The organism is Streptomyces sp. NPDC001443, from assembly GCF_053597355.1.
Genome location: NZ_JBSFIA010000037.1, coordinates 1 through 56668, shown reverse-complemented (window position 1 = coordinate 56668; position 56668 = coordinate 1). Strand labels below are relative to the sequence as shown.

General features: G+C 71.5%; 52 protein-coding genes (1 of these 52 cut by a window edge). 28 read left to right on the top strand and 24 right to left on the bottom strand.

The window, feature by feature from the left end:
* Positions 1-26 carry the beginning of an ALF repeat-containing protein gene (locus tag ACWC24_RS31360; protein WP_450666266.1) on the bottom strand. 3382 nt of this gene lie to the left of the window's left edge, so 26 of the gene's 3408 nt are visible here — the first part of the coding sequence; its start codon is at positions 24-26; its stop codon lies off the left edge, out of view.
* 1062 nt (positions 27-1088) lie between these two features.
* On the opposite strand from ACWC24_RS31360, the gene ACWC24_RS31355 reads away from it, so the two are divergent.
* The 4 genes from ACWC24_RS31355 (at position 1089) to ACWC24_RS31340 (ending at position 4988) form a co-directional block, all read left to right on the top strand.
* Positions 1089-1649, top strand: a complete 561-nt coding sequence (locus tag ACWC24_RS31355) for a hypothetical protein (protein ID WP_450666265.1) — start codon at positions 1089-1091, stop codon at positions 1647-1649.
* Between the two features lie 439 nt (positions 1650-2088).
* Positions 2089-2460: a hypothetical protein gene (locus ACWC24_RS31350; RefSeq protein WP_450666264.1), complete on the top strand. Its 372-nt coding sequence runs from the start codon at positions 2089-2091 to the stop codon at positions 2458-2460.
* Between the two features lie 192 nt (positions 2461-2652).
* On the top strand, positions 2653-3639 hold the full coding sequence (locus ACWC24_RS31345; RefSeq protein WP_450666263.1) for a glycosyltransferase family 2 protein: 987 nt from the start codon (positions 2653-2655) through the stop codon (positions 3637-3639).
* The gene (locus ACWC24_RS31340; RefSeq protein WP_450666262.1) at positions 3636-4988 is read left to right on the top strand and encodes a polysialyltransferase family glycosyltransferase; all 1353 of its coding nucleotides are present in this window, start codon (positions 3636-3638) and stop codon (positions 4986-4988) included. Before ACWC24_RS31345 ends, ACWC24_RS31340 begins: the two co-directional genes overlap by 4 nt.
* 120 nt (positions 4989-5108) lie before the next feature.
* Here the strand turns inward: ACWC24_RS31340 and ACWC24_RS31335 are convergent, their stop codons facing one another.
* The 3 genes from ACWC24_RS31335 to ACWC24_RS31325 all read right to left on the bottom strand — a co-directional run bounded on the left by ACWC24_RS31335 (position 5109) and on the right by ACWC24_RS31325 (position 8833).
* The gene (locus ACWC24_RS31335) at positions 5109-6281 is read right to left on the bottom strand and encodes an acyltransferase family protein (protein ID WP_450666261.1); all 1173 of its coding nucleotides are present in this window, start codon (positions 6279-6281) and stop codon (positions 5109-5111) included.
* A 231-nt stretch (positions 6282-6512) separates the two neighbouring features.
* Positions 6513-7853, bottom strand: a complete 1341-nt coding sequence (locus ACWC24_RS31330) for a polysialyltransferase family glycosyltransferase (RefSeq protein WP_450666260.1) — start codon at positions 7851-7853, stop codon at positions 6513-6515.
* Complete coding sequence (locus ACWC24_RS31325; RefSeq protein WP_450666259.1) at positions 7853-8833, bottom strand: glycosyltransferase family 2 protein; 981 nt, start codon at positions 8831-8833, stop codon at positions 7853-7855. The genes ACWC24_RS31330 and ACWC24_RS31325 overlap by 1 nt, the downstream gene beginning before the upstream one ends.
* Before the next feature lie 198 nt (positions 8834-9031).
* Between ACWC24_RS31325 and ACWC24_RS31320 the strand changes: the two genes are divergently transcribed.
* Genes ACWC24_RS31320 through ACWC24_RS31305 form a run of 4 tightly spaced genes read left to right on the top strand, consistent with a single transcriptional unit; the run spans position 9032 to position 13842 of the window.
* Positions 9032-10396 (top strand): DUF6716 putative glycosyltransferase, encoded by a 1365-nt coding sequence (locus ACWC24_RS31320; protein ID WP_450666258.1) that lies wholly within the window; start codon positions 9032-9034, stop codon positions 10394-10396.
* A gap of 35 nt (positions 10397-10431) precedes the next feature.
* Positions 10432-11748, top strand: a complete 1317-nt coding sequence (locus ACWC24_RS31315) for a cytidylyltransferase domain-containing protein (protein ID WP_450666257.1) — start codon at positions 10432-10434, stop codon at positions 11746-11748.
* A gap of 13 nt (positions 11749-11761) precedes the next feature.
* Positions 11762-12700, top strand: coding sequence for an N-acetylneuraminate synthase family protein (locus tag ACWC24_RS31310; protein ID WP_450666256.1), 939 nt, complete (start codon positions 11762-11764; stop codon positions 12698-12700).
* A 56-nt stretch (positions 12701-12756) separates the two neighbouring features.
* On the top strand, positions 12757-13842 hold the full coding sequence (locus ACWC24_RS31305; RefSeq protein WP_450666255.1) for a hypothetical protein: 1086 nt from the start codon (positions 12757-12759) through the stop codon (positions 13840-13842).
* 160 nt (positions 13843-14002) lie between these two features.
* Here the strand turns inward: ACWC24_RS31305 and ACWC24_RS31300 are convergent, their stop codons facing one another.
* Entirely contained in the window at positions 14003-14707 is a 705-nt protein-coding gene (locus tag ACWC24_RS31300) for a class I SAM-dependent methyltransferase (protein ID WP_450666314.1), read from the bottom strand.
* 318 nt (positions 14708-15025) lie between these two features.
* Between ACWC24_RS31300 and ACWC24_RS31295 the strand changes: the two genes are divergently transcribed.
* From ACWC24_RS31295 to ACWC24_RS31255, 9 genes are all read left to right on the top strand, one after another.
* Entirely contained in the window at positions 15026-16258 is a 1233-nt protein-coding gene (locus tag ACWC24_RS31295) for an amidohydrolase (RefSeq protein ID WP_450666254.1), read from the top strand.
* A 955-nt stretch (positions 16259-17213) separates the two neighbouring features.
* Positions 17214-18278 (top strand): BMP family lipoprotein, encoded by a 1065-nt coding sequence (locus ACWC24_RS31290; protein WP_450666313.1) that lies wholly within the window; start codon positions 17214-17216, stop codon positions 18276-18278.
* A 280-nt stretch (positions 18279-18558) separates the two neighbouring features.
* A complete protein-coding gene (locus ACWC24_RS31285; RefSeq protein WP_450666253.1) occupies positions 18559-19608 on the top strand; it encodes a BMP family lipoprotein in 1050 nt (349 codons plus the stop codon).
* Between the two features lie 223 nt (positions 19609-19831).
* The gene (locus ACWC24_RS31280; RefSeq protein ID WP_450666312.1) at positions 19832-21589 is read left to right on the top strand and encodes an ABC transporter ATP-binding protein; all 1758 of its coding nucleotides are present in this window, start codon (positions 19832-19834) and stop codon (positions 21587-21589) included.
* Positions 21586-22704 carry an ABC transporter permease gene (locus ACWC24_RS31275; RefSeq protein WP_450666252.1) on the top strand — a complete coding sequence of 373 codons (1119 nt, stop codon included), beginning with the start codon at positions 21586-21588 and terminating at the stop codon, positions 22702-22704. The genes ACWC24_RS31280 and ACWC24_RS31275 overlap by 4 nt, the downstream gene beginning before the upstream one ends.
* Positions 22704-23966, top strand: a complete 1263-nt coding sequence (locus ACWC24_RS31270; RefSeq protein ID WP_450666251.1) for an ABC transporter permease — start codon at positions 22704-22706, stop codon at positions 23964-23966. Before ACWC24_RS31275 ends, ACWC24_RS31270 begins: the two co-directional genes overlap by 1 nt.
* Positions 23963-24364, top strand: a complete 402-nt coding sequence (locus ACWC24_RS31265) for a cytidine deaminase (RefSeq protein WP_450666250.1) — start codon at positions 23963-23965, stop codon at positions 24362-24364. Before ACWC24_RS31270 ends, ACWC24_RS31265 begins: the two co-directional genes overlap by 4 nt.
* Positions 24365-24430: 66 nt before the next feature.
* Positions 24431-25714 carry a thymidine phosphorylase gene (locus ACWC24_RS31260; protein WP_450666249.1) on the top strand — a complete coding sequence of 428 codons (1284 nt, stop codon included), beginning with the start codon at positions 24431-24433 and terminating at the stop codon, positions 25712-25714.
* A 97-nt stretch (positions 25715-25811) separates the two neighbouring features.
* Positions 25812-26396 carry a Uma2 family endonuclease gene (locus ACWC24_RS31255; RefSeq protein WP_450666248.1) on the top strand — a complete coding sequence of 195 codons (585 nt, stop codon included), beginning with the start codon at positions 25812-25814 and terminating at the stop codon, positions 26394-26396.
* A gap of 6 nt (positions 26397-26402) precedes the next feature.
* On the opposite strand, the gene ACWC24_RS31250 is transcribed toward ACWC24_RS31255, so the two are convergent.
* Positions 26403-27323 (bottom strand): AEC family transporter, encoded by a 921-nt coding sequence (locus ACWC24_RS31250; RefSeq protein WP_450666247.1) that lies wholly within the window; start codon positions 27321-27323, stop codon positions 26403-26405.
* A 205-nt stretch (positions 27324-27528) separates the two neighbouring features.
* Between ACWC24_RS31250 and ACWC24_RS31245 the strand changes: the two genes are divergently transcribed.
* Positions 27529-27915 (top strand): STAS domain-containing protein, encoded by a 387-nt coding sequence (locus tag ACWC24_RS31245; RefSeq protein ID WP_450666311.1) that lies wholly within the window; start codon positions 27529-27531, stop codon positions 27913-27915.
* Here the strand turns inward: ACWC24_RS31245 and ACWC24_RS31240 are convergent.
* Both ACWC24_RS31240 and ACWC24_RS31235 read right to left on the bottom strand, forming a co-directional pair.
* The gene (locus ACWC24_RS31240; RefSeq protein WP_450666246.1) at positions 27799-28815 is read right to left on the bottom strand and encodes a sigma-70 family RNA polymerase sigma factor; all 1017 of its coding nucleotides are present in this window, start codon (positions 28813-28815) and stop codon (positions 27799-27801) included. The two genes, ACWC24_RS31245 and ACWC24_RS31240, sit on opposite strands and share 117 nt — an antisense overlap.
* Before the next feature lie 215 nt (positions 28816-29030).
* Positions 29031-30293 (bottom strand): MFS transporter, encoded by a 1263-nt coding sequence (locus tag ACWC24_RS31235; RefSeq protein ID WP_450666245.1) that lies wholly within the window; start codon positions 30291-30293, stop codon positions 29031-29033.
* A gap of 62 nt (positions 30294-30355) precedes the next feature.
* Here ACWC24_RS31235 and ACWC24_RS31230 point away from each other — a divergent pair, with 62 nt between their 5' ends.
* Positions 30356-31327, top strand: a complete 972-nt coding sequence (locus ACWC24_RS31230; protein WP_450666244.1) for a LysR substrate-binding domain-containing protein — start codon at positions 30356-30358, stop codon at positions 31325-31327.
* Positions 31328-31534: 207 nt separating this feature from the next.
* Here the strand turns inward: ACWC24_RS31230 and ACWC24_RS31225 are convergent, their stop codons facing one another.
* A complete protein-coding gene (locus ACWC24_RS31225) occupies positions 31535-32296 on the bottom strand; it encodes an alpha/beta hydrolase (RefSeq protein WP_450666243.1) in 762 nt (253 codons plus the stop codon).
* Positions 32297-32409: 113 nt separating this feature from the next.
* Here ACWC24_RS31225 and ACWC24_RS31220 point away from each other — a divergent pair, with 113 nt between their 5' ends.
* Together ACWC24_RS31220 and ACWC24_RS31215 are read left to right on the top strand one after the other, a co-directional pair.
* On the top strand, positions 32410-33573 hold the full coding sequence (locus ACWC24_RS31220) for an adenosine deaminase (RefSeq protein WP_450666242.1): 1164 nt from the start codon (positions 32410-32412) through the stop codon (positions 33571-33573).
* Between the two features lie 142 nt (positions 33574-33715).
* Complete coding sequence (locus ACWC24_RS31215) at positions 33716-34069, top strand: ATP-binding protein (protein ID WP_450666241.1); 354 nt, start codon at positions 33716-33718, stop codon at positions 34067-34069.
* 119 nt (positions 34070-34188) lie between these two features.
* On the opposite strand, the gene ACWC24_RS31210 is transcribed toward ACWC24_RS31215, so the two are convergent.
* The 5 genes from ACWC24_RS31210 to afsQ1 form a co-directional block, all read right to left on the bottom strand.
* On the bottom strand, positions 34189-34389 hold the full coding sequence (locus ACWC24_RS31210; protein ID WP_152895507.1) for a PspC domain-containing protein: 201 nt from the start codon (positions 34387-34389) through the stop codon (positions 34189-34191).
* Positions 34390-34451: 62 nt separating this feature from the next.
* Positions 34452-35033 (bottom strand): VanZ family protein, encoded by a 582-nt coding sequence (locus ACWC24_RS31205; RefSeq protein WP_450666240.1) that lies wholly within the window; start codon positions 35031-35033, stop codon positions 34452-34454.
* An 80-nt stretch (positions 35034-35113) separates the two neighbouring features.
* Positions 35114-35743 (bottom strand): hypothetical protein, encoded by a 630-nt coding sequence (locus ACWC24_RS31200; RefSeq protein ID WP_450666239.1) that lies wholly within the window; start codon positions 35741-35743, stop codon positions 35114-35116.
* A complete protein-coding gene (locus tag ACWC24_RS31195; RefSeq protein ID WP_450666238.1) occupies positions 35740-37404 on the bottom strand; it encodes an ATP-binding protein in 1665 nt (554 codons plus the stop codon). The genes ACWC24_RS31200 and ACWC24_RS31195 overlap by 4 nt, the downstream gene beginning before the upstream one ends.
* Complete coding sequence (afsQ1, locus tag ACWC24_RS31190; RefSeq protein ID WP_450666237.1) at positions 37404-38081, bottom strand: two-component system response regulator AfsQ1; 678 nt, start codon at positions 38079-38081, stop codon at positions 37404-37406. Before afsQ1 ends, ACWC24_RS31195 begins: the two co-directional genes overlap by 1 nt.
* A 271-nt stretch (positions 38082-38352) precedes the next feature.
* Between afsQ1 and ACWC24_RS31185 the strand changes: the two genes are divergently transcribed.
* Entirely contained in the window at positions 38353-39108 is a 756-nt protein-coding gene (locus ACWC24_RS31185) for a SigE family RNA polymerase sigma factor (protein ID WP_450666236.1), read from the top strand.
* 241 nt (positions 39109-39349) lie between these two features.
* Here ACWC24_RS31185 and ACWC24_RS31180 read toward each other — a convergent pair whose 3' ends face one another.
* Complete coding sequence (locus ACWC24_RS31180; RefSeq protein WP_450666235.1) at positions 39350-39985, bottom strand: uridine kinase family protein; 636 nt, start codon at positions 39983-39985, stop codon at positions 39350-39352.
* 128 nt (positions 39986-40113) lie between these two features.
* Between ACWC24_RS31180 and ACWC24_RS31175 the strand changes: the two genes are divergently transcribed.
* Entirely contained in the window at positions 40114-40518 is a 405-nt protein-coding gene (locus ACWC24_RS31175; RefSeq protein WP_450666234.1) for a hypothetical protein, read from the top strand.
* 93 nt (positions 40519-40611) lie between these two features.
* Here ACWC24_RS31175 and ACWC24_RS31170 read toward each other — a convergent pair whose 3' ends face one another.
* Genes ACWC24_RS31170 through deoC form a run of 3 tightly spaced genes read right to left on the bottom strand, consistent with a single transcriptional unit; the run spans position 40612 to position 43967 of the window.
* Positions 40612-41535, bottom strand: coding sequence for an aldehyde dehydrogenase family protein (locus ACWC24_RS31170; protein WP_450666233.1), 924 nt, complete (start codon positions 41533-41535; stop codon positions 40612-40614).
* On the bottom strand, positions 41536-43002 hold the full coding sequence (locus tag ACWC24_RS31165; RefSeq protein ID WP_450666310.1) for an aldehyde dehydrogenase family protein: 1467 nt from the start codon (positions 43000-43002) through the stop codon (positions 41536-41538).
* A gap of 11 nt (positions 43003-43013) precedes the next feature.
* Positions 43014-43967, bottom strand: coding sequence for a deoxyribose-phosphate aldolase (gene deoC, locus ACWC24_RS31160; RefSeq protein WP_450666309.1), 954 nt, complete (start codon positions 43965-43967; stop codon positions 43014-43016).
* 163 nt (positions 43968-44130) lie between these two features.
* Here deoC and ACWC24_RS31155 point away from each other — a divergent pair, with 163 nt between their 5' ends.
* Together ACWC24_RS31155 and ACWC24_RS31150 are read left to right on the top strand one after the other, a co-directional pair.
* A complete protein-coding gene (locus ACWC24_RS31155; protein WP_450666232.1) occupies positions 44131-44835 on the top strand; it encodes a PH domain-containing protein in 705 nt (234 codons plus the stop codon).
* A 165-nt stretch (positions 44836-45000) separates the two neighbouring features.
* A complete protein-coding gene (locus ACWC24_RS31150) occupies positions 45001-46710 on the top strand; it encodes a hypothetical protein (protein WP_450666231.1) in 1710 nt (569 codons plus the stop codon).
* Positions 46711-46762: 52 nt separating this feature from the next.
* On the opposite strand, the gene ACWC24_RS31145 is transcribed toward ACWC24_RS31150, so the two are convergent.
* From ACWC24_RS31145 to ACWC24_RS31135, 3 genes are all read right to left on the bottom strand, one after another.
* Positions 46763-48394 carry a phospho-sugar mutase gene (locus ACWC24_RS31145; RefSeq protein ID WP_450666230.1) on the bottom strand — a complete coding sequence of 544 codons (1632 nt, stop codon included), beginning with the start codon at positions 48392-48394 and terminating at the stop codon, positions 46763-46765.
* A gap of 219 nt (positions 48395-48613) precedes the next feature.
* On the bottom strand, positions 48614-49438 hold the full coding sequence (locus tag ACWC24_RS31140; RefSeq protein WP_450666229.1) for a purine-nucleoside phosphorylase: 825 nt from the start codon (positions 49436-49438) through the stop codon (positions 48614-48616).
* A 161-nt stretch (positions 49439-49599) separates the two neighbouring features.
* Positions 49600-50037: a gamma-glutamylcyclotransferase gene (locus ACWC24_RS31135; RefSeq protein ID WP_450666228.1), complete on the bottom strand. Its 438-nt coding sequence runs from the start codon at positions 50035-50037 to the stop codon at positions 49600-49602.
* A gap of 106 nt (positions 50038-50143) precedes the next feature.
* Here ACWC24_RS31135 and ACWC24_RS31130 point away from each other — a divergent pair, with 106 nt between their 5' ends.
* Positions 50144-51592 (top strand): NAD(P)H-quinone dehydrogenase, encoded by a 1449-nt coding sequence (locus ACWC24_RS31130; protein ID WP_450666227.1) that lies wholly within the window; start codon positions 50144-50146, stop codon positions 51590-51592.
* A gap of 166 nt (positions 51593-51758) precedes the next feature.
* Positions 51759-52718 (top strand): DeoR/GlpR family DNA-binding transcription regulator, encoded by a 960-nt coding sequence (locus ACWC24_RS31125; protein WP_450666226.1) that lies wholly within the window; start codon positions 51759-51761, stop codon positions 52716-52718.
* Between the two features lie 148 nt (positions 52719-52866).
* On the opposite strand, the gene ACWC24_RS31120 is transcribed toward ACWC24_RS31125, so the two are convergent.
* Entirely contained in the window at positions 52867-54639 is a 1773-nt protein-coding gene (locus tag ACWC24_RS31120; RefSeq protein WP_450666225.1) for an acetyl/propionyl/methylcrotonyl-CoA carboxylase subunit alpha, read from the bottom strand.
* 375 nt (positions 54640-55014) lie between these two features.
* Here ACWC24_RS31120 and ACWC24_RS31115 point away from each other — a divergent pair, with 375 nt between their 5' ends.
* Positions 55015-55701 carry a hypothetical protein gene (locus ACWC24_RS31115; protein ID WP_450666224.1) on the top strand — a complete coding sequence of 229 codons (687 nt, stop codon included), beginning with the start codon at positions 55015-55017 and terminating at the stop codon, positions 55699-55701.
* Here ACWC24_RS31115 and ACWC24_RS31110 read toward each other — a convergent pair whose 3' ends face one another.
* On the bottom strand, positions 55702-56322 hold the full coding sequence (locus ACWC24_RS31110) for a Maf family protein (protein ID WP_450666223.1): 621 nt from the start codon (positions 56320-56322) through the stop codon (positions 55702-55704).
* 31 nt (positions 56323-56353) lie between these two features.
* Entirely contained in the window at positions 56354-56482 is a 129-nt protein-coding gene (gene mmpB / locus ACWC24_RS31105; RefSeq protein WP_450666222.1) for a morphogenic membrane protein MmpB, read from the bottom strand.
* Positions 56483-56668: the final 186 nt, after the last annotated feature.

Below are 56668 nucleotides of genomic sequence, written 5' to 3'. Positions count from 1 at the left end.
CTCCAATATGTGTGCGTACTGTTCACGCGTTCCTCCGGATCGGTGCGCGACGGCCCGGGTGGGCGGCAGCGCGGACTGTGTGTGACTGGGCAGCGCGGATCTTCAGGCGGGTGGCGACGATCCCGGAGCCGGTGAGGTGTGGGACGAGCAGCGCGGTCCGGGCAGGCATCCTGTCCACCGGGACCGGAAGGGGCGTGGGCGAGCCGTGCACGGTCTCGACGCCGGGACCCGCGGGTCGCCGCCGGTGTCACCAGAAGCGGCTCGGTGTTCCGGACCATGACGGGAGTACGCGGCGTCCGCCCCGTCCGCTTTGCTCACCGTGTGTCGTCGACGCGACGATTTCTTGTTGCCGGGAAGGACGAGACGCGGTGACCCGACTTCGCTTTCCGGACAACCCCATAAAACATTCCCCCACGTCACGTCGGCCCGCCGCCGATCGCTAATTTCTTACACCATGGATAGGCGTGAACGCTCGGAGATTTATGAGCCGATCCATGGAACTTTTCGGTGCCGGACCCGTCCTCACGGCAAATCGGGGCGGATGGAGAACGCCAGATATGCTTCCATGTGATTTGCATCACACGATGGCTCGATAGGCGATTTTCGGCCAGTCGCCCGCCGGTTCGGTATTTCGCTCGCACGGTTGCGAAGGGCCCGTCGCCATGGTCGCGTCCCCTTGGGGGCGGAGAGCCCAACTCCCTTGATGGGCTGGCGAGATGAGCGGCTGTGCGGCGCCGCCGGGATGCGGCCGGGCCCGGTTCCCGCAGCCTCGGAGGGCCGCGCCGACGGCGAAGGGGGGCAGGGGTTCGGCAGTTGTGCCGCGTGCCCGCGCTGCGACCCATTTTCAGCGCATAACAAACCTGACTGCGCGTCAGGGACGAAAAAGGGCATCACGGTTTCATCCAGCACCCACCCGTCGAATCCGCTGAATCGGTTACCGAAAAGACCGGATCGGAGTGGGTGGACAAACGCTCTCCTGCTGAGCTTCCATGGCTTAGTCAAAAGATCTCTGAAGGGTGTCCTGGGGGGGCGGCTCCGCCACCGGAATGACACTCTCCGAATGTGTGAGGACGAGTGTGAGGATCGTGATGCGTACCCCTGCCGTGACCGAGGCGAGGACGAAGAACAGAGGACTCCGGCGGCGGGTCCTCGGCGTCACCGTGGCGGCCGGTGCGTCCGCCCTGGTGGTGACGGCTGTCGGGCTCTCCGGCGCGCAGGCCTCGCCGGGCACGGCGGAGCAGGCCATGGCTCCCGCCGCCGGCGAGGCGCCCGGCTACGCGGTCGAGGACTTCAACTACCCCGGTGCCGACAAGATCCTCGCCGAACAGGGCATCACCCTCAAGCGGGGTGACGGGCACATCGTCCTGGCCGACTGCGCGAGCGGCGGCGAGCTGGTGCAGGTCAAGGCGATGCCGAACGTCCTGGCCACCGTCTGTTTCCGCGTCACCGGCAACAGCGGCTGGCTGAGCCTGGAGATGCCCTCGGTCTTCTCGGTCAAGGGCAACGACTACGACACCACGGTCTCCATGACCACGGACGGCGAAGACCGCACCTGGGACGTCGAAAAGAACATCTGGACCTCCGTGGGTGAGAGCGCCGACGACCAGGGGCGCGAGTTCACGCTCGTGGAGATCAGGACCTCGAAGTAACGTTCGGGCGCGCGGGCCACGCCTTGTTCCGGTGCCCCTGAGCCTCTTCGCCGTCCGGGTCCGCCGGGCGACAGACCTCGACTCGACGGTGACCGCCGTGGCGCCCCGCCACGACTGCGACGGCAGCGACCCGGCAGCCCCGGGCGGTCACCCCGTCGTCCGACACCCGCTCGCAGGACTGTGCCCGCATGTTCAACCGGCCTCCCGGACGAGCGGATGAGGCTTGGGCGCCCCCGCCCGTCGGCTGGTCGAGCAGGCCGGGGATCTGCACGTGGTGCAGGCCGAGCCGCTCGACAGCGGCCACTGACGTAATCCGATGCGCAACCCTGGCACGGCATTCCCGGTCCCGCCCGACCCGTTGCCCGGAGGCCGTGCCGCGGCCTCACGCTCGTCTGCTCCCCGTGGGCGTGCGTCCCGGATCCGCATACCGGAAAGACGGATGTTCCCCGGACGTGCTCACTTCGTCCTCGTCGCCTTCCTGTCGACCGTCATGGCGGCGGCCGGGGTACTGACCGCGCCGTCGGCCGGTGCCCCCGCCGGTTCAGCCACCGCCGACAACGCTTACGCCTTCACCGCGAAACCCGACATCGGGGACGGTGACACCGGCCGGGCCTGCTCCGCGACACCGGTGTACACCGACTGGCTGCCGACGGCGGCCGGTTGCTTCGCCGCCGACCCCGCGACCAGCCTGTCGGTGCCGTCGGCACAGGCGGGCGCGCTGATGTTCGAGGACTACGACCGGAACTCCGAGGAAGGCCTGGCCGTCATCGTGGCGGGCATCGACGCCCGGTTCGGGCTCGGGTTCGGGTGAGCCCGGCGGGCCGGCCCCGGTGGCCGTTCCGGTTGCCGCGGGTGCGGTTGCGCGCGAGCGGGCGGACCTGTGGGAAAGGGAGGTCGTGTAGCTACCTCGCGTTCACCTGATGGTGGCCAAGGGGTTGATGTCCGGCATCGAACATCTCTTACGGTCGCTGAGGTCTGCCCCAGAGAGAGCCCAGGTGTCCGCGTGCCTCAGCGCCCCCCCAAACTGTCCGTGATCGTCCCTTGTTTCAATATCGAGGCGTACGTTCCGGAGACCGTGGCCAGCCTCGTCAACAACGCCGACGACTCGTTCGAGTTCCTGTTCGTCGAGGACCGGTCGACCAAGGACCAGACCTACGAGGCGCTGCTGGCGCTGACGAAGCGGCTGAAGAACAGCAGGGTGATCCGGCACGAGCAGAACGGCGGACTGGCCACCGCGCGCAACACCGGGATCGACGCGTCCGAGGGCCGCTACCTCACCTTCCTGGACGGCGACGACTGGCTCGCCCCCGGCTATCTGAGCGACCTCGTGCACCACATCGAACGGCACGACGTCGACTTCGTGCGCACCGACCACGTCCAGGTCTTCGGTGTCGAACGGCAGATCCACCGGGCCCCCGAGGGCCGTCGGCACACTCCGCTCGACCCGCGCAGCTCCATCCTCCCCGTCGACGACACGACGATGGTCGACTACCCGTACGCCTGGGCCGGCGTCTACCACCGCCGACTGCTCGACAAGGGCCTGCTGCGCTTCCACGACGGGCTGCGCACCGCCGAGGACCGCCCCTGGATCTGGGACCTGCACCGCAGGGCCGAGTCCTACGCCGTCGCCAGCCTGCGCGGGGTCTTCTACCGCCGTGGCATCGCCAGCTCGCTGACCCAGATCGGCGACGTCCGCCAGCTCGACTTCTTCCGCTCCTTCGACCTCGTCCTGGCCGAACTCGCCGACGACCCCGAGGCGGCCAAGCTGCGGAAGAAGGCCCTGCGCAACTACTGCGTCGTCATCGCCCACCAGCTGCTGGACCGGGGCCGGTTCGAGCGCAGCGTGCACGCCAGGCTGCGGCAGCTGGCGGCCGAGGCGCTGGGCCGGATGACGGAGGCGGAACTCAACGAGGCACTCGTCGGCATGGGCGAGGAACGCGTGCACACGCTGCGGCGCATACGCGGCGGCATGAAGGGAGTCGCGGCATGAGCGGCAGGACACAGATCTTCTTCTCGGCCACGCAGTACGCCGCCGCCACCGTCACCGCGGCGATCCGCGCCGGCCTCTTCGGCCCGCGCGCCGCCCACCGGCGCATCCTGGTCGTGAGCAACACCGCCGCCGTGCCCGAGGTCGGCACCCCGCTGGACCGGATGGCCGGGTTCGAGAAGCTGCGCCCCGAGTTCGACGAGGTGCGCTCCTGGAACGAGTTCATCGCCCCGCACCACCCGGTCGGCTGGTCGCCGCGCGCCCAGGACGCCCAGCTGTGGGAGAAGGCCGTACGCCTGGCCTGGAACCTCGGTGACGAGGAGGTCGAGATCGCCTGCGAGTCCATCCAGGCCAACCCCTCCCGCGCGGTCGCCGACATCTTCGCCGATAGCCCGATCCACGTGTACGCGGACGGCCTGATGAGCTACGGGCCCACCCGCAACCGCATCCCGCACGGTATGAACAGCCGGATCGCCCGGGTGCTCCACCTCGACCTCATTCCCGGACTGCGCCCGATGCTGCTGTCCGAGTACGGCGTCGAGCCCGAGCCGATCCCCAACGAGGCCATCGTCGACGTACTCGCGCAGATAGGCGAGGTCGGCGCCGGCATCCTCGCCGAACGGCTGCCCGAGGGCGAGCGCCCCACGGCCGTGCTGCTCGGCCAGTACCTCTCCGCGATCGACCTGATCACCCAGGACGAGGAGGAGGAGCTGCACGTCCGGATGCTGCGGGCCGCCGCCCGGGCGGGCCACGAGAGCGTCCTGTTCAAGCCGCACCCCAGCGCGCCCGCCGTCTACAGCAGGTCCCTGGAAGCGGTGGCCGAGGAACTCGGCGTACGGCTCACGGTCCTCGCCGAGCCCGTCCTGGCCGAGACCGTCTTCGCCTTCCTGGAGCCCCGGCTCGTCATCGGCTGTTTCTCCACCGCCCTGATGACCGCCGCCGCCTTCTACGGCATCCCCGTCGCCCGGGTCGGCACGGAGCTCCTCCTCGAACGCATCACGCCGTACGAGAACAGCAACCGCGTCCCGCTCACCGTCATCGACGCGGCCCTGCCCGACGCGGAACGCGAGACCCTCGGCGCCCCGCTCGAACTGGCCGCGCTGAGCGAGCGCCTCGCCCCGCTGGTGCACACCGTCGGCTACTGCATGCAGTCCCGCAAGTACCCCGGCCTGCACGAGGAGGCGGCCGCCTGGCTGACCGCCAACCTCGCCGAGCACCAGCGGTACTTCAAGAAGCGCCGGCTGACCACGCTGCGCCTGCCCGGCGGCAGCCCGGTCCGGGCGGAGGCGCTGCGCCGCAACCCGGCCGTGCGCAGGGTCGTACGACGGATCCGGGCGGCCCAGTCGTCCTGACCCGCACGGCGGTCCCCGCCCGGCGGTCCTGACCCGCCCGGCGGTCCTGACCCGCCGAAGGGCCGGGCCCCGTTCCTCCTCGGGAACGGGGCCCGGCCCTTCTCGCGCGGCGCGCGCGGGTCACTTGTCGAGCTGCGGCCTGCGCACCACCAGCGCCCGCTTCAGCCGGGGCCCGAACGGTTTCTCCACCAGCCGGTGGATCAGCCAGGCGATGCCCAGCAGGCTCAGCACGCTGATGACGATCGTCGCGTACGGCGGCAGGCCGAGGCCACGGTTCAGCACCCGGATGAAGAACCAGCCCAGGTGCTCGTGCACCAGGTAGAAGGGGTAGGTCAGCGCCCCCGCGACGGTCAGCCAGCGCCAGTTCGCCCAGCTCGTCCAGCCCACCGCCACCACCGCCACCGCCGCGAAGGCGAGGAAGACGATCGCCTGGATGACGTGCGGGTTGCGGTGGAAGTCGCCCTCCATGCCCGGGTGCCACAGCGCGGTCACCGAGTAGCGCTGGCCGAGCAGGAACGACATGATCACGATGCCCCACAGCAGCAGGTCGTTGCCGTAGCGGTGGATCAGGTAGAGCGCCAGGCCGCCGATGAAGAAGGGGGCGTGGTCGCGCATCACCAGTTCGTCGGTGAGCGGCATGTCGGCTACCCGGGCGAAGACGCCGGCCAGGGTCCACAGGGCGCAGAACAGCACCACCCGGCGGTAGGTGACGCCCCGCCAGACCACGAACAGCGCGAACATCGCGTAGAAGCGGACCTCGACCCAGAGCGTCCAGTCGACGCCCAGCACCCGGTTCACGCCCATCGGCTGCTGGAGCATCGTGAAGTTGACCAGGATCTCGTCGGAGCGCAGCGGGTGGACGACGACGGGCATGACGCACGCCGCCGCGGTGATCAGGACGATCGCCACCCAGTACGCGGGGTAGAGCCGGGCGACCCGGGAGCGGAAGAAGTCGCCCAGGGAGCGGCCCCAGCTGCTCATGCAGATCACGAAGCCGCTGATGACGAAGAAGAACTGCACACCCAGGCTGCCGTACGTGGCGGCCAGGGACAGGGTCGGGAACTTCAGGCCGGGCGACTGGTGCCAGGACTCGGCGACGGGTCCGTTCTTGCCCGCGAAGTGATACATGCACACCATCAGCGCGGCCAGCAGCCGCAGCCCGTCCAGGGCGCGCAGCCGGTCGGCGGCGCGTGGGCGGGGCGCGGCGGCGGGAGCCTTCTCGGGTTCCCGTACTCGCACGGTGGGCGCCGGCGCCGGGCTCGTGGGGGCCAGGGCCTGGTCAGCCGCATTCATCCTGGGGCCTTTCTCGGCAGGGTCGTGTCCATCGTCGTGGTGGTCGTCGATGACCGGACGGTACGAAGTACTGACGTATGACAGGAGATTCAGCGCTGACACCTGGGCATCGGACACATGTCGCACAGATGAATGAACGGGCGTCAGGTTGACGCCTGGGTTAAGCGAAAGCGCGCCGCCCCCGCTCCTGTGGAGGAACGGGGGTGACGCGGTGGGACGGGGGCGGGGCGCTCAGCGCCGGGACAGGGCCCTGGCCCGGCGCGCCAGGCGGCGCACGGTCGCGTTGCGCGGGATGAAGGCGAGCTGCGCGGGCACGGCGCCGGGCAGGGCCAGCGCGGTCAGCCGACGGCGCTTGAAGTAGCGCCAGGTGCGCGTGTTCAGGTGCCGGGAGAGATAGTCCTCGGCCGCGCCGCGCAGCCCGGGGTAGATCTTGGGCTGCATGGCGAACCCGACCGCCGTGAGCAGCGCCGCGAGCTGTGCCACCCGCTCGGGCGACGGCATCGCCCAGTTCTCCACCGCCGCCCGGTCGGCGAGGTCGGGCAGCAGCGCGTCGACCAGGGTGACCGGCACCCGGTTGCTGTTCTGGTAGGGCGTGAGCCGGGTCAGTACGCCGTCGGTGCCGGCGCGGGCCACCGGGATGCCGTACAGCCCCGCGGCCGTCAGCAGCGCGGTGGAGAAGCAGCCGACGACGAGCGCGGGCCGCATCCGCTGGAACACCACCTCGGCGAGCACCGGCCGCTCCAGCAGGGTGAGTTCGGCGCCGAGCCGGGCCGCCTCGTCCTGGAGCAGCCGCGACCAGCGGGCGGGCGCGACCGGGTGCGGCTTGAACACCAGCCTGCGGTGCCCGAGCGCGACGGCGCCGCGGACCATGCCCAGATGGAGCTGCTCCTCCCCGGCGTCGTCGAGGATGCCGAGCGCGCTGAGGTACTGGCCCAGCAGCAGCGCCGGCTGCCCGTCGGCGTCCGGCGGTTCGGTCTCGTCCTGCGCCAGCTCGCCCAGCACCTTCAGGAAGGCCTCGCCCGGCACCAGTTCGGGCCTGACGTCGAACTCGGTGAGTAGCAGCGGGGTCAGTCCCGGTACGAGATCGAGGTGCAGCAGCCGTCCGATCCGGGTGCCGACCAGCGGATCGATCTTGTCCCGGGTGGGGCCATAGCTTATGAGGCCGTCCGCGTAGACGTCGACGGGGGCGCCGGTGAACAGCTGGCACACCGCGAGCGAGGGATTGACGTGCACGGACTCGACGGCCAGTCGGACCTCGTCGTCGCCGAGCCCCCACTGGAGCCGTACGTACCGCTCCCACATGGGGATGTCGTCGCCGCGCGGGCTCCAGCCGCCGGGGTGGAACGGCGCGATCGTCTCGTTCCAGGACAGCACCCGGTCGAAGCGCTCGGCGATCCGGGCGAAGCCCGGCATCTCGTCGACGGCGGGCGTGGTCTCGGGGTTGGCCGCGTTGTTGGTGACGAGCAGCAGTCGCCGGTCGGTCGGTTCGAACAGCCCGGCGTCCAGCGCGGCGGCGAGGGTCGCGGCGCCGTACAGCGTGGACGCGCAGAAGACGCGGGTGGTGCGGGGCATCAGGCGGCCACCGTCCGGGCGGACACGGGCCTGCGGCGCAGTCGGCGCAGCCGGCTCGCGCGCTGGGCGTCCATCGTGTCCATCACTTCCCCGAGCACGTCCTGCGGCATTCGCTTCAGGGCGGCGGAGCTCAGGGAGCGCAATTTTCGAGCCACGGCGGGTTCGAACCTCTCGATTGATCCGAGATGATGAGCCATGATCGCGCAATAGGTGCGCACTGCTTTCGGCAGCAGTTTATCCGCCTCGGGATCGAGCGCCGTTTCCTCGATTACCTGATCGAACGCCCGGATGAAATCGAGCTGCCGGACGTCGCCGATCTGGGTGAGCGAGGAGGCGACTCCGCGCCGGTAGAAGACGCCCATCAGGTTCACCGTGGCGAAGGACTCCGCCTCCCGGTGGAGTTTCCAGATCCAGGGCCGGTCCTCGGCCGTGCGCAGTCCGTGGGTGAAATGCAGCAGTCCCCGGTCGACGAGCCGGCGGTGGTAGATGCCCGCCCACGCGTACGCGTAGTCGACCGACGTGGACCGGTCCGCGGGCAGGATCGCCGCGCGGGGCTCCATCACCACGCCCCGCCGGCCGTGCGGCACCCGGTGCACCGTGCGCGCCCGGCCGGTGCACTGGACGTGGTCGGTGCGCAGGAAGTCGCAGTCCAGCTCCTCCATGGCGGCGACCAGCCGGTCGTAGTAGCCGGGTGCGAGCCAGTCGTCGCCGTCCAGGAACGTCAGGTACCGGCCGCGCGCGCGGTCGATCCCGGTGTTGCGCGCGGTCGCGAGTCCCCCGTTCTGCTCGTGTCTGACGAGCACCGCTCCCGGCAGCTCGCGTTCCGCGCGCGCGAGGATGTCCGGGGTCCCGTCACGCGAACAGTCGTCGACGAGAATGAATTCGAAGTCGTCGCGAGTGTTCGCCCGCAGGCTTTTGAGAGTGTCCGGCGCGTATTGCTGCACGTTGTAGAACGGCACGATGACGGAGAGCTTGACCACGGGAGTGACGTTAGAGGGCCGCCCGGCACCCGTCTTTACCGTTGGTTTGATGTCAGGTGAACTGCGTGTGGCGAACCCGTGAACCGGGACTTCATGAGCGCCCGGAGGGCCCGGAAACCCCATTCGTCGATGTGCTGTTAACCCTTTGTTGCTTTCGGGTTGGGCGGATCCTGGGAATGCCTTCCTACGGTCGACGGCGTGCCAGCAAGTGCAACGAACGCCCTGCGAGTCGCCGTACTCGCGGATTCCGACACCCGATGGAAATGGGGCGCGCTCACCGCGAAGCGTACCGTTTCTGCCGAAGAGGGTGAAACGGACATCCGCCTGGACGGCTACCTCCTGCGGGGCCGAGCCACCCCCACCGCCCGTCAGCTCCAGGAGGTCGGCGTCCACGCCGACTCGCTCCGCGAGGTGACCGCCGCCGAGTTCCTGCGCGCGATGGGCGAGGAGTCCTACGACGTCCTCGTCCTCGCGCTGGTCGGCGGCGGTGTGCAGGCGATGCTGCACGGCCTGCGGCACGTCTGGGCCGACCGCGCCGAGCGTCCCGTCGTCGTCACCGGCTACGTCGGTGTCGTCTACGAGAAGCTCGCCGACGGCCTGCTGCTGCGCCACGGCGCCGATCTCGTGCTGGCCAACTCCCGGCAGGACGCGGACCGGTTCCGCGCGGTCTACGCGGGGGTCGGCGCCGACGCCTCGTCCGTCACGGAGGTCGCCCTGCCGTTCCTCGGCGGAGCGCCCTACACCGGCGAGCCCGACCCGGCCGCGGAGCAGGGGGGCAGGCCCTACACCGTCGTCTTCGCCGCCCAGCCGTCCGTCCCGGCCAGCCGCAAGGACCGTACGTACCTGCTGGAGCGGCTGATCCGGCACGCCCGCAAGCACCCCGGGCGCGAGGTGCTGCTGAAACTGCGCTCCAAGCCGGGCGAGCACACCACGCACATCGAGGAACTGCCGTACCAGAAGCTGGTGCAGAAGGCCGACCCGCCGCCCAACTTCCGCCTGGTGTACGGGCACATGGGCGAGGTCCTGGACCGCACCGACCTGCTGGTCACGGTCAGCTCGACGGCCGCCCTGGAGGCCCTGCACCGCCGCATCCCGACCGTCGTCCTGACCGACCTGGGCGTGCGCGAGATGCACGGCAACCACCACTTCGTCGGCTCCGGCCTGCTCGCCTCCTGGGACCAGCTCGACGCCGGCCACCGGCCGGTGCCCGACGAGGAGTGGGTCGCCCGCCAGGGCGTCGCGCCCGCGGGCACCCCCGCCGGACCGGGCTCCTACGCCACCGCCTTCGACGCGGCCCGTGAGCGGATCACCGAGCTCCTCGAACGCCCCGGCGGACTGCCGCCGCTGACCCCGTACTACACACCCGAGACCGCGCCCGGATACCTGCCCGGCATCCTCGCCCGCCACCACCTCGGCCCCGACGGCGCCCCGCTGCCCGGCGCCCCGGCGGCCGACAAGGAGCCCGGAGCGGTCCGGCAGATCGTGCGCCGGGCGGCGCGCGGCGCCTACCGCCACGGAGTGCAGCGCGTCGCCCCCGTGATCCGGCGGATGGGCGAGCTGTGAGCGCCGCCGAGACGACAGCCCAAGGAGTGGAACCCATGTCCAACCCGGAAGCGGGCCAAGGCGCTTCGGTGCGCCGGGTGCTCGCGGTGATCCCCGCGCGCGGCGGCTCCAAGGGCGTGCCCGCGAAGAACCTCGCGGCCGTCGGCGGCGTCCCGCTGGTGGCCCGCGCGGTGCGCGAGTGCCGTGCCTCCCGGCTGGTGACCGACGTCGTCGTCTCCACCGACGACCACACCATCGCCGCCGCCGCCCGGCAGGCCGGCGCCGAGGTCGTGCTGCGGCCCGCCGCCATCGCCGGCGACACCGCCACCTCCGAGGCCGCCGTCCTGCACGCCATGGACGCCCACGAGGCCCTGCACGGCTCCCGGGTCGACGCGGTGCTCCTCGTGCAGTGCACCAGTCCCTTCATCCTCCGCGAGGACATCGACGGCGTAGCCGGCGCGGTCGTCGAGCACGGCGCCGACACGGCGGTCACCGTGGCACCCTTCCACGGCTTCCTCTGGCGGGACGCGGCGGACGAACCGGCGGTCGTCGAGACCGGACGCGCCGACGAGAGCGGGCGCGCCGACGAGGTCGGCGGCGGCACCAAGGTCGCCGACCCGGCCGTCACCGAGGGCGGCTACGGCGTCAACCACGACAAGTCCTTCCGTCCGCGCCGCCAGGACCGCCCCCAGGACCTGCTGGAGACCGGCGCCGCCTACGCGATGGAGGCCACCGGCTTCCGCACGCACCGGCACCGCTTCTTCGGCCGTACCGAACTGGTGCGCACCGACCCGGCCCGGGTGCTGGAGATCGACGACCCGCACGATCTCGCCCGCGCCCGCGCCCTGGCCCCCCTCTTCGACGCGGAACTCCCCGCGTCGCTGCCGACCGCCGACGACATCGACGCGGTCGTCCTCGACTTCGACGGCACCCAGACCGACGACCGGGTGCTGATCGACGCCGACGGACGGGAGTTCGTCTCCGTGCACCGCGGGGACGGACTCGGCATCGCGGCCCTTCGCAGGAGCGGCCTGAAGATGCTGATCCTGTCCTCGGAACAGAACCCGGTCGTCGCCGCCCGGGCCCGGAAGCTCAAGCTCCCGGTGCTGCACGGCATCGACCGCAAGGACCTCGCACTGAAGCAGTGGTGCGAGGAGCAGGGCATCGCGCCCGAGCGCGTGCTCTACGTCGGCAACGACGTCAATGACCTCCCGTGCTTCGCCCTCGTGGGCTGGCCCGTGGCGGTCGCGAGCGCCCACGACGTCGTGCGCGGCGCCGCACGCGCGGTCACCACTGTCCCCGGTGGCGACGGCGCGATCCGAGAGATCGCCAGCTGGATCCTCGGCCCCTCTCTCGACTCCCTCCCCCAGTAAGGACATCTCTGCCATGAGCACCAACTCCCGTCTGCGCACCTTCGGTTCCAAGACCGCCGGCCCCGGCCGGCCCGTCTACGTCGTCGGTGAGATCGGCATCAACCACAACGGCGAGCTGGAGAACGCGTTCAAGCTCATCGACGCCGCCGCCGAGGCCGGCTGCGACGCCGTCAAGTTCCAGAAGCGCACCCCCGAGATCTGCACCCCGCGCGACCAGTGGGACATCGAGCGCGACACCCCCTGGGGCCGGATGACCTACATCGACTACCGCCACCGCGTGGAGTTCGGCGAGGACGAGTACCGCCAGATCGACGAGCACTGCAAGGAGCGGGGCATCGACTGGTTCGCCTCCCCGTGGGACACCGAGGCCGTCGCCTTCCTGGAGAAGTTCGACGTCCCCGCCCACAAGGTGGCCTCCGCCTCCCTGACGGACGACGAGCTGCTGCGCGCGCTGCGCGCCACCGGCCGCACGGTCATCCTCTCCACCGGCATGTCCACCCCGCGCCAGATCCGTCACGCGGTCGAGGTCCTCGGCTCGGACAACATCCTGCTCTGCCACGCCACCTCGACCTACCCGGCGAAGGCCGAGGAGCTCAACCTCCGCGTCATCAACACCCTGCAGGCCGAGTACCCGAACGTCCCGATCGGCTACTCCGGCCACGAGACGGGCCTGCAGACCACGCTCGCCGCGGTCGCCCTCGGCGCCACCTTCGTCGAGCGCCACATCACCCTCGACCGCGCCATGTGGGGCTCGGACCAGGCCGCCTCCGTGGAGCCGCAGGGCCTGACCCGCCTCGTCCGCGACATCCGCACCATCGAGGCCTCCCTCGGCGACGGCGTCAAGAAGGTCTACGACTCCGAGCTCGGCCCGATGAAGAAGCTGCGCCGCGTCACCGGTGTCGTCGCCGAGGCGGAGATCGCCGCCGCCGCGGGCGAGCCGGTCTCGGTCTGAGCACCGGCTCGGCCCCCAGTCCGACTCCGAGTGGCTTACGGGACGGTCGTACGTCGATGAACCCTCGCGCCGGGACCACCGGCACCCCCCACACGCTCGCCTTCGTGGAGAGCCCGGTTCAGCTGCTGAACGTGCTCGAATGGGCGCATGCGCACGGGCTGGGCGGCCCGGAGCGGTCCGGCACGGGGTTCACCCTCGTCGTCCTGTCCCCGATGGACCCGATGACCCGCGGTCAGCTGCGCCGGATGGCGGAGCTGGCCCGCGAGGACGGTCACGAGGTCCGCTGGGAGGAGGCGCGGGGCGGTGCGGCCGCGCCCTTCCGCACCATCGGCGGCCTGTCCCGGCTGCTGCGCGGAGCGGAACGCGTGGTGATGGGGGACCCGTTCTCCCGTTACGTACAGCTGCTGCTGACCATCACCCGGGCCCGGGACCTCGTCGTGGTGGACGACGGCACGGCGACGATGGAGTTCGTCGCCCAGCTCGCCCGGGGCGAGCGGCTGGTGCGCTGGCACCGCAAGGGGGGCCGTCCCGGGCCGCGCGACGTGCTGTTCGGGCCGGTGTCGTCCTCGGCCCGGCGCCGGCTGACCCCGGGCGACGGCCGCCGGGTGGAGATCTTCTCCTCGATGCCCATGGAGGAGGCGCCCGAGGGCGTGACGATCACTCAGAACGCCTTCGCCTGGACCCGCTCCCGCTTCGGCCCGCCCCGGGTCGCCAAGGGCGCGGACCTGGTCGGCACCTCGCTGGTGGAGACCGGCGTGGTCGACGCGGACCGGTACGTGACCGCGGTGGGCGCCCTGGCCAGGGCGCACGGGGCGACGCGCTACTTCGCGCACCGCCGCGAGAGCACGGACAAGCTGCACCGGCTCGCGCGGGAGACGGGACTGGAGATCGTCCGCCCCGAACTCCCGCTCGAACTGATCGCCCGGCGCGGCCCGATCGGGCGGACGATACTCAGCTTCCCGTCGACGGTCGTGCACACCCTGCCGCTGGCGCTGGCCGGCACGGAGGTCCGGGTCGCGGTCTGCGACATCGACCCCGGCTGGCTGACGGAGAACGCCTCGCCGCGGGCCCAGGGCTTCCTCTCAGGGGTCACGGGCACGGCACGGGACGTCACCCGGGTGTCCGCGACGAGCCAGCAGTAGACCCGCGGCGGGAACGTACGGGGTGACCGCCCCGCACGCGCCCGCCCCACGACGGCCGGCCCGGCCCGTGCCCGTCCACGGCGGCCGGCCGGACGAGGCCCGCGCACCCCGGTGCGCGGGCCTCGTCCGTCATGCCCCTCGGGCTCGCGGGCCCCGTCGGTCAGGCCCCCTCGGGCTTGTGGGCGAGCAGAAACGCCCGCGGGAGCCTCTCCTCGCCGTCGGGCTCGCGCAGCAGACGGGCCCGGAGCCGGAAACCGGCCTTCACGAGGAGGTCGGCCACGGTGTCCGGGGTGCGCCAGTGGTAGTCCAGCGAGATCGCGTGGCCGAAGCGCTCCGCGAGATGCAGTCCGCGCTCCTCCTCGTGCCACTGGAACCCCAGCAGCACCTGGCCGCCCGGTGCCAGCACCCGGTGGAACTCGGAGAACGCCGTCGGCAGGTGATCGTCCGGGACATGGATGATCGAGTAGAGGGAGAGCACCCCGCCGAGGGTCGCGTCCGGCAGGTCCAGCGAGGTCATCGACCCCACGTGGAAGCGGAGCGCGGGGTGCGCCGCGCGGGCCAGCTCCACCATCCGCGGGGACAGGTCGACCCCGAAGACCGGCACACCCATGGCGTGCAGCCGGGCCGTGACGTGGCCGGGCCCGCTGCCGAGGTCGGCCACGGGCGCCGTGCCCCGCTCCCGCACGAGCTCGGCGAAGGCGGCGAGGAGAGAACGTTCGACAGGGAGCGCGATCAGGTGGTCCGCGAATCGGTCGGCGTAGTCCTCGGCGATGGTGTCGTACGAGGTCCGGGTCGCGGATATGAAGGGTGCGGCGAGGTCACCGCTCTCGGGGTGGGTCACATGGCCGGAGGTTACCGAGCGCACCGGCGGGGCGTCCGCCGGATGGCCGAGCCCGTCCCCCGGCCGGTCGGGGCGGGCGAGGACCCGGCGGGGCACCCGCTCCGGGGGCGTCCCGGTTCCGTTCCGACGGGTGAACAGAAGGGCGTAGGTACGGCGGGGCATGGTATGCCTGAAGGGTGGCTGGGTGCGCCGTCCGTCCGGAAAAGCGGGCGAGTCTACCCACCTGAATCGACGCCTATGCGTCCGGCGGCCAGGTTTTCTTCCCCTAACGGGTTGAAGTTTTGTTGTTCGAGGGGCAGTTGGCCGCCCCGGAGACCTACCCTTCAGAGGGTGAACCAATTGATGTCCCGAGAGTCCGAGGCCGATATTTCCGCTGATGCAGTGCTCCCCGGCGTGCTGCCCGAGGCACTGCGTGCCGAGCTCGTCGCCTTCCGGCGCGACCTGCACATGCATCCCGAACTCGGCAACCAGGAGTTCCGCACCACGGCGGCGATCAAGGAGCGGCTGGAGCAGGCCGGTCTGCGGCCACGGGTGCTCGCCGTCGGGACCGGGCTCGTCTGCGACATCGGTGTGGACGGCGAGGCACCGGCGGACGGCCCCGGCCTGTTGGCCCTGCGGGCCGACATCGACGCCCTGCCCATCCCGGACGCGAAGACCGAGTGCGCCTACCGCTCCACCGTGCCCGACCGGGCGCACGCCTGCGGGCACGACGTGCACACGACCGTCGTGCTGGGCGCCGGGCTCGTCCTGGCCGAGCTGCACGAGCGGGGCCTGCTGCCCCGGCCCGTGCGGCTGATCTTCCAGCCCGCGGAGGAGGTGCTGCCGGGCGGCGCCGTCGACGCCATCGAGGACGGGGCGCTGGAGGGGGTGCGGCAGATCCTCGCCGTGCACTGCGACCCCCGGGTCGACGCCGGGCGGATCGGGCTGCGGCCGGGTCCCATCACCTCGGCCTGCGACCGGCTGGAGATCGCGCTGAACGGCCCCGGCGGGCACACCGCGCGGCCGCACCTGACCACCGACCTGGTCACCGCCGCGGCCCGGGTCGCCACCGACGTGCCCGCGATCGTCGCCCGCCGGGTGGACACCCGCAGCGGGATGGCCGTGACCTGGGGGCGGATCGAGTCCGGCCACGCCCCGAACGTCATCCCGCAGCACGCCGAGCTCTCCGGCACCGTGCGCTGCCTGGACATCGATGCGTGGCGGCAGGCGCCCGACGTCGTGGTCGCCGCGATCGACGAGGTCGCCAACCTGCACCGGGCCAAGTCGGAGATCACCTATGTGCGCGGGGTCCCGCCCGTGGTGAACGACCCGGTGGTCGTCGAGCTGCTGCGGGACGCCATGACCGTGCGCCGGGGAGCGGAGACCGTGGAGAGCACCGAGCAGAGCCTCGGCGGGGAGGACTTCTCCTGGTACCTCGAACACGTGCCGGGCGCCCTCGCGCGCCTCGGTGTGCGCACGCCCGGCGAGCGCACGGTGCGCGACCTGCACCAGGGCGACTTCGACGCCGACGAGTCCGCGATCACGGTCGGGGTGGAGCTGTTCACTGCCGCCGCACTGCTGGACGCGGCGGGCTGAGCCGGGCGGGCACCGCCGGGTTCCGGCACACGAACCGGCCGGGGCGACGCGCACCCGGCTCGACGATCGGCCTGGCGCGACGATCGGCCGTCGGGCTCGACGATCGGCCCGGCTTGGCGGGTGCCTGGTTCGGCGGGTGCCGGGATCGGCGATCCGCCTGGCTCGGCGGGCGTTCGGCTCGGCGATCGGACTGGACCGGCGGGTACCCGGATCGGCGGGCGATCGGGTTGGCTCGGCGTGCACTCGGGTCGGCGATCGGGTCGGCTCGGCGTGCGCTCGGCTCGACGACCGGCCCGGTTCGGCGACCACTCGGCTCGGCGACCGGCCTGGACCGGCGGGCACCCGGACCGGCGGGCACCCGGATGGGTGATCGGCCGTCGGGTTCGGCGATCCGCCTGGCTCGGCGTGCACCCGGACAGGCGTGCGCCCGGCTCGGCGATCGGACTGGACCGGCGGGCGCCGGGATCGGCGATCGGACTGGACCGGCGGGCGCCGGGATCGGCGATCGGACTGGACCGGCGGGCACCCGGACCGGCGGGCACCCGGATGGGTGATCGGCCGTCGGGTTCGGCGATCCGCCTGGCTCGGCGTGCACCCGGACAGGCGTGCGCCCGGCTCGGCGATCGGACTGGACCGGCGGGCGCCGGGATCGGTGATCGGTCTGGACCGGCGGGAGTCCGGGACGGCAATCGAGCTGGCCCGGCTGGCGTCTGACGTGACGCCAGGAGGGGGTGCCTGGCATGTGCCCCTTCGTCCGCTTGAGTTATCCGGACGTAACCGGCGGCGCCCGAATGCGGCCCGTCGGCGGCACGAATCGATAACGGCCGCGAGGAACCCCGTTCCCCTCCCCTTCTACGCGCGTTACTGTGCGCCGGAATCGCCACCTGTGGCGGCGCAAGGGGTAGCGGGCCGTTCGACGGTGCCGTGGGGATGAAGGGTGCTTGCTGTGCGTCTGATATCTCGGAGGACCAGGTTCTCCCAAGCAGCGGTGGCCGTCTCGGTCCTCGCACTCGCGGCGGTCGGCTGTGGCAAGTCCAGCACCGACTCGGCCGGTGGCGGTGACTCCGCGTCCGGCAAGTACTCGGCCAAGGGCATCGGCCTCGCGTACGACATCGGTGGCAAGGGCGACCAGTCCTTCAACGACGCCGCCTTCGCCGGCTTCGAGAAGGCCAAGGCCGAGTTCAAGATCGGCGGCCAGGACGTCGAGCCGCAGGACGGCGAGTCCGACGCGGACAAGATCCAGCGCCTGGAGACGCTCGCCAAGCAGGGCTACAACCCGATCATCGGCGTCGGCTTCGCCTACGCGCCGGCCGTGAAGGAGGCCGCCGCGAAGTACCCGAAGATCACCTTCGGCATCATCGACGACGCCACCATCAAGTCCGCCAACGTCGCCGACATGGTCTTCCACGAGGAGCAGTCCTCGTACCTGGCGGGCGTGGCCGCGGCCAAGGCCACCAAGAAGAACCACATCGGCTTCATCGGCGGCGTGGACATCCCGCTGATCCACAAGTTCGAGGCCGGGTTCGACCAGGGCGCCAAGTCCGTCAACCCGAACATCAAGATCGAGTCGCAGTACCTCACCCAGACACCCGCGGAGGGCGGCTTCTCCAGCCCCGACAAGGGCGAGAACGCGGCCAACGGCCAGATCGAGGCCGGCGCCGACGTCGTCTACCAGGCGGCCGGTCTGTCCGGCCAGGGTGTGATCAAGGCCGCGGCCGAGCACAAGGTGTGGGCCATCGGTGTCGACTCCGACCAGTACGCGCAGGCGGCGCTGTCCAAGTACAAGGACTACATCCTCGGCTCGGCCCTGAAGAACGTCGGTGGCGCGGTCTACGACCTGGCCAAGTCCGTCGTCGACGGCAAGCCGCTCAGCGGTGAGGTGCGTGGCGACCTGAAGTCCGGCGGGGTGGGCTTCGCCGACACCAACCCGAAGTACAAGGCGATGACCGACGTCGTCGCCGCCGTCGACAAGGCCAAGGCGGACATCATCGCCGGCACGGTCACCGTCAAGACGGAGTAATCGCACGCGGCGGTACGCGACGCGACCGTGACGGGCGTCGTGGCGGAACAGCGGGACCCGGTCTGCGGACAGTGACCCGTACGCTCCGGAGAGCATCCGCGAAGCAGCGCGCCCCTTGCCTCCCGCAAGGGGCGCGCTGCTGTCCGTAATCTGGGATGTGTCTGTGGCCACAGCTCGGTAACGGACCGGACAGAAGGGGTTTTCCCGTCCGGTCTACGCGCGTTACGCTGCGGCGGAACCAGCGCCTGGTTTGGGCGCTTGCACAAAGGAGTCAAGTTCCATGCGCCGGGTGTCCCGTATCGCGGTTGCAGGCGTTGCAACCGCGGCTCTTGCCGTCACTGTTTCCGCCTGCGGAAGCTCGTCCTCCTCGTCCTCGTCCTCCGGTGGCGACAAGAACCTGGGCCTGGCCCTGGCGTACGACGTCGGCGGCAAGGGCGACCAGTCCTTCAACGACGCCGCCACCGCCGGCCTGGAGAAGGCCGACAAGGACTTCGGCTACAAGAGCACGGCCGTGGAGCCGCAGGACGGCGAGTCCGACGCGGACAAGGTGCAGCGCCTGGAGACGCTGGCCAAGAAGGGCTACAACCCGGTCATCGGTGTCGGCTTCGCCTACGCGCCGGCCGTCAAGGAGGTCGCGGCGAAGTACCCGAAGACCACCTTCGGCATCGTCGACGACGAGACCATCAAGGCCGACAACGTCGCCGACCTGGTCTTCCACGAGGAGCAGGCCTCCTACCTGGCCGGCGTCGCCGCCGCCAAGGCCACCAAGACCAACACCGTGGGCTTCATCGGCGGCGTGGACGTCCCGCTGATCCACAAGTTCGGTGCCGGCTTCAAGCAGGGCGTCGAGGACACCAAGAAGGGCGTCACGGTCAAGGAGCAGTACCTGACCGAGACCGCGCAGGAGGGTGGCTTCTCCAGCCCCGACAAGGGTGAGAACGCGGCCAACGGCCAGATCGACGCGGGCGCCGACGTGGTCTACGCCGCCGCCGGTCTGTCCGGCCAGGGTGTCATCAAGGCCGCCAACGAGCACAAGATCTGGGCCATCGGCGTCGACTCCGACCAGTACAAGCAGGACGCGCTGGCGAAGTACAAGGACTCGATCCTGACCTCCGCCATGAAGAACGTCGAGGGCGCGGTCTACGACCTGGCCAAGTCCGTCCACGACGGCAAGCCGGAGACCGGTGTGGTCCGTGGCAGCCTGGAGAACGGTGGCGTGAGCCTGTCGCACTCGAACCCCGCGTTCGAGAGCAACGCCGCCATCCAGGACGCGGTGAAGAAGGCCGAGGAGGCCATCAAGTCCGGCAGCATCACGGTCAAGACCTCCTGAACCAGCGCTGGTAGGCCTGTCGTAGACATGGCCAAAAGGGCGCTGTAATGGCAGCGTTACGGCCACGGAACGGGGTGCGGGGAGGATGTCCCCCCGCGCCCCGTTCGCGCGGCAGAATGCTCGGAACGGATCGTGAGTGAAAGATGAACGATCAGGTCCGGGCACTATTTAAAGCGGGGGCGCTACGCGCGTAGAGCGGCCCCTTTCCCAAGGAGAGTGCGCCATCGACGCGTCCAGCAGCCCTCCGCTCACCGCCCCGTCGACAGTCGCGGTCGAGCTGACGGGGATCACCAAGCGATTTCCCGGTGTCGTCGCCAACCACGACATCCACCTGACGGTCCGCAAGGGCACCGTGCACGCCCTGGTGGGCGAGAACGGCGCCGGCAAGTCGACGCTGATGAAGATCCTCTACGGCATGCAGAAGCCGGACGAGGGCACCATCGAGATCGACGGCGAGCAGGTCGCCTTCGGCAGCCCCGCCGACGCCATCGTCCGCGGCATCGGCATGGTCCACCAGCACTTCATGCTGGCCGACAACCTGACCGTGCTGGAGAACGTGGTGCTGGGCAGCGAGAAGCTGTACGGCATCGGCGGCAACGCCCGTAAGAAGATCAAGGAGATCTCCGACCGGTACGGACTGGGCGTACGCCCGGACGCCCTGGTCGAGGACCTCGGCGTCGCCGACCGCCAGCGGGTGGAGATCCTCAAGGTCCTCTACCGCGGCGCCACCACCCTGATCCTCGACGAGCCGACCGCCGTGCTCGTCCCGCAGGAGGTCGACGCGCTCTTCGACAACCTGCGCGAACTCAAGTCCGAGGGCCTCTCGGTCATCTTCATCTCGCACAAGCTCGGCGAGGTGCTGTCGGTCGCCGACGACATCACCGTCATCCGCCGCGGCACCACCGTCGGCACGGCCGTCCCCGCCGAGACCACCCCGCGCCAGCTCGCCGAGATGATGGTCGGCAGCGAGCTGCCCACCCCCGAGACGGCGGAGTCGACCGTCACCGACCGGGTCGTCATCGAGGTGCGCAACCTCACCGTGTACGCGAGCGGCGGCGCCTCCCTCGGCGAGCTCGGCGCGCAGCCCGAGACCGCCACGGTCGGTTCGTCCGGCGCCCCGGGCGGCGCCGACGTCCTCACCGAGGCCACCACCCCCGGCGCGGCCAAGCGCGTCCTCGACGACGTCTCCTTCGTCATCCGCGCGGGCGAGGTCATGGGCATCGCCGGTGTCGAGGGCAACGGCCAGACCGAGCTGATCGACGCCCTGATCGGCCTGAAGAACGCCGACTCCGGTTCCGTGCACTTCCTCGACCAGGACATCACGCCGTGGCCGACCCGCAGGCGCCGTGAGTCGGGCGTCGGCTACATCCCCGAGGACCGCCACCGCCAGGGCCTGCTCCTGGAGGCCCCGCTCTGGGAGAACCGTATCCTCGGCCACGTCACCGAGAAGCCCAACGCCAAGGGCTTCTGGCTGGACCCGAAGGGCGCCCAGGCCGACACCCGCCGGATCGTCGAGGAGTACGACGTCCGCACCCCCGGCATCGACGTCACCGCCGCCTCCCTGTCCGGCGGCAACCAGCAGAAGCTGATCGTCGGCCGCGAGATGAGCCACAACCCCAAGTTCCTGATCGCCGCCCACCCCACCCGCGGTGTGGACGTCGGCGCGCAGGCGCAGATCTGGGACCGCATCCGCGAGGCCCGCCGCGACGGCCTGGCCGTGCTGCTGATCTCCGCGGACCTGGACGAGCTGATCGGCCTGTCGGACACCCTGCGGGTGATCTACGACGGCAGGCTGGTCGCCGACGCGGATCCCGCCACGATCACGCCGGAGGAACTCGGCTCGGCGATGACCGGTGCCGCGTCCGGCCATCTGGAACACGTGGAGACCACGAAGCCCGTGGACACCACGAAGTCCCTGGGAGCCGCGGAGACCGTGGAAACCACCGAGGAAGCTGCCGGTCCGGAGGACGAGGCCCGATGAAGAAGTTCGACAAGGAGCGCGTGCTCCTCGCGGTGGCCGGCCCGGTCATCGCGCTCGTCCTGGCGGTCGCGCTGACCTCGATCGTCCTGCTCGCCTCGGGCAAGAACCCGATCGAGCCGTACACGCTGATGCTCCAGCAGCTGCCGTACTCGGACATCCAGGTCCTGATCGTCAACCAGGCGTCCCTGTACTACATCGCCGCCATCGGTGTGGCGCTCGGCTTCCGGATGAACCTGTTCAACATCGGCGTCGACGGCCAGTACCGCCTGGCCGCGGTGATGACCGCCGTCGTCGGCGCGAACATCGCGCTGCCGAGCGCCCTCCAGATCCCGCTGCTCCTGCTGGTCGCCATGTGCACCGGTGCCTTCTGGGCGGGCATCGCGGGCGTCCTGAAGGTCACCCGCGGCGTCAGCGAGGTCGTCGCGACGATCATGCTGAACGCCATCGCCACCAGCCTCATCGTCTACCTCACCCAGAAGGACGTGTGGGGCGTACAGGTCGGCAACAACATGACGACCGGCGTCATGCACGAGTCCGGCTGGTTCCCGGGCATCGACCTCGGCGCCGACGTCGGTGAGATCTACGGCCTGGTCTTCCTCGCGATCCTGCTGGGCGTCCTGTACTGGCTGGTCCTCAACCGCACCCGCTTCGGCTTCGACCTGCGCGCCACCGGCGCCTCGGAGACGGCCGCCGCCGCCTCCGGCGTCAGCGCCAAGCGCATGGTGCTGGTCTCCATGCTGATCTCCGGCGCGGTGGCGGGCCTGTCCGGTCTGCCGCTGCTGCTCGGCGACACCCACACCTACAGCCTGAGCTTCCCGGCGGGCCTCGGCTTCACCGCCATCGGCATCGCGCTGCTGGGCCGCAACAACCCGGGCGGCATCGCGTTCGCCGCCCTGCTGTGGGCCTTCCTCGACAAGGCCTCGCCCGTCCTCGACTACGCGACTCCGGAGGCGTACCCGAAGGAGATCGCCACGATCATGCAGGGCCTGATCGTCTTCGCGGTCGTCATCTCGTACGAGGCCGTACGGCAGTGGGGTCTGCGCCGCCAGCAGAAGCGGGTCGGCGCCGAGCTCGCCGCTGCCGCCCAGAACACCAACAGGAAGGTGGCGGCCTGATGTCCACCGCGACCATCGCCAAGAAGCCGCAGGCGAAGCCCGGCAGGTCCGGCCGCCGTATGTCGCTGCCCGTACTCCTGCTGGTCATCGCGGGCGTGCTGGTCCTGACCTCGATCGTCCGGCTGATCACCGGCGCGGACGGCATCACCTCCACCGGCCAGATGTCCACCGCCCTGCGGCTGGCCGTGCCGATCGGCCTCGCCGGCCTCGGCGGTCTGTGGTCGGAGCGCTCGGGCGTCGTCAACATCGGTCTCGAGGGCATGATGATCCTCGGCACCTGGTTCGGCGCCTGGGCCGGCTACCAGTGGGGCCCGTGGGTCGGTGTGGCCTTCGGCATCATCGGCGGCGCGCTCGGCGCCGTCCTGCACGCCATCGCCACCGTGACCTTCAACGTCAACCACATCGTCTCCGGTGTGGCCGTCAACATCCTGGCGCTCGGCACCACCCGCTACCTGTCGAAGTTCACCTTCGAGGGCGCTCCGCAGGGCTCCGCCAAGCAGTCCCCGCCGATCGACTCGCTGGGCACCTTCGACATCCCCGGCCTGTCCGACTGGCTGAACACGCTCAACGAGAAGCACTGGTTCCTGGTCTCGGACATCGCCGGCCTGATCGGCGGTCTGATCACCGATCTGTCGCCGCTCACCGTCGTCGCCGTCGCGCTCGTGCCGATCACCTGGTGGGTGCTGTGGCGCACCGCGTTCGGCCTGCGCCTGCGCTCCTGCGGCGAGAACCCGGTGGCGGCCGAGTCGCTCGGCGTCAACGTCTACAAGTACAAGTACATCGCCGTCATCATCTCCGGCGGCTTCGCCGGACTCGGCGGCGCCTTCCTGTCGATCGTCGCGTCGAACGTGTACCTGGACGGCCAGACGGCCGGCCGCGGCTACATCGGCCTCGCGGCGATGATCTTCGGCAACTGGATGCCGGGCGGCCTCGCCCTCGGCGCGGGCCTGTTCGGCTACACCGACAGCCTCAACCTGCGCGGCGGCACGACCAACGTCCACGCGCTGATCCTGCTGCTCGCGATCCTGCTGGTGTTCGGCGCGGCCTACCTGGCCTGGAAGAAGAAGTACGTCCCGGCCGTCGTCACCGCGGTGATCGCTGCCCTGATGTTCGTCTGGTACACCTCCACGAACGAGGTCCCGCGCCAGCTCGTCACGGCGACCCCGTACATCGTCACGCTGCTGGTGCTCTCGCTGTCCGCGCAGAGCCTCAGGATGCCGAAGGCGGACGGCCTGCCGTACCGGAAGGGGCAGGGCAAGTGACCTCGTCCACCGACGTCGACTGGGAGGCGCTGCGCGCGCAGGCCAGGGACGCCATGTCCCACGCCTACGCGCCGTACTCCGGCTACCCGGTCGGCGTCGCCGCCCTGGTCGACGACGGCCGCACGGTCTCCGGCTGCAACGTCGAGAACGCCTCGTACGGGCTCGGGCTGTGCGCCGAGTGCGGACTGGTCTCGGAGCTGCAGCGCACCGGGGGCGGTCGGCTGACGCACTTCACGTGCGTGGACGGCAAGGGCGACATCCTCGTTCCGTGCGGCCGCTGCCGACAGCTGCTGTACGAGTTCGGCGGGGCGGATCTCCTGCTGGAGACCCCGGCGGGGATCCTGCCGCTCGCGGAGATGCTGCCGCAGGCCTTCGGCCCGGACCACCTCACCAAGTAACTCCCGTGCGGCCCCTCTGACCAGCGCAGAGGGGCCGCGCTCTTCGTAATCCCCGGAAGGAAAGCCATGGCCATGGACGCCATCTCCGTCATCCGTACCAAGCGGGACCGCGGTGAGCTCGGCGACGAGCAGATCGACTGGGTCATCGACGCGTACACGCGCGGCGAGGTCGCCGACTACCAGATGGCCGCCCTCAACATGGCGATCCTGCTCAACGGCATGAACCGCCGTGAGATCGCCCGCTGGACCGCGGCGATGATCGCCTCCGGCGAGCGCATGGAGTTCTCCTCCCTCTCCCGGCCGACCGCCGACAAGCACTCCACGGGCGGCGTCGGCGACAAGATCACCCTGCCGCTGGCCCCGCTGGTCGCGGCCTGCGGCGCGGCCGTGCCCCAGCTCTCCGGCCGTGGCCTCGGCCACACCGGCGGCACCCTCGACAAGCTGGAGTCCATCCCCGGCTGGCGGGCGCTGCTCTCCAACGAGGAGATGCTGCACGTCCTGGACACCACGGGCGCGGTGATCTGCGCGGCGGGCGACGGCCTCGCGCCCGCCGACAAGAAGCTCTACGCCCTGCGCGACGTCACCGGCACGGTCGAGGCGATCCCGCTGATCGCCTCCTCGATCATGTCGAAGAAGATCGCCGAGGGCACCGGCTCCCTGGTCCTGGACGTCAAGGTCGGCACCGGCGCCTTCATGAAGACCATCGAGGACGCCCGGGAACTGGCCTCCACCATGGTGGGCCTGGGCACCGACCACGGTGTGAAGACGGTCGCGCTCCTGACCGACATGTCGACCCCCCTCGGCCTGACCGCCGGCAACGCGCTGGAGGTCCGCGAGTCGGTGGAGGTCCTGGCGGGCGGCGGCCCGGCGGACGTCGTCGAGCTGACCCTCGCGCTGGCCCGCGAGATGCTCGACGCGGCGGGCATCAAGGACGCCGACCCGGCGAAGGCCCTGGCCGACGGCTCGGCGATGGACGTCTGGCGCCGCATGATCGCGGCCCAGGGCGGCGACCCGGACGCCCCGCTGCCCACCTCGAAGGAGCAGCACGTCGTCACGGCCGCCTCCTCGGGCGTGCTGACCCGCCTCGACGCCTACGACATCGGTGTCGCCGCCTGGCGCCTGGGCGCCGGACGCGCCCGCAAGGAGGACCCGGTGCAGGCGGGCGCGGGCGTCGAGCTGCACGCCAAGCCCGGCGACACGGTCACCGCGGGCCAGCCCCTGCTGACCCTGCACACGGACACGCCCGAGCGCTTCGAGTACGCGCTGGAGGCGGTCGAGGGCTCGTACGACGTCGCCCCGGCCGACACGCAGTTCACGGCGTCCCCGGTGGTGCTGGAGCGCATCGCCTGACCTGCGGTTTCCTCCTTCGGGTGAACGGGATCGGTGGACCTGCGCCGGTCCCGTTCGGCATGTTGGGATCGATGACGCACCGAAGGAGGAGAACGCCATGCGCGCACTCACCGTGAGTGAGGATCCCGAGCGAAGCTGGGACGACCTCGTCCGGTTCTGGGAGGAGATGGAATGGCCCGAGGGCAGCAAGGTGGAGATCATCGAGGGGATCATCACCGTGTCACCTGCTCCCGCGTACCGTCACAACCTCATCGCGGCTCGCATTCAGCGTCGCCTCTACTCCGTGATTCCCGAGGACTGGGAGGTCTTCCAGACGCTGGCCATCGCCGTGCCGTCGCGCCTGGGCATGCTCATCCCGGACATCGTGGTGGCTCCGGTGCGGGAGGGCGCGGACACTGACACCCACATCCCGGCGGCCCTGGCCGAACTGGTCGTCGAGGTCACCTCCAAGAGCAATTCCCGCCACGACCGGATCAGCAAGCCCGCCGCCTACGCCACCGCCGGCATTCCGCTTTACCTCCTGGTCGACCGCTGGGCTCCCGAAGGCCCCGCCGTGACGCTCTACGGAGATCCCAAGGGCGATGTCTACCGTCCGCTGAGCACGGTCAAGTTCGGCGAGGCGCTCAAGCTGCCCGCACCCTTCGACCTCGTCATCGACACCAGCGAATTTCCCGTTGACTGAGGGCCGTCACCCCAGCAGCGCCGCCACGGCCACCAGAACCGGCACCGACAGCATCGTCGACAGCAGGATCGAGTCCCGGGCCAGGCGTTCGCCCACGCCGTAGCTGGAGGCGTAGGTGAAGAGGTTCTGGGCGGCCGGGAGGGCCGAGGTCACCACCACGTCGAGCAGCCGTGCTCCGTGCAGACCGAAGACGCCCGCGGCCAGCGCCCAGGCCGCGGCCGGCTGGCCCACCGACTTCAGCGCGACCGACAGCAGCACCGGGAACCGGTCGGGACCCCGGCCCGGCAGGGTGCTGCCGCACAGCGATATGCCGAAGGCGAGCAGGACCGCGGGCACCGACATGTTGCCGATCAGGGTGAGCGGGTCCATCACCGGGCCGGGGATGCTCAGCCCGGTCGCCGAGACGGTGACCCCGGCGAGCGAGCCGACCGCGATCGGATTGCGCAGCGGGGTGAGCAGCCGTCGCCACAACGGGCCCTTCGCGCCCCCGGTCGACAGGTCCAGGATCGTCAGCGCGACGGGCGTGACACCGATCAGCTGGAACAGCAGCACCGGCGCCACCAGTGAGGCGTCGCCCAGCACGTACACGGCGATGGGGATGCCCAGGTTGCCGGAGTTGACGTAGCTGGAGCACAGCGCGCCGATCGTCGTCGTGCCGACGCCCCAGCGCCGTACGACGCCCACCGCGACGAAGACACCGGCCACCGCGGCCGTGCTCATCGCCGTGACCAGGAGCCTGCTGGAGAAGATCACCGAGAGGTCGGCGCGGGCGAGCATGGTGAACAGCAGGGCCGGGGACGCCACGTGGAAGGCCAGCTTGGTCAACACCTCGCGGCCGTGCTCCCCGAGATGACCGCCCCGCCCCAGGACGTAGCCGACGCAGATGACGATCGCGATGACCGCGAAGCCGCTCAGCACCCCCTGCACGGGACCCCCTCGGCGGACCCCGCCACGCACAGCGAACGGGCGGGCCCCGTGGGCGAAAGAGGGCAGTACGGAAGGGGTGGTGCGGGCTGCGTGGGCGGGGTCGGCCGAGACGATATGTGTGGCATACAGCGAACTCTCCGGTGGCGGCCTCCACAAGGTCAATATGACCCCTGCGGCGGGGCGTGGCCGGGCGCCGTGCGACGCGATGAGTTACGGCCCGCCGCCCGGTCTATCGCACGTGGACGCCATGACACCCGCTGCACTCGTGCTGGTCGGCCCCGTCACCCGGGAGGGTGTGGCGGGGCTGTGCGACGACGTGCGGGCGGCGGTGCGGGCCTGCCCCGCCCGGGTCGCCGTGGTCGACGTCGGCGGGCTGGGCCCGCCAGGGCTCGGCGCCGTGGACCTGCTGGCACGGCTGGAACTGGCCGCCCGGCGGGCCGGGGGCCGTATACGGCTGCGGGCCCCCGATCCGTCGCTACGCGCCCTCCTGCGCCTCGTCGGTCTCTGCTTCGAGGTGGAGGGGCAGGTCGAACAGCGGGAACCACCGCTTGGTGTCGAGGAAGAAGTGGAACCCGGTGAGCCGCCCGGCTGAGATCTCCAGGACCTGGATCGACCAGGGGGTGAACCCGCCGGCCTCGGGGTCCGGCTTGTAGTGGGCGAAGCCCGGCAGGCCGTTCACCTCGACCGGCAGCAGGCGCGAACCCGCGCAGGACGCGCCCAGTGTCGTCATGAAGCCCGTGATGTCGTCGTGCCCGGTCAGCCACAGGTCGAACGGCGGCATCGTCATGATGGCGTCCTCGTGCAGCAGGGCGGTGAGCGCCGTCATGTCGTACCCCTCGAACGCCGCCACATAGCGCTCCAGGAGCTTCTGCTGCTCCTCGTCCAGAGGGTCGGAGACGGCCGCGTCCGCGCCGGACTGCTCGCGCTCGGCGAGGGTCGTGCGGGCCCGTTGCAGCGCGCTGTTGACCGAGGCGACCGTCGTGTCGAGCAGTTCGGCGACCTCGCTCGCCCGCCAGGCCAGCACCTCGCGCAGGATCAGCACCGCCCGCTGCTTCGGCGGGAGGTTCTGGAGAGCCGCCATGAAGGCGAGTCGCACCGATTCCTTCGCCACCGCCGCCTCCGCAGGGTCCTGGACCGCCGGCAGCACCCGGGCGTCCGGCATCGGCTCCAGCCAGGTGTGGTCCGGGCGGGGCGAGAGCGCCGCCCGGACCAATGGCGTCGACTCCGTCAGGTCCATGGGGCGGGCACGCCTGTTGCCCGCGGTCAGCATGTCCAGGCAGACGTTGGTCGCGATGCGGTACAGCCAGGAACGGAGGCTGGAGCGGCCCTCGAACTTCGCGTAGCTGCGCCAGGCGCGGACCATCGTGTCCTGCACCGCGTCCTCCGCCTCGAAGGCGGAGCCGAGCATCCGGTAGCAGTAGCCCGTCAGCTCGGTGCGGTGCCTCTCCAGCCTGATGTCGAGGCTCTCCGCCGTAGCCGTACCGTCACTCATGGTCCACCCACCCCTGTGGCCGTTCTGTCACGCGCCTGTGCGCCCCAGCACTCCGGAAGCTACCGCAGCCCACTGACAAAGACCTCTGGACCAGACAAAAGCCCTGCTCAGGATGGCCGTGCCCGAAGGGTGGCAGGGGGACGGGGCCCGGCGGGGGGCGTGCCCCGGGGCCCCGTCGGGCGGCCGGCCGTGCCCCGGGGCACGGCCGGGGCGGCTCAGGCCGGGGCGGGCTGGAGCCGGGCCGCCCGGGTGCCGAGGAGCGTGATCGACACGACGCCGAGCACCGCCAGGACGCCGACACAGACCGTCGCGGCCCAGCCGCCCGCGTGGTAGGCCGCGGCGCCGGCCATGCTGCCCGCGCTGGAGCCGACGTAGTAGGCGGACTGGTAGAGGGCCGAGGCCTGGGCCCGGCCGGTGGTGGCCGTGCTGCTGACCGCCGAGGACGCCACCGCGTGACCGGCGAAGAAGCCCGTCGTGATCAGCACCAGGCCCGCCAGGACCAGCGGGAGGGTGTCGGCCAGGGTCAGCAGCAGGCCCGCCGCCGTGGTGCCGGCGGCCAGGTACAGGGCGCCGCGCCGGCCCAGCCGGCCGACCAGACGGCCCGCCGTCGACGCCGACACCGTGCCGACCAGGTAGACGAGGAAGATCGAGCCGACGATGCCCTGCGGGAGCGAGAAGGGGGCCTCGGTCAGGCGGTAGCCGACGACCGTGTACACACCGCCGAAGACCGTCATGAACAGCGCGCCGATCGCGTACAGGCGGCGCAGCAGCGGGTTGGCGAGGTGGTCGCGGACCGTGCTCAGCAGCAGACGCGGGCGCAGCGAGCCCGGCGTGAAGTGCCGCGGGGCGGGCAGCAGCAGCCGGAAGGCCACCGCGCAGCCCACCGCGAGCACGCCGACCGCGCCGACGGCGACGCGCCAGCCCCACTCCTGCGCGACCCAGCCGGTGATCACCCGGCCGCTCATCCCGCCGACGCTGTTGCCCGCGACGAACAGACCGATCGCGGTGACCAGGGCCCGGGGGCGGACCTCCTCCGCCAGGTACGCCGTCGCCGACGCGGGAAGTCCGGCCAGTGCCGCGCCCTGGAGCCCGCGCAGCACCACCAGCCAGCCCAGCGAGGGAGCGAAGGGGACCAGGATCCCGACCGTCACCGCGACCGCCAGCGACGCCGTCATCACCGTACGGCGGCCGAACCGCTCGGACAGGGCGCTCATCGGCAGCACGAACAGCGCGAGTCCGCCGGTCGCCGCGGCCACCGTCCAGCTCGCCTGGCTCGCCGTGGCGGCGAACTCGCCGGAGATCAGGGGCAGCAGGGCCTGGGTGCAGTACAGGAGGGCGAAGGTGGCGACGCCCGCGAGGAAGAGCGCGAGGCTCATCCGGCGGTAGCCGGGGCTGCCGGGGGCGATGCGCGAGTCGGGGACGGGGACGGGTGGGACGGCGGCCACGACGGTGGACGCCCCGGTACTGGCGGGAGACATACCTCGAACCTAGGCACCCCTTTTTCATCCGTCCAATGCACGGAATCGTCATAATCGTTCCCATGGTGCATCAGCAGAGGTCACAGGGGCGACTGTCACCGAGCAGTGACACAAAAGACAGGGGAGACCGGGACGCCATCGTCGCGTTGCTCGCCCCGCGCCTGGTCCATTTCGCCGGCGTGGCCCGCACCGAGCACGTCACCCGCGCCGCCCAGGAGATGCAGGTTCCGCAGTCCACCCTGTCCCGGGCCATGGTCCGGCTCGAACAGGACCTGGGGGTGGAACTGTTCGCCCGCCGCGGTCGTACGGTCTCCCTCACCCCCGCCGGACGCACCTTCCTGGCCTCCGTGGAGCGCGCCCTCGCCGAGGTCGAGCGCGCCGCCGACGAGGTCCGCGCCGACGCCGACCCCGCCACCGGCAAGGTCGCCTTCGGCTTTCTGCACACCATGGGGGCGGAGACGGTGCCGGGACTGCTGCACGCCTTCCGCGCCGATCACCCCCGGGTGCGCTTCAGCCTCGTCCAGAACTACGGCGAGGCGATGCTGGAGAAGCTGCGCGCGGGCGAACTGGACCTGTGCCTGACCTCGCCGGTGCCGGACGCGCCCGACCTGGTCGCCCGCCGCCTCGACGAACAGAAACTGCGTCTGGTCGTGCCCGCCGACCACCGGCTGGCGTCCCGTCGCCGGATCCGTCTCGCCGAGGCCGCCGAGGACACCTTCGTCACCCTCGAACCCGGCTACGGCCTGCGCCGCATCACCGACGACCTCTGTCAGGAGGCCGGGTTCAAGCCCCGGGTCGCGTTCGAGGGCGAGGAGGCGGAGACACTGCGGGGCCTGGTCGCGGCGGGTCTGGGGGTCGCGCTGCTGCCGCCGCCCGCGGTCGCCCGCCCGGGGGTGGTGGAGCTGACGGTGACCGCCCCGCGCGCGGTCCGCGAGATCGGGGTGGCCTGGCTGGACGGCCATCCGGACACCGCGCCGGTGGCCGCCTTCAAGAAGTTCCTGCTCTCCCGCCGCGGCAACCTGCTCCCCACCTGACCCGCGGCCGATCCCGCCCACCTGGGGACCGGCCGGCGCGGAGCGGGCGCGAGCGAGCGGGCGCCGCCTCCCGGCCCGGGCGGCCGACCGGTGCCGAGCGGCCGCCGATCCCGGCCGGTGCCGACGGCCCGCGCCGAACGGGCGCCGTCGTCGGCCGATCCGGACACCGCCGTCGGACGGTCCGGGCGTCGTGTGCCGCCGTCCGCCTCAGCGGCGCAGCGACTTGCCGAACCCGGCGGCCAGCGGCATCCGCAGGCCCAGCGGGGGCGGGGCCGCCAGGGCGTCCTCGACCGGCCGGGAGAGCGTCCGGCCGAACAGCGACCCCATGACGAAGTCCTCGGCCAGTGCGTGCACTTCCTCCCGGTACTGGTGCAACCCGTGTCCGTCCGCGTGCACTTCGAACCGGCACACGTCACGGTTCGCCTTCTTGGCCCGCGCCGCCAGCCGGAAGGAGAGTTCGGGGTCGGTGCGTTCGTCGTTCGTGCCGTGCACGATCATCACCTGGCGCCCGACGAGCTGCTTCACGGGTTCGGGTGTCGCGGCGGCGTCCTCCTCGGGCAGCCAAGGGGCAATGGCCAGCACGGAGTTGACGGCTTCGTGGCCACCCGCGTGCAGCGCGGCCCGGCCCCCCATGTCGACGCCGACGAGGCAGACGGAGACGTCCCCGTAGCGCCGTACGGCCTCGTCCGCGGCCCAGGCCGCGTCGCGCGCCAGATGCGCCTCGCTCCCGTTCCAGCCGCGCCAGCGGTAGTGGACGACGTGCGCGGCCAGGCCCTCGTCCCGGCCCGCGCGGATCAGACGGCGCCCCAACGCCCTTACGGAGGCGGCCGCGAGCATGGGCGAGGGTCTTCGTGAGGAGGTCTCCTCGCCGCCGGGCAGCAGCAGCACCACCCCGCTCACCGAAGCCGTCTCCTGACCGAGTGGACGCCCCAGTCGGGGCGTGCGGACCGGCGTCGCTTGCTGTGCCATGACAGAACAGTGTCAGAAGACGCGGTGTACGCCACCGGTCCGTGCGGTCACCGTTGCGTATCGGCGCGGGTGCGCCGCCGTTGATCTACGCGCGTAGGCGCTAAGGTGCGGAAATGACGAGCCAGACTGACCGGATCGGCACCACCCCGAGCTCGGACCAGATCCGCCGGGCGCCCAAGGTTCTGTTGCACGACCACCTCGACGGCGGTCTGCGTCCCGGGACCGTCGTCGACCTCGCCCGCGCCGCGGGCTACACCCAACTCCCCGAGACCGATCCCGAGAAGCTCGGCATCTGGTTCCGGGAGGCCGCCGACTCCGGTTCCCTGGAGCGGTATCTGGAGACCTTCTCGCACACCGTCGGCGTCATGCAGACCCGAGAGGCGCTGGTCAGGGTCGCCGCCGAGTGCGCCGAGGACCTGGCCGAGGACGGCGTCGTCTACGCCGAGGTGCGCTACGCCCCCGAGCAGCACCTCGAAGGCGGGCTGAGCCTCGAACAGGTCGTGGAGGCCGTCAACGAGGGCTTCCGGGAAGGGGAGCGGACCGCCCGGGCCAAGGGTCACCGCATCCGCGTCGGTGCCCTGCTCACCGCCATGCGGCACGCGGCCCGTTCCCTGGAGATCGCCGAACTCGCCAACCACTACCGGGACCTGGGCGTGGTCGGGTTCGACATCGCGGGTGCCGAGGCCGGCTTCCCGCCCACCCGGCACCTCGACGCCTTCGAGTACCTCAAACGCGAGAACAATCACTTCACCATCCATGCCGGTGAGGCCTTCGGGCTGCCCTCCATCTGGCAGGCCCTCCAGTGGTGCGGCGCCGACCGGCTGGGGCACGGGGTGCGCATCATCGACGACGTCGAGGTCAAGGACGACGGGAGCGTCAGGCTCGGGCGGCTCGCCTCCTACGTGCGGGACAAGCGCATCCCGCTGGAGCTGTGCCCCAGTTCCAACCTCCAGACCGGGGCGGCGGCCTCGTACGCGGAGCATCCGATCGGGCTGCTGCGTCGGCTGCACTTCCGCGCGACGGTCAACACGGACAACCGGCTGATGTCCCACACGAGCATGAGCCGGGAGTTCGAGCACCTGGTCGAGGCGTTCGGCTACACGCTCGACGACCTCCAGTGGTTCTCCGTCAATGCGATGAAATCAGCGTTCATTCCTTTCGATGAACGACTGGCGATGATCAATGACGTCGTCAAGCCCGGATACGCGGAACTGAAGTCCGAATGGCTGTTCCAGCAGACGGCCTCCACCAGCGACTCTGCGGCTACGGAGGCCTGAGGCGGGAGCGTTGGGGAGAACGGAATGCGGACGGTTCTTCAGCGGCCGTCCGCATTTCGGTGTTTGCGGCGGGCGGCGGCGCGTGATTACGGTCGTGGACCGCTCACATCGTTGCTCTTCCCACCTCGAGGACGCACTCACCATGAAGCAGTCTGCTGCCAAGTCCCTCGGCGTCGCCGCCCTCGGTGCCGCCTTCGCCGCAGTCGGCGCGGGCGCCGCGAACGCCGCTCCGGCCCTTCCGGACGCCTCCCAGGCACTGGACACCGTGACGAGGACGCTGCCGACGGAGAACGTCGCCAAGACGCTGCCGGGGGCCGGTGAGGCGCTGACCCAGGCGAAGCCGGCCCTCCGGTCGGGCCTGTCCGCGGCCCAGCCGGCCGTCACGAGGGTGCTCGCCCAGGGCCCGACCGCGCCGGTCGCCGGTCTGCTCGGCGGACTGCCGCTGCAGGGCCTGCCCGTGCACGGCGTGCCGGTGAACGGCATCCCGCTCGGCTGAGACCGGCGCGCGCCGGGAGCGGCGCACACGGAACGGGGCGCACCCGGTGGATCCGGGTGCGCCCGACGACGTCCGTGCACGAGTTCCTGCCCGAGTGGCGCCCGGCCGGGCGCACCGGGTCACCAGGCGGTGCGCGCCTTGTCCTCGGCCGGCAGCAGGATCCACAGCGCGAGGTAGAGCAGGAACTGCGGTCCCGGCAGCAGGCACGAGACCAGGAAGATCACCCGCATCGTCGTCGCGGAGGTGCCGAAGCGCCGTGCCAGCGCTGCGCACACTCCGCCGAGCACACGGCCGTGGGTGGGGCGGGCAAGGGCGGTCATGTCGGCTCCTTCGTGAGCGTCGGTCCGAGGCTGCCGGACGGCTGCCTCAACTGCCTTCAACGCTACGAGGACGAGCTGGACCGGACGTCGCTCCAGGGTGCGATCCCGACCCTGGAAATCGTCGGGGTCCGACCCTGAGCCACGTCCTGCCCGCGGACGTCCGCCGGGTTCCGGCGCTCCGCCCTGCGGCGGAGCCAGGAGCGTGCCGCGGGTACGACCGCCGCGTGCGCGAGGGCCACGCCCAGGGTGTTCAGGATCAGCGAGTCGACGTCCACGACCCGGCCGGGCACCCCGGTCTGCAACAGCTCGATCCCCAGCGACAGCAGGGCCGCGGCGGCGACCGTGCGCAGCAGGGACGCCAGCGGGGACACGGCGCGCCGGCCGTGCGCGAGCGGCAGCAGGACGCCGAGCGGGGCGAGCAGCGCCAGTCCCTCGCCGATCCGCCGGGCCGCCACCCGCGGGCCCAGCGACAGATCGGTGCGGATGCCGGCGAACGGCCGCAGATTGGCGGGCATCACCCAGGGGACGTCGAGTGGGCGCAGCGTGAACCAGGCGACGAACGCGAGGTGTGCGGCGAGGAGGACGCACCCTGCCACACGTATGCGGAACGCGGCGTTGCCGCCGACCGAGCCTTGACGCTGCACGCCCCCCAAGACGCGTCCGGCGGCACGATCGGTTCCGGGACATCGTCCGCCACCCGGGTGAGAGCGCACCGCACCGGTGCTCAGCCGGCGGTCACCTCGGTCGAGGGCGGTTCCTTCAGGCCCGGCCGGGCGCGGACCTCGTCCGTGCAGGCGTAGCGGCGCAGCGGTTCACCGTCGCGGTTCGGCCCGCCGAGGATCACCGAGCCGTCGCCCTCGGCCGCCGCCGAGTCGGAGAACGTGCAGACCAGCTGGGCCAGGGCGTAGGAGGTGAGGTCCCCGGGCGGGGTGCTCAGCCGCAGGGCGTCGTCCGGGTCCTTCGGGGTGGGACCGTGCACCGACATCCCGCCGCGCATCTCCGTGGTGTACCCGGCGTCCTTCTCGGCGGACGACGGCGTCTGGGCGAGCTGGTCCAGCAGTCCCTGCGCGATCAGCACCCGGCGCTCGGAGTCCGCCGTGCCCTCCGGGACCCGTACCGAGCGGTCGACGGCCACCAGCGACGACCCGCACAGCAGGAACACCTGGACCGGGACGCCGGGTGACGACTGCTGCGCCACGTCCGGCTCGGACAGTGCGCAGCGCACCCGGGAGGGCGCGGGGCCGAAGTCGGTCGGCACCTCGGTGGACCGGATCCCGCACCCGGCGAGCGCCGCGGCCAGGGCGGGCAGTGCCAGCAGCCGGCCCACGGCCCGCACGGTCGGGCGTACGGTCATGAGGCGTCCCCCTTCGGGCCCGCGCCGTCCTTCGCGGCCTCGGGCGCCGGTTCGTACGTGTCCCGCGGCAGCCGCAGCGTGAACACCGCTCCGCCCTCGGGGGAGTTGGCGGCGGTGATCCCGCCGCCGTGGATGTGCGCGTTCTCCAGGGCGATGGACAGCCCGAGGCCGCTGCCCTCGGAACGCGGCCGGGAGGCACTGGCCTTGTAGAACCGGTCGAAGACATGCGGCAGGACGTCCTCGGGGATGCCGGGTCCGTGGTCGCGCACGCTGATCACGAGCTCGCCGCCCGCGGTCGTGCCGCCGTCGCCGCCCGCGGTCGCGTCCGCGCCGCCCTCGTCTCGCTCGCCCGTCTCGCCGGGCCCCTCCGTGCCGCCGCTCCCGCCGGTCGCCCGCACCGACACCCGCACCGGGGAACCGCCGTGCTTGAGCGCGTTGCCGATGAGGTTGGCCAGGATCACGTCCAGCCGACGCGGGTCGATACGGGCGTGGATGCCGCGTTCGGCGTCCAGTTCCACCGCGTCCAGCCAGGCGCGGGCGTCGATGCAGGAGGTGATCTGGTCGGCGATGTCGACGTCGTCGAGGACCAGCCGGGCGGTCCCCGCGTCGAAGCGGGTGACCTCCATCAGGTTCTCGACGAGATCGTTCAGGCGCCGCGTCTCGCTCACGACGAGCCGCACGGCCGGCTCGATCATCGGGTCGACGCTCCCGGTCTCCGCGTCGAGCTCCTCCTCCAGCACCTCGGTGATGGTGGTGATGGCGGTCAGCGGCGTCCGCAGCTCGTGGGACATGTCGGCGACGAACCGGCGGGACGCCTCGTCACGGGCGGCCATGTCGGCGACACGTTTCTCCAGAGCCTCCGCGGTGCTGTTGAACGTCCGTGACAGATCCGCGAGTTCGTCGGTGCCCGACACCCGCAGCCGGGTGTCCAGGCGGCCCTCGCCGAGCCGGCGCGCGGCGACCCCGAGCCGGTGCACCGGCTTCAGCACGGTCGTGGCGGCGGCCTGGGCGAGCAGCGCGGCACCGATCAGCGCGAGACCGGTGGCGATACCCAGTGACCAGGCCAGCGAGTTGAGGTCCTTGGCCTCCGGCTCCAGCGACTTCAGCATGTAGCCGGTCGGACCACCGCCGATCACCCGCGTCCCGGCGACGAGATACGGCGTGCCGTCGTCGACGATCCGCTGCCAGTACAGGTGGTACGGCGAGGAGTTGGCGGCCGTGACGTCCTGCTCCCGGTTCACGGCGGTGCGCAGCGAGAGCGGCACCTCGCGCAGCGAGAGACCGCTCAGGCCGCCGGAATTGCCGTAGACCGCCTTGCCGTTCGCGTCCTCGCCGACCAGCAGCACACTGAAACGCTGGCTGCTGTTGGCCATCTGCCGGGCGGTGTACTGGAGTTCGTCCTGGGTCGGGTACTCCGGCAGCGACCCCGCGCGGTTCTGCATCTCCTGCTGGAAGTCACGCAGCACCGCGTCCTGGGTGCGGGTCAGCACCGCCTCCCGGTTCAGCCAGTAGGCGATCCCGGACGCGGACACGGCGGCGGTCAGCGCCACCAGCCCGAACACCACGACGAGCCGCAGCCGCAGACTGGTGAAGCGCAGCCGGGACCAGGCCCCCTTGCGAGCCGCGACCCAGCCGCGGAAACCCTCGGTTGCGTCGGTCATTACTGGGGCGCGTCCAGGCGGTATCCGACACCACGGACGGTACGGATCAGGGTCGGGGACGACGGCACGTCCTCGACCTTCGCGCGCAGCCGCTGCACACAGGCGTCCACGAGCCGCGAGTCGCCGAGGTAGTCGTGTTCCCAGACCAGCCGCAGCAGCTGCTGCCGGGACAGCGCCTGGCCCGGACGGCGGCTCAGTTCGAGCAGCAACCGCAGTTCGGTCGGCGTGAGTTGGAGGTCCTCGCCGTTCTTCGTGACGGTCATCGCGGCCCGGTCGATGACGAGCGAGCCGTACGTCGCCGCGTCGTTCGCCTCGCGCTCGCCGCGCCGCAGCACGGCCCGGATCCGGGCGTCGAGCACCCGGCCCTGGACCGGTTTGACGACGTAGTCGTCGGCGCCGGACTCCAGCCCGACCACCACGTCGATGTCGTCGCTGCGCGCGGTCAGCAGGATGATCGGCAACTGGTCGGTGCGCCGGATGCGACGGCACACCTCGAACCCGTCGATGCCGGGCAGCATCACGTCCAGCACGATCAGGTCCGGCCGCTGCTCGCGCAGCAGCTTCAGACCGTCCTCACCGCTGGCAGCGGTCGCCACCCGGTGTCCCTGGCGCGTCAGTGAGAGCTCCAGGGCCGTTCGGATGGCGTCGTCGTCCTCGATCAGCAACAGGGAAGCCACGGGCTCATTCTGGCCCATGGCGGGGTGGGGTTTCGACACTTGGAGCGCTCCCGTGCATCTCCCGCAAATGATCAATGTGGTACGTACGTCTGGGTAGCGGTACCGCGATTCTCTGTGACGACGCTGTGCGGCCCCTGCGGACGACCCCTGTGACAGGTCTGTGACAGTCGGCGGACACGTCCATGAAGTGGCCCCGGCAAGCTTTTCGGCAACGGCAAGGAAGCACGTCGAACCGAGCCGAACACCGGAAGTCCACGACGGGGGGCGCGAGATGAACACGCTGCACAGCGTCAGCACCAGCGCAGTGATCACGCGTCTGCACGACGTGACCCGGGGTTCCGAGAAGTCCGGTGCTGTGAGCATGCGGGGGTGCGCTCGCGGTACCGGGCGTCAGCACACCACGTACATGTCGGTGGTTGACGCGAGCACGGGGGAATCCGCGGCGGCCGCCGCCGCGGTCGGGGGAGCCACGTACGGGGAGGGCACGGGGGAGCGTCGTTCGCTGTCGGAGGCGGAGTTCACCGCCTACGTCCAGGAGCGCCGCGCCTCCCTGTACGCCACCGCCTACCACCTGACCGGTGACCGCTTCGAGGCGGAGGACCTGCTCCAGAGCGCGCTGTTCTCGACCTACCGGGCGTGGGAGCGGATCAGCGACAAGGCCGCGGTCGGCGGATACCTGCGCCGCACCATGACCAATCTGCACATCAGCGCGTGGCGCCGCCGCAAGCTGAACGAGTACCCGACCGAGGAGCTGCCGGAGACGCCCGGCGACACGGACGCGATGCGCGGCACCGAGCTGCGCGCGGTCCTGTGGCAGGCGCTCGCCCGGCTGCCCGAACTCCAGCGGACGATGCTGGTCCTGCGCTACTACGAGGGCCGCACCGACCCGGAGATCGCGGACATACTCGACATCAGTGTCGGCACGGTGAAGTCCAGCATCTGGCGGTCGCTCCGCCGGCTGCGCGAGGACGAGGTCCTCAGCTTCGGCCGTGACGAGGAGAACGCCTTCGGGGAGCTTGTCGCCTGAGGGTCACGGGGGAGAGGTGCCGGGAGCCCGCATCGGGGGGTGCGGGAAACGGTACGGGGGACACGGGGGACGGAAACACGGGGGAAGCACGGGGGAGCTCTGCCGCACGGGGGAACGGGGGACGCGGGAGAGCGCGAAAGGGAGCGGGACTGGAGGGCCGGGGGGTCCGTCCAGTCCCGCTTTCGCGTTTTCGTGTTTCCGCGAGTCGTGATGTCGGGCGGTCGGCGATCCGCCGGTCGGCTCAGGCCGCCGTAGGGGTCTGCGCCTGCCGGCCCACCGCCGCGGCCGCCATCCTGGTCAGCGCCTCGTCCCGGTCGCAGGCGTACGCGCCGAGGGAGGTCTGGCGGGCGACGATCGACCGCTCCGAGCGCATCAGCCGCCAGCCGCGGCGCAGCAGGAACGGCACCGACTTGCGGCCCTCCTTGAGGTCGCGCAGGAAGCGGCGGCGGAACGTGATGAGCGGACCGCGGGTCAGGCACAGGGCGTCCGCCAGGACACCCAGCTCCCGGCAGCGCTCGACGACCTCGGCCGCGAAGATGCCCTCCGCGATGAACAGCGGGGTCCGGCCGATGTGCAGCGTCTCCTCGCCGGTGCGGGCGCTCAGCGAGATGTCGTACACCGGTACGCCCGTCGATCCGGTGGCGCACAGCCGCGCGATGGCCTCGACCGCGACCTCCGCGTCCCACGACCCGGGGTGGTCCCAGTCGATGTCGGAACTGCCCGCCACCAACGGCAGTGTCGGATCGTTGGCTTCTTTGTAGAAGTCGTCGAGGCGCAGCACGGGCAGTCCGGAGCGGGCCGCGACAAGGGACTTGCCCGAGCCCGAAGGACCGCACAGCAGCACGACACGGGCGGATGACGGGTGATGGATGCTCACGGAACACCAGTTTGCGGCATGGTGACGCCGCTGCCGACCCCGCGGGTCGGCTTTGAAGCACGCATCACACCTCAACTACCCTACGCAACGTTACGGTTACTGTAAGTATCGAGAAGGTGGCAGCAGCGATGGCCCGACACGACTCCCCCCACACCCCGACCGGCCGGCGCGTCCTGGTCGCGCTCGCGACCGCGGGGGTGGCTCTCGGCGCGGGTGCGGGGGCGGCCGCCGCGGCCGCCGGACCGGTGCCCGACGCGTCGCGCGTGCACCCCGGGGCTCTCGGCCCGGTCGATCCGCAGGCGGGTCTGAACGGGCTCCTCGGCTCGGTGCGGTACGTCACCGGCCCGCTGGCCGGCCTCAAGCCCAACCCGCTCGCCGGCACCGGTGCGGACCCGCTCGACAACGGTGTGGCCACCCGGCTCGCGGACTTCAGGCCGCTGTCCTCGAAGGCGCTCACCGGGCCGATCGCCCAGGCACAGTCGATCGGCGGCATCCCGGTGCTGGGGCAGGCGACGGGGCTGCTCGGCGGCTGACCCCGGCGCGGCTGCCGACCCCCGGCGCGCACGCAGCCGCGCCCGCCCCGGACGGAGGGCGGGCGCGGCTGCGTCGTGCTGCGTGCGCTCGGGTCAGTAGGCGGACCCGGACGCGCCCAGCGAGCCCGTCGGGTGCCAGACCGTCTTGGTCTCCAGGAAGGCCGTCATGCGCTCGATGCCGGGAGTCGCCGAATAATCCACAGGCTGTGGACGGAGAACGCGCTTCAGGTTGTCCGCCGCCGCGATCTCCAGCTCCTTCGCCAGTACGTCGTCGGCGCCCGCGAGGTCGATGGCGTTGACGTCCTGGTGCGCCGCGAGGGACGGCGCGATCTCCGCCGCACGGCCCGAGAGGATGTTGACCACACCGCCGGGAAGGTCGGAGGTGGCCAGCACCTCGCCCAGCGACAGAGCGGGCAGCGGGGACTTCTCGGAGGTGATCACGACCGCCGTGTTGCCGGTCGCGATGACCGGGGCGACCACCGAGACCAGGCCCAGGAAGGACGACTCCTGGGGCGCGAGCACGGTCACCACACCGGTCGGCTCGGGCGAGGAGAGGTTGAAGAACGGCCCCGCCACCGGGTTGCCGCCGCCGACCACCTGGGCGATCTTGTCGGTCCAGCCCGCGTACCAGACCCAGCGGTCGATCGCCGCGTCGACGACCGCGGCCGCCTTCGCCTTCGAAAGGCCCTCCGCGTCGGCGACCTCGCGCGCGAACTGCTCGCGGCGGCCCTCCAGCATCTCCGCGACGCGGTAGAGGATCTGGCCGCGGTTGTACGCGGTCGCGCCCGCCCAGCCGCCGAACGCCTTGCGGGCGGCGACCACCGCGTCACGGGCGTCCTTGCGGGACGACTGCGGGGCGTTGGCGAGCCACTGGCCCTTCGAGTCCGACACCTCGTACACCCGGCCGCTCTCGGAACGCGGGAACTTCCCGCCGACGTACAGCTTGTAGGTCTTGAAGACGCTCAGCCGCTGCTGCTCGGACTTCTCGGTCTTCTCGGTCTTCTCAACTGTGCTCATTTAGCGCTCGCCCTTCGGGCTCGACGGGGCGAGGTACGCCTCCAGGCCGTGACGACCGCCCTCGCGGCCGAAGCCCGACTCCTTGTACCCGCCGAAGGGTGAGGTCGGGTCGAACTTGTTGAACGTGTTGGACCAGACGACACCGGCGCGCAGCTTGTTCGCGACCGCCAGGATCCGCGAGCCCTTCTCCGTCCAGATGCCGGCGGAGAGGCCGTACGGCGTGTTGTTGGCCTTGGCCACGGCCTCGTCGGGGGTACGGAAGGTGAGGACCGACAGCACCGGGCCGAAGATCTCGTCGCGGGCGATGGTGTGCGCCTGGGTGACGTTCGTGAAGAGCGTCGGCGCGAACCAGTAGCCGGCGGCGGGCAGTTCGCAGGCGGGCGACCAGCGCTCGGCGCCCTGCGCCTCGCCCTGCTCGACGAGCGAGGTGATGCGGGCCAGCTGCTCGGCGGAGTTGATCGCGCCGATGTCGGTGTTCTTGTCCAGCGGGTCGCCCAGGCGCAGCGTCGACAGCCGGCGCTTGAGGGAGTCCAGCAGCTCGTCCTGGATCGACTCCTGGACCAGCAGCCGGCTGCCCGCGCAGCAGACCTGGCCCTGGTTGAAGAAGATACCGTTGACGATGCCCTCGACGGCCTGGTCGATCGGGGCGTCGTCGAAGACGATGTTGGCGCCCTTGCCGCCCAGCTCGAGGGTGAGCTTCTTGCGGCTGCCGGCGACCGTGCGGGCGATCTCCTTGCCCACCGCGGTCGAGCCGGTGAAGGCGACCTTGTCCACGTCCGGGTGCGCGACCAGCGCGGCGCCCGCGTCGCCGTACCCCGGAAGGATGTTGACGACACCCTTGGGCAGACCGGCCTGGCGGCAGATGTCCGCGAAGAACAGGGCGGACAACGGGGTGGTCTCGGCGGGCTTGAGGACGACCGTGTTGCCGGTCGCCAGCGCCGGGGCGATCTTCCACGCCAGCATCAGCAGCGGGAAGTTCCACGGGATGACCTGGCCCGCGACACCCAGCGGACGCGGGTTCGCGCCGAACCCGGCGTGGTCCAGCTTGTCGGCCCAGCCCGCGTAGTAGAAGAAGTGCGCGGCGACCAGCGGCAGGTCGGCGTCGCGGGTCTCCTTGATGGGCTTTCCGTTGTCCAGCGTCTCCAGGACCGCCAGCTCGCGGCTGCGCTCCTGGATGATGCGGGCGATCCGGAACAGGTACTTGGCGCGCTCGGCGCCGGGCAGCGCCGACCACTTCTGGAAGGCCTTGCGGGCGGCCCGCACCGCGCGGTCGACGTCCTCGGCGCCGGCCTGCGCCACCTCGGAGAGGACCTCCTCGGTGGACGGGCTGACCGTCTTGAAGACCTTGCCGTCGGCCGCCTCGGTGAACTCGCCGTCGATGAACAGGCCGTACGAGGGGGCGATGTCGACGACCGAGCGGGACTCGGGGGCCGGTGCGTACTCGAATGCGGATGTCTGCATTTCCATATTCATGGGTCTCAGTCCACCGTCACGTAGTCGGGGCCGGAGTAGCGGCCGGTGGCCAGCTTCTGACGCTGCATCAGCAGGTCGTTCAGCAGCGAGGAGGCGCCGAAGCGGAACCAGTGGTTGTCCAGCCAGTCCGCGCCGACGGTCTCGTTGACCAGGACCAGGAACTTGATCGCGTCCTTGCTGGTGCGGATGCCGCCGGCCGGCTTCACGCCGACCTGGACGCCGGTCTGGGCGCGGAAGTCGCGCACCGCCTCCAGCATCAGCAGGGTGTTCGCGGGGGTCGCGTTGACGGCGACCTTGCCGGTCGAGGTCTTGATGAAGTCGGCCCCGGCCAGCATGCCGAGCCAGCTGGCGCGGCGGATGTTGTCGTACGTCGACAGCTCGCCGGTCTCGAAGATGACCTTGAGGCGGGCGCTCGTCCCGCAGGCCGCCTTCACGGCCGTGATCTCGTCGTACACCTTCATGTAGTCGCCCGCGAGGAACGCCCCGCGGTCGATGACCATGTCGATCTCGTCGGCGCCCGCGGCGACGGCGTCGGCCACGTCGGCCAGCTTCACGGCGAGGGCGGCACGGCCCGCCGGGAAGGCGGTGGCGACCGAGGCGACCTTCACGCCCGAGCCGGCCACGGCCGCCTTCGCGGCGGCCACCATGTCGGGGTAGACGCAGACGGCCGCGGTCGAGGGCGTCGAGGCGTCGGTCGGGTCGGGATGGACCGCCTTGGCGCCGAGCGCCCGGACCTTGCCGGGGGTGTCCGCGCCTTCCAGCGTCGTCAGGTCGACCATCGAGATGGCGAGGTCGATGGCGTACGCCTTCGCGGTGGTCTTGATGGAACGGGTGCCGAGCGAGGCGGCGCGCGCCTCCAGGCCGACCGCGTCGACGCCGGGCAGTCCGTGGAGGAAGCGGCGCAGCGTGCTGTCGGACGCGGTGACGTCAGCGAGGGCAGCGGGTGCAGAGGTGGGCATGGTCACCAGACGAGCATATCTACGCGCGTAGCGGCTGTACACCCCCGGAACGCCCTCCCGGGTGCGCCCGGCCCGCCGTGGGGCGGGCGGGACGCGTGAGGTGTGACGCATCCCGCGGGCCCGCGCACGGAAGTCTTCGCGGGCGTCGTGCAGAATCGGGGCCATGACGACCCCGGAGCACCAGTCACCAGCGCCGCAGCCCCCGGCACCCGAGTCCAGGGACCGCATCTACCGGTCGGCCTCGGGCCTGGCCGGCGGGGTGCTGCTGCTCGCGCTCGGCGGCTGGCTCGGTCTCGACGCGATCTTCACCGGGCACGGCAGCACGCCGTGGCTGGCACTCGCCGCGCTGATCCTCTTCGTGCCGCTGGTGGTCGCCTTCACCCTGCGGCCCGCCGTCTTCGCCAACGACGACCGGCTGCGCGTGCGCAATCCCTTCCGGGCCGTCGTGGTGCCCTGGGGCCAGGTCGCCTCGCTGCGCTCCGGTTACTCCAACGAGGTGATCACCGACGCCGGGGCCAAGTTCCAGCTCTGGGCGGTGCCGGTGTCGCTGCGCGCGCGCAAGCGGGCGCTGCGCACGCAGGCGCGGGTGGAGTCCGGCGGACGCCGGGGCGGGCTGTTCGGCGGCAGCGTGGCGGGCGGTCTGGGCGGCATGGACGCCACGGGCGGCGCGGCGCACGGCCCGGCGGCCGACCTGGGCCCGGCCCGTGCCGAGTCCGACAAGATCATGGACGATCTGCGCGAACTGCTGAAGGCGCGCGAGAAGGCCGCGGGCTCGCAGGGCGAGGTGACCGCGCGCTGGGCGTACGAGATCATCGTGCCGCTGCTGGCCGGCGCGGTGCTGCTGGCGGTGCTGCTCGCGGTCACGTGAGCCGGGAGTGAGCGAGCCGGGGGTGCCCGGCGGCGAGTCCGGGTGGCCGGCGGCCGAGCCCTGCCGGGGCCGTCCGTAAGGGGCTGGTGGAACCCCGGGCGCCTCGGTCATGATCTTCCTCTGCCGCACCTCGAGCTGCCCGTGCGGTCCGACTGACGGGGAACGATGAAGACCGATGACCGGCGGGTGCTGCCCGCCACCGCGATACCCGACGGCTGCCCTTCCTGGGACACCGAGGACGCGCGCCGCTGGACGCGGGCGCTGGCGCCGGGGTGGGTGCCGGCGCGCCGGGCCGGGCTGCCGGTCGTCAGGCTGGTGCTGGCACTGGGCGTACTGGCAGCCGTGGGTCTGACCGCGGCGGGTCTGCCTCCGCTCCTCGCGGCGCTGATCGGGCTTCAACTGGTCTGGCTGCCGCTGCGGCCCGAGATCGTCGCGGTGTCGGCGCCGGTCATGGTCCTGGTCGCGGTGGTCCAGCGTCCCGAGCCGGTGCTCGCCGTGCTCGCCGGGACGTTCCTGCTGGCGGTGGGCTGCGGGACGGCCGCCGCGCTGCGGCTGAGGGCGCGGACCCGGCAGCGGGAGGCGGCGCTGGCCGCGACCGGCGGTGCGACCGCTGTGCTGCCGGGTGCGCGGGAGCCTCTCGAGCGCGGTGGGGCCCTCTCCGGGCTCGGGACCCTGCTGATCCTGATCGGTGCCCCGCTGGCCGCGACCGCCGGGATGTGGAACTCGGCGGAGGACCGCCGGTGGGCGGTCTTGTCCGGCTTCTTCGTGGCCGGGCTGGGCGTCACCGCGACGCTCTCCGGGAACCTGGGCCGACGGCGGGCCGCCGCGCTGCGGGCCGTGCCGGCGCCTGTGCTGCGGGTGCTGGTGCGCGAGGCCGGCGGGTTCTTCTCCCCCCGCACGGAGGTGTTCGCGGCGGACGACGGGGCGGCGCTGCGGCCGCTGTTCACCGTCACCACGACCGGCCTGGAGAGCGACGAGGGCGACAACGGCGACCGGGACGACAAGCGTGACAAGGCCGACGGCAAGGACCGCGACGCCGACGAGGCGGAGCTGGACGACTTCCTCGACCGGCTCGACGACGAGCGGCCCGAGCCGCTGCGGGAAGCGGTCCTGTACGGGGTGCCGTACGACGGCGCCGAGGTCGTGCTGGTCAGCGCCGCTCCGAAGCCGGACGACCCGCCGGTGGCGGCACGGTCGACCGGCCCCGTACGGCCACTGTCGGCGCGCGGCGCGCGGCGTCGCCTCGCGAGGGAGAGACGGACGGCGGCCCGGACCGCGGCGCAGGAGGAGGAGCATCGCGACCTGGTGGCGGCCGCGAGCCTGACGAAAGCGGTGCCGATACGGCGCTGGCGTGCGGGCGTGCTGGACCGGCTGTCCGCGTTCCTGCTGGTGCAGTGGGGCGTCTGGGTGTGCTGGGGGGCGTTCACCGGCTTCGACGACGTCAGTGTCGTGCAGCGGATCTTCGTCGTCGCCGCGGGCCTGTTCGGCGCGGCCCGCGTCCCGGTGAAGCTGTGCTGGCGCGTCACCGCCGACCGCACCGGCCTCTGGCTGAACGGTCTGCGCGGGACCACCCACATTCCGTGGGACGACCTCGGTTCGGTCCGCCGGAAGGCTTTCGAGCTGAAGCTGCGCTGGCGCGGCGGCGGCTCCTGGTACGTCTCCGCGCCCCGCTGGGCCTGGTACCAGCGCAGACGTGGCCTGACCCACCCGTACGACGCACTGGTCGCCGAGCTCACCGCGATGCGCAACGACCCGGCGCTGCGCCCCACCGGCGACAGCGCGGAGCGCGAGCGGGGGCGTCCCCTGTGGCCGCTGGCCGCACTGTTCGCCCTGCTGTGGCTGACGGCCGTGACCGTCAGCTGGGTGTGGCTCTGAAGCCCTGACGGGTGGCCCCGGGTGCTGCCCGGGGCCACCCGTGCGGCCCGGGTCAGATCCCGGCGGCCGCCGACAGGTCGCGCTTGATCGCCGCCAGCAGTTCGGCGGCCCGGGCGCGGGCCGCCGGGAGGCCGGCGCGGTCGCCCACGGGGACGACGACCTCCAGGTAGCACTTCAGTTTGGGCTCGGTGCCGCTGGGCCGGACGATGACGCGCGCGCCGTCGAGGGTGTAGCGCAGGCCGTCCGTGGGCGGCAGCCGGTCGGTGCCCCGGGTGAGGTCCTCCGCCGCGGTCACCGGCAGCCCGGCGAGTTCGGCCGGCGGCCGCTCGCGCAGCCGTCGCATCGCGTCGGCGATGACCGAGAGGTCCTCCACCCGCACCGAGAGCTGGTCGGTGGCGTGCAGCCCGTGCTCGACGGCGAGGTCGTCCAGCAGGTCGAGCAGGGTGCGGCCCTGCTCCTTGAGCTCGGAGGCCAGTTCCGTGACGAGGAGCGCGGCGGTGATGCCGTCCTTGTCGCGTACGCCCTCGGGGTCGACGCAGTAGCCGAGGGCCTCCTCGTAGCCGTAGCGCAGACCGTCCACGCGGGCGATCCACTTGAAGCCGGTGAGGGTCTCCTCGTACGGCAGACCCGCCTTGTCGGCGATCCGGCCGAGGAGCGAGGAGGAGACGATGGACTCGGCGAAGGTGCCGGTGACCCCGCGCCGCACGAGGTGGGCGGCGAGCAGCGAGCCGACCTCGTCGCCGCGGAGCATGCGCCAGGCGCCGTCCTCCGCGACGGCGACGGCGCAGCGGTCGGCGTCGGGGTCGTTGGCGATGATCAGGTCGGGGGCGCTCGCGCGGGCCTGCGCGAAGGCCAGGTCCATCGCGCCGGGCTCTTCCGGGTTGGGGAAGGCGACGGTCGGGAAGTCCGGGTCGGGCTCGGCCTGCTCGGCGACCAGGACCGGGGCCGGGAAGCCCGCGCGGGCGAAGGCCGCGAGCAGGACGTCCTTGCCGACACCGTGCATCGCCGTGTAGACGGTGCGGGCGGTGCGCGGGGAGCCGGCCGACAGGACGGCGTCCGTACGGGCCAGATAGGCGTCCAGGACGCCCTCGTCGAGGGTCTCCCAGCCCTGGTCCGGGCGGGGGACGTCGGCGAGCGCCGCGATCGCGTCGATCTCGGCGGCGATCTCCGCGTCGGCGGGCGGGACGATCTGGGAGCCGTCGCCGAGGTAGACCTTGTAGCCGTTGTCGCGGGGCGGGTTGTGGCTGGCCGTCACCTCGACGCCGGCCACCGCGCCCAGGTGCCTTATGGCGAAGGCGAGGACGGGCGTGGGCAGCGGGCGGGGCAGCACGGCGGCGCGCAGGCCCGCGCCGGTCATCACGGCAGCGGTGTCGCGGGCGAAGTCGGCGGACTTGTGGCGGGCGTCGTAGCCGATCACGACGAGGCCGCCGGAGCCGCCGTTCTTGTTCAGGTACGCGGCGAGACCGGCGGCGGCGCGGATGACGACCGAGCGGTTCATGCGCATCGGGCCGGCGCCCAGTTCGCCGCGCAGGCCCGCGGTGCCGAACTGGAGGGTGCCGCCGAAGCGTGCGGCGAGCTCGGCGTGGTCTCCCGCGTCGATGAGCTTGGCGAGTTCCGCGCGGGTGTCCGCGTCGGGGTCCTCGGCCAGCCATGACGTGGCCCGTGCGATGAGATCGTCTTGCACGTTCGGTCCAACCTCTCGTTCTTGTGCGTGCGCCGCGCTGCGCGCGCGTGCGTGTGGGGCGTGCGGACGGACCCGCGTACGGCGGTGCCTGCGGGTGGACCCCGTACGTCCCGCCGTCCCCGTGTGTCCCGCCGACCCCGTACGTCCCTCCCCGGAGGCTCTGCCCCCGGGGTCCGTTCCCCGAACCCCGGAGGTGTCGGCGCCGGGCCGGTCCAGGCCCTACAGGCGGTCCAGCACCTGCGCCAGCAGGGAGCCCATCCGGGTCGCGCTGTCGCGGCCGGCCTGGAGGACCTCCTCGTGGTTGAGGGGCTCGCCCGTCATGCCCGCCGCGAGGTTGGTGACCAGCGAGATGCCCAGCACCTCGGCACCCGCCTCGCGCGCGGCGATGGCCTCGAGGACCGTCGACATGCCGACCAGGTCCGCGCCGATGACGCGGGCCATGCGGATCTCGGCCGGGGTCTCGTAGTGCGGGCCGGGGAACTGCGCGTAGACGCCCTCCTCCAGGCTGGCGTCGATCTCCTTGCACAGGGCGCGCAGGCGCGGCGAGTACAGGTCGGTGAGGTCCACGAAGTTCGCGCCCACGATCGGCGAGGTCGCCGTCAGGTTGAGGTGGTCGCTGATCAGGACCGGCTGCCCGGGGCGCATGCCCTCGCGCAGACCGCCGCAGCCGTTGGTCAGCACCACGGTCTTGCAGCCCGCGGCGACCGCGGTGCGCACGCCGTGCGCGACGGAGGCGACGCCGCGGCCCTCGTAGTAGTGGGTGCGGCCCAGGAAGACGAGCGCGCGCTTCTCGCCGATGCGGTACGAGCGGATCGTGCCGCCGTGCCCGGCGACCGCCGGCGGCGGGAACCCGGGCAGCTCGGTGACCGGGAGCTCGGCCTCGGGAGTGCCGAGGGCGTCCACGGCCGGTGCCCAGCCGGAGCCCATCACGAGGGCGACGTCGTGGGTCTCGGCGCCCGTCAGCTCGCGCAGGCGCGCGGCGGCGGCGTCGGCGGCCGCGTAGGGGTCGCCCTGGATGTCGTCCGGAAGAAGAGATGCGTTCACGCGACGAGGGTAGCCGGTTTGGGCCTACGCGCGTAGATGACAGTGCTCACGGGATGGCGATCGTTGTCTTGTCGTTTCCAACGAAGCGCCGTTCGGGCCGATCCCACGAGGACGGTCCGCGATCGGCTCGGCGGGGCCGCCGAGGACGGTCCGCGGCCGGCTCAGCAGGGCCGCTTGCGCAGTTCCATCACGTAGTCGTGGGGCGCGCCCGCCGATTCCGCGGCGTCGGCGACCTCGCCCAGGTAGCGGGCGGAGGGCAGTCCGCCCTCGTAACCGTTGAGCACGTACGTCCACGCCGACTCCTGACCGTCCAGGGTGTGCACGCGGACCCGCAGGCGACGGTAGATGCCGAGGCCGACGCCCTCCCAGCGGTCCAGCGACTCCTCGTCCATCGGGGCGATGTCGTACAGCGCCACGAAGACCTGCGCGCCGGGGTCCTCGACGACCGTGGCCAGCGCGCCGTCCCAGCCGAGCTGCTCGCCGCCGAACGTCAGCCGCCAGCCGTTCAGCCAGCCCGTCGCGCGCAGCGGCGAGTGCGGGGCGCGGCGGGACATCAGCCGCGCGTCGAGGTTGCCGGCGTACGCGGTGTAGAGCGACATGGGTCGAAGAGTACGGCAGCCGTCGCGCGTGTCACCGCCGTCCCGGTCGACTCTTCCGGAACCCGGTCCGGCCCCCGGGCGATAGCACCTCGACGCGTGCGGGACAATGGAGTACGTGACTCGGATCGTGATCATCGGTGGTGGACCCGGCGGCTACGAAGCTGCGCTGGTGGCGGCGCAGCTCGGCGCGGAGGTGACCGTCGTCGACTGCGACGGTCTGGGCGGAGCGTCGGTGCTGACCGACTGCGTGCCGTCGAAGACCCTTATCGCCACGGCCGAGGTGATGACCACCTTCGACTCGTCGTACGAAGAGCTGGGCATCATCGTCGCCGACGACACCCCGCACATCGAGCAGGCCGCCCGCGTCGTCGGCGTGGACCTCGGCAAGGTCAACCGACGGGTGAAGCGCCTCGCGCTCGCCCAGTCGCACGACATCACCGCCTCCGTGACCCGGGCCGGCGCGCGCGTCATGCGCGGGCGCGGCCGGCTGGAGGGGATGCAGGCCCTCGACGGCTCGCGCAAGGTCGTCGTGGCGGCCGCCGACGGCACCGAGGAGACCCTCGTCGCCGACGCCGTCCTCATCGCCACCGGCGGTCACCCGCGTGAGGTGCCGGACGCCCTGCCCGACGGCGAGCGCATCCTCAACTGGACCCAGGTGTACGACCTCGACGAGCTCCCCGAGGAGCTCATCGTGGTCGGCTCGGGTGTCACCGGCGCCGAGTTCGCCGGTGCCTACCAGGCGCTCGGCTCCAAGGTGACCCTGGTCTCGTCCCGCGACCGCGTGCTGCCCGGCGAGGACCCGGACGCCGCCGCCGTCCTGGAGGACGTCTTCCGCCGCCGCGGCATGAACGTGATGGCCCGCTCCCGCGCCGAGTCCGCCAAGCGGGTCGGCGACCGGGTCGAGGTCACCCTCTCCGACGGCCGCGTCATCACCGGCTCGCACTGCCTGATGGCCGTCGGCGCCATCCCCAACAGCGCCGGGCTCGGCCTGGAGGAGGCGGGCGTCAGGCTGCGCGACTCCGGTCACATCTGGACCGACAAGGTCTCCCGCACCACGGCCCCCGGCGTGTACGCGGCCGGTGACGTGACCGGCGTCTTCGCCCTCGCCTCCGTCGCCGCGATGCAGGGCCGTATCGCCATGTACCACTTCCTCGGCGACGCGGTGGCCCCGCTCAACCTCAAGACGGTCTCCTCGAACGTCTTCACCGACCCCGAGATCGCCACCGTCGGCTACTCCCAGGCGGACGTCGACGCGGGCAAGATCGACGCCCGGGTGGTGAAGCTGCCGCTGCTGCGCAACCCGCGCGCCAAGATGCAGGGCATCCGGGACGGCTTCGTGAAGATCTTCTGCCGTCCGGGCACGGGCATCGTCGTGGGCGGTGTGGTCGTGGCGCCCCGCGCCTCGGAACTGATCCACCCCATCTCGATCGCCGTCGACAACAATCTGACGGTCGAACAGATCGCGAACGCGTTCACCGTGTACCCCTCTCTTTCGGGGTCGATCGCGGAAGTGGCCCGGCAGCTGCACACCCGGAAGGCGACGGGCGAGGGCTGACGGCCGGAAGTGACTCCCCGCTGGTCACGGGGAGTTGTCGACCATTCGTGCGGCATAGTCGGGGCGACTAGGTCCTATACCACTTCGCCCTTCACCGTGCGAACAACTTCTGTTATTCGGCGCAAACAGCTGAAACCAGACGGTCGTTGGGGTTACTGTCAGTTTCGTGTTCGCTGCAGAACGTCGCCAATTGATCCTCGAAATGGTGCGAGCGAACGGGGCCGTGTCGCTCCGTGAGCTCGCCCGCGTCGTCCAGACCTCCGAAGTGACCGTACGGCGGGACGTGCGCGCACTGGAGGCAGAAGGACTCCTCGACCGCCGGCACGGCGGTGCGGTACTGCCGGGCGGGTTCACGCGGGAGTCCGGCTTTCCGCAGAAGTCTCATCTCGCGACCGCCGAGAAGACGGCCATCGCCGACCTCGCCGCCAACTTCGTCGAAGAGGGCGAGGCCATCGTGGTCGGGGCGGGAACCACCACCCAGGAGCTGGCCCGCCGGCTCGCCCGCGTACCCGGGCTGACCGTCGTCACCAACTCCCTCCTGGTCGCCCAGGCGCTGGCCCATGCCAACCGGGTGGAGGTCGTGATGACCGGCGGTACCCTGCGCGGTTCCAACTACGCCCTGGTCGGCAGCGGTGCCGAGCAGTCCCTCCAGGGGCTGCGGGTCTCGCGGGCCTTCCTCTCCGGCAGCGGTCTGACCGCCGAGCGCGGGCTGTCCACGTCCAACATGCTGTCGGCCTCCGTCGACCGGGCGCTGGTCCAGGCCGCCGCGGAGGTCGTCGTCCTCGCCGACCACACCAAACTCGGTGCGGACACCATGTTCCAGACCGTGCCCACCGATCTGATCACCCGTCTGATCACCGACGAGCCGCCCGCCCACGACGACCGGGCCGCCACCGAACTCCAGGCCCTCGCCGACCAGGGGGTGCAGATCGCCGTGGCCGGGGCGGCGGGGAGCCCGGGGGGTGACGCCGTCCCGGCGCGCCAGCAGCGTCGGGACGTACCCCTCCCCGCCCCTCGTCGCGGCCAGGTCCCGGGCGTGGGCCCCGGCCTGCGGAGCGCCGCGGTCCTGAACGACCAGTCGCCGGGCGCGGAACGGGCGCGCGTGGCGGACCTGCGCCGCCGCTGACCGCCGAAGCCCGCCCGACGGCGGGCGGACGCGCGTGGAAGCGCGCCCTTCGACACCTCTGCACGGTACGCGGGGAAACGGAACGCCCCGCGGACCGGCTGCTGCGGTCCGCGGGGCGTTTCGAGGTACGCCGGTGTGGGTGCCGGTGTCAGTCCTTGATCTCGCAGATGGCCGCGCCCGAGGTGACGGAGGCGCCGACCTCGAAGTTCAGGCCCTTCACGGTGCCCGAACGGTGGGCGTTGAGGGGCTGCTCCATCTTCATCGCCTCGAGGACGACGATCAGGTCGCCCTCCTTGACCTCCTGGCCCTCCTCGACGGCCACCTTGACGATGGTGCCCTGCATCGGGGAGGCGAGGGTGTCGCCGGACGCGACCGGGCCGGACTTCTTCGCGGCACGGCGCTTGGGCTTGGCGCCGGCGGCGAGACCGGTGCGGGCCAGCGACATGCCGAGCGAGACGGGGAGCGAGACCTCCAGACGCTTGCCGCCGACCTCGACGACGACCGTCTCGCGGCCCGCCTCCTCGTCCGCCTCGGCGTCGGCCGGGGCGGCGAACGGCTTGATCTCGTTGACGAACTCGGTCTCGATCCAGCGGGTGTGGACCGTGAACGGCGCGTCGGAGCCGGTGAGCTCGGGAGCGAACGCGGGGTCCTCGACGACCGCGCGGTGGAAGGGGATGGCGGTGGCCATGCCCTCGACCTTGAACTCCGCCAGCGCACGGGCGGCCCGCTGAAGGGCCTGCTCGCGGGTGGCGCCGGTGACGATCAGCTTGGCCAGCAGGGAGTCCCAGGCCGGGCCGATGACGCTGCCGGACTCCACGCCCGCGTCCAGGCGCACGCCCGGTCCGCTCGGCGCGTCGAAGGCGGTGACGGTGCCCGGGGCGGGCAGGAAGCCGCGGCCCGGGTCCTCGCCGTTGATCCGGAACTCGAAGGAGTGGCCGCGCAGGGCGGGGTCGTCGTAGCCGAGGGCCTCGCCGTCCGCGATGCGGAACATCTCGCGCACCAGGTCGATGCCGGCGACCTCCTCGGTCACCGGGTGCTCGACCTGGAGCCGGGTGTTGACCTCCAGGAAGGAGATCGTGCCGTCGGCGCCGACGAGGAACTCCACGGTGCCCGCGCCGACGTAGCCGGCCTCCTTCAGGATCGCCTTCGAGGAGCTGTACAGCTCGGCGACCTGGGCCTCGGACAGGAACGGGGCCGGCGCCTCCTCGACCAGCTTCTGGTGGCGTCGCTGGAGCGAGCAGTCACGGGTGGAGACGACGACCACGTTGCCGTGGGTGTCGGCCAGGCACTGGGTCTCCACGTGACGGGGCTTGTCGAGGTAGCGCTCGACGAAGCACTCACCGCGGCCGAAGGCCGCGACGGCCTCACGCACGGCGGAGTCGTACAGCTCCGGGACCTCTTCCAGGGTCCGGGCGACCTTCAGACCGCGTCCGCCACCGCCGAAGGCGGCCTTGATCGCGATCGGCAGCCCGTGCTCCTCGGCGAACGCGACGACCTCGTCGGCGCCGGAGACCGGGTCGGGGGTGCCGGCCACCAGCGGGGCACCGGCGCGCTGGGCGATGTGCCGGGCGGCGACCTTGTCACCCAGGTCGCGGATCGCCTGCGGGGGCGGACCGATCCAGATCAGGCCCGCGTCCAGGACGGCCTGGGCGAACTCGGCGTTCTCCGAGAGGAAGCCGTAGCCGGGGTGGATGGCGTCCGCGCCGGACTCACGGGCGGCGTTCAGCACCTTTTCGATGTCCAGGTAGCTGGTCGCCGGGGTGTCACCGCCCAGGGCGAACGCCTCATCCGCGGCACGGACATGCAGAGCGTCCCGGTCCGGGTCGGCGTAGACGGCCACGCTCCCGATCCCGGCGTCCCGGCAGGCCCGGGCAACGCGAACAGCGATTTCGCCACGGTTGGCGATGAGCACTTTGCGCACGATTGAGGCTCCCTCCTTGAAACAAGCCGAGTTTAGGGACTGCCGACACGCCACTTCGACCCATCCCCAGTGGTGAGCTTGCCCACACGGAGCGTGATGCGAGACGCGCCCGACCCATGAAATCCCTTGTCGCACCTCGGTACGCAGGACTCCTTGCGGAAACCCTAGCCCTCCGGTGTGGGCAAGGTCTCTGTGAGAGCGTGCTGCGGCCCACTCGGTTTCTTTGTGGAGTCCCTACGAATGGCCCAACGATTCTTTGCCCTCCCCCGAACCCTTGTCCCTGGGTTTACCCGTTAGTAGCGTTCGCGATGTCCCAAACGTACTTGGGGTAACGGCAGATCTGCTCGAACGGCAGTCGAAAGTGGGTGGGGGCCGGTGCTGCGAAGACCGGTGGCATGGTTGTTGGCGGTCGTGCTCTTCATGGAGGCGTTCGGGATCGCGGCCCTCAACTGGTTCCTGGGGGTCGCTGCGGACCGCCAGAACATCATGGTGGGGGGACTGGACCTGGGGGCGATGTCGACGGCGACGAAGATCGGCGGGATCGTCTTCGGGCTGTACTTCGCGTCCTGCGGCGTGGCCGCGCTGCTTGTCGGCGTGCGCAACCGGCCGCCCGCCGGCCTCGGACGGATCCTGCTGATCAGCGCGGCGGTGGTGCACGGCCTGCTGGGTGCCGTCGCCTGGGCGCTGCTCGGCCGGAACGTCTTCGCGTTCATGGTCGTCGTACTCGCGTTGATCGTGCTGCTGCTGATGACGTACGACCGTCAGGAAGGGCCCGTGGCGGCCGCGTCCGGCGACTCCGGCCACCCGGCGGGCCCCGGCACCCCCGAAGGCTCCGACGTCCCGGAGGGCCCCGCGGATCCGCAGGACCTGGGAGACGGCGAGCAGCCGCAGGACTCCCGCAAGCCCGACCTGCACAAGCCTCAGGAGACTCCCGAGGCCCAGGAGACCCACGAGGTCCCGGAGTCTCAAGAGCCCCAGGAATCGCAGGAGTCCCGGGAACCCCGGGAGTCCGAGGACGGTTCCCCCGTCACGGCCTCGCCGACCGTGTCCGGCGCGTCCTGATCAGCCCTCCCGGGGCGTCCACAACTCCGTGATGCCGACGCCCAGCTCGGCCAGCAGCCGTCGTACCAGGGGCAGGCTGATGCCGATCACGTTGCCGTGGTCGCCGTCGATGCCCTCGATGAACGGGGCCGAGCGGCCGTCGAGGGTGAACGCCCCCGCGACGTGCAGGGGTTCACCCGAGTCGACGTACGCGGCGATCTCCGCGTCGGTGGGCTCGCCGAAGCGGACCACGGTGGAGGCGACGCCCGACACGTACCGCTTGGCCGTCGTGTCCCAGACGCAGTGGCCGGTCTGCAGGGTGCCGGCCCGGCCGCGCATGGACTTCCAGCGGGCGGTGGCCTCCTCGGCGTCGGCGGGCTTGCCGAGCGCCTGCCCGTCCAGGTCGAGCACGGAGTCGCAGCCGATCACCAGCGCGCCCTGGACGTCCGGGCGGGCCGCCACGACGGAGGCCTTGGCCTCGGCGAGGGCCAGGGCCAGCTCGGCGGGGGTGGGCGCGGTGACGGCGTCCTCGTCGACACCGCTCACCAGTACCTCGGGGGCGAGTCCGGCCTGCCGCAGCAGCCCGAGCCGGGCGGGGGACTGGGAGGCGAGGACGAGTCGGCGGCGCGGCTGATCAGTCATGCGGCCAGCGTATCGGCGGCCCCGCCAGGACTCACCTCAGACCGATCAGGATCATCGCGACGACCATGGCCAGCGCCATGAGAACGCCCAGCCGCCGCAACATGAACTGCATCTCGCGCAGTTCCTCCGGCGGCTCGTTCTCGGGGTCGGACCACAGCATGGGTACGAGCGTGCGGCGGTCCGGCGCGCGGCGCCTGAGTACGCGTACTCAACTTGTCCGCGACTCGCTGCGCATCCGTGACCCGCCGTGAAGACGACGGCCACCACCGGGGGAGCCGGTGGTGGCCGGAGACAAAAAGGAAAAACAAAATACATAAATCAAAAAAATTATAACGTAATGAATTAT

Coding starts and splice junctions, on each gene's coding strand:
- ACWC24_RS31355 (WP_450666265.1), top strand. CDS start 1,089: ATGCGTACCCCTGCCGTGACCGAGGCGAGGACGAAGAACAGAGGACTC.
- ACWC24_RS31350 (WP_450666264.1), top strand. CDS start 2,089: ATGTTCCCCGGACGTGCTCACTTCGTCCTCGTCGCCTTCCTGTCGACC.
- ACWC24_RS31340 (WP_450666262.1), top strand. CDS start 3,636: ATGAGCGGCAGGACACAGATCTTCTTCTCGGCCACGCAGTACGCCGCC.
- ACWC24_RS31335 (WP_450666261.1), bottom strand. CDS start 6,281: ATGAATGCGGCTGACCAGGCCCTGGCCCCCACGAGCCCGGCGCCGGCG.
- ACWC24_RS31330 (WP_450666260.1), bottom strand. CDS start 7,853: ATGCCCCGCACCACCCGCGTCTTCTGCGCGTCCACGCTGTACGGCGCC.
- ACWC24_RS31315 (WP_450666257.1), top strand. CDS start 10,432: ATGTCCAACCCGGAAGCGGGCCAAGGCGCTTCGGTGCGCCGGGTGCTC.
- ACWC24_RS31310 (WP_450666256.1), top strand. CDS start 11,762: ATGAGCACCAACTCCCGTCTGCGCACCTTCGGTTCCAAGACCGCCGGC.
- ACWC24_RS31305 (WP_450666255.1), top strand. CDS start 12,757: ATGAACCCTCGCGCCGGGACCACCGGCACCCCCCACACGCTCGCCTTC.
- ACWC24_RS31295 (WP_450666254.1), top strand. CDS start 15,026: ATGTCCCGAGAGTCCGAGGCCGATATTTCCGCTGATGCAGTGCTCCCC.
- ACWC24_RS31285 (WP_450666253.1), top strand. CDS start 18,559: ATGCGCCGGGTGTCCCGTATCGCGGTTGCAGGCGTTGCAACCGCGGCT.
- ACWC24_RS31275 (WP_450666252.1), top strand. CDS start 21,586: ATGAAGAAGTTCGACAAGGAGCGCGTGCTCCTCGCGGTGGCCGGCCCG.
- ACWC24_RS31270 (WP_450666251.1), top strand. CDS start 22,704: ATGTCCACCGCGACCATCGCCAAGAAGCCGCAGGCGAAGCCCGGCAGG.
- ACWC24_RS31260 (WP_450666249.1), top strand. CDS start 24,431: ATGGCCATGGACGCCATCTCCGTCATCCGTACCAAGCGGGACCGCGGT.
- ACWC24_RS31255 (WP_450666248.1), top strand. CDS start 25,812: ATGCGCGCACTCACCGTGAGTGAGGATCCCGAGCGAAGCTGGGACGAC.
- ACWC24_RS31245 (WP_450666311.1), top strand. CDS start 27,529: ATGAGTTACGGCCCGCCGCCCGGTCTATCGCACGTGGACGCCATGACA.
- ACWC24_RS31240 (WP_450666246.1), bottom strand. CDS start 28,815: ATGAGTGACGGTACGGCTACGGCGGAGAGCCTCGACATCAGGCTGGAG.
- ACWC24_RS31235 (WP_450666245.1), bottom strand. CDS start 30,293: ATGTCTCCCGCCAGTACCGGGGCGTCCACCGTCGTGGCCGCCGTCCCA.
- ACWC24_RS31230 (WP_450666244.1), top strand. CDS start 30,356: ATGGTGCATCAGCAGAGGTCACAGGGGCGACTGTCACCGAGCAGTGAC.
- ACWC24_RS31225 (WP_450666243.1), bottom strand. CDS start 32,296: ATGGCACAGCAAGCGACGCCGGTCCGCACGCCCCGACTGGGGCGTCCA.
- ACWC24_RS31220 (WP_450666242.1), top strand. CDS start 32,410: ATGACGAGCCAGACTGACCGGATCGGCACCACCCCGAGCTCGGACCAG.
- ACWC24_RS31215 (WP_450666241.1), top strand. CDS start 33,716: ATGAAGCAGTCTGCTGCCAAGTCCCTCGGCGTCGCCGCCCTCGGTGCC.
- ACWC24_RS31210 (WP_152895507.1), bottom strand. CDS start 34,389: ATGACCGCCCTTGCCCGCCCCACCCACGGCCGTGTGCTCGGCGGAGTG.
- ACWC24_RS31200 (WP_450666239.1), bottom strand. CDS start 35,743: ATGACCGTACGCCCGACCGTGCGGGCCGTGGGCCGGCTGCTGGCACTG.
- ACWC24_RS31195 (WP_450666238.1), bottom strand. CDS start 37,404: ATGACCGACGCAACCGAGGGTTTCCGCGGCTGGGTCGCGGCTCGCAAG.
- ACWC24_RS31185 (WP_450666236.1), top strand. CDS start 38,353: ATGAACACGCTGCACAGCGTCAGCACCAGCGCAGTGATCACGCGTCTG.
- ACWC24_RS31175 (WP_450666234.1), top strand. CDS start 40,114: ATGGCCCGACACGACTCCCCCCACACCCCGACCGGCCGGCGCGTCCTG.
- ACWC24_RS31170 (WP_450666233.1), bottom strand. CDS start 41,535: ATGAGCACAGTTGAGAAGACCGAGAAGACCGAGAAGTCCGAGCAGCAG.
- ACWC24_RS31165 (WP_450666310.1), bottom strand. CDS start 43,002: ATGGAAATGCAGACATCCGCATTCGAGTACGCACCGGCCCCCGAGTCC.
- deoC (WP_450666309.1), bottom strand. CDS start 43,967: ATGCCCACCTCTGCACCCGCTGCCCTCGCTGACGTCACCGCGTCCGAC.
- ACWC24_RS31155 (WP_450666232.1), top strand. CDS start 44,131: ATGACGACCCCGGAGCACCAGTCACCAGCGCCGCAGCCCCCGGCACCC.
- ACWC24_RS31150 (WP_450666231.1), top strand. CDS start 45,001: ATGAAGACCGATGACCGGCGGGTGCTGCCCGCCACCGCGATACCCGAC.
- ACWC24_RS31135 (WP_450666228.1), bottom strand. CDS start 50,037: ATGTCGCTCTACACCGCGTACGCCGGCAACCTCGACGCGCGGCTGATG.
- ACWC24_RS31130 (WP_450666227.1), top strand. CDS start 50,144: ATGGAGTACGTGACTCGGATCGTGATCATCGGTGGTGGACCCGGCGGC.
- ACWC24_RS31110 (WP_450666223.1), bottom strand. CDS start 56,322: ATGACTGATCAGCCGCGCCGCCGACTCGTCCTCGCCTCCCAGTCCCCC.
- mmpB (WP_450666222.1), bottom strand. CDS start 56,482: ATGCTGTGGTCCGACCCCGAGAACGAGCCGCCGGAGGAACTGCGCGAG.